Source organism: Nonomuraea sp. NPDC050786, assembly GCF_040654115.1.
GTDB lineage: Bacteria > Actinomycetota > Actinomycetes > Streptosporangiales > Streptosporangiaceae > Nonomuraea.
Genome location: NZ_JBFAHJ010000007.1, coordinates 115344 through 170167, shown reverse-complemented (window position 1 = coordinate 170167; position 54824 = coordinate 115344). Strand labels below are relative to the sequence as shown.

Below are 54824 nucleotides of genomic sequence, written 5' to 3'. Positions count from 1 at the left end.
GCCCGTCATGGCGCACGAACGCCTGCTGCATCGGGTGCGTGTCCGCACGGTCCTTGGCGATCCCCTCGATCGTGGTGATCTCCTTGTCCGCGTACTGCATGGCCAGGGCCAGGCAGGCGTTGATCCGCACGCCGTCCGCGAGGACGGTGCAGGCGCCGCACGCGCCCTGGTCGCAGCCCTTCTTCGGGCCGGTCAGCCCCAGGTGGTCGCGCAGGGCGTCGAGCAGGCTCACCCACGGCTCGATGTCGAGCGACTCGACCACGCCGTTCACCCGCATCCGTATCTGGGTCACTCTTCCCCCCTCAGTCCGGAACCCTGACGCTAACAGAACGGCGTTTCCTTAACAAGGGAACGGTGTTCTTTAAAGCGGGGATGGCTATGCTGGGGCGCGACATGACGCGGGCATTCGTCCGGGCCAGGCGGCCGGAGCACAAGCAGCAGCGGCGCGAGGCGATCCTCGCGGCCGCTCGCGAGCTCGCCGTCGCTTCCGGGGTGCGCAACGTCAGCCTGGGTGCGGTCGCGGAGGCCGTCGGGCTGGCGAAATCCAACATCATGCGATATTTCGGGACCCGCGAGGAGATCTTCCTCATCCTCGCCGCCGAGGAGTGGCGCCAGTGGTCGGCGGCCGTCACCGCCCGGCTCGAGGTCTCCGGCGACGTCCCGGTGGTCCTCGCGGAGACGCTCGCGGACCGGCCGCTCCTCTGCGACCTCCTCGGCCACACTGCGACCACGCTGGAGCAGAACGTGTCCGTCGAGGCGGCCCGTGCGTTCAAGCGCACCATCCTGGCCGTCGTCGCCGACCTCGGCGCGCAGGTCGCCCGCGTCACGGGCCTTCGCGACCGGGAGGGCGTGGACCTGGTCTCCGCCGCCAGCATCCTGGCCGGCGCCCTCTATCCGGTGTCGAACCCCTCGCCGGCACTCGCCGAGCTGTACGCCCAGGACCCCGAGGTGGCCGCGGCCTGCCCGGACTTCCTCCCGACCATCGTCCGCGCACTCAAGGCGCTCCTCGCGGGGCTCCCCACGCTCAGGGAGGACTGAGCTCCGGCAGTCGCCGGCTGTCGGTTGAAATGCTGTGTAATGTCGGTGCTGGATGTCATAAATGTCGGCCCAGCGGCATGGAGCCGGTCGACGAGCACCGCCCTGCGCGTCGCCCCGCGCCGTTGGTTGGCCAGCACGCGGCGGGCCACGCCGTAAAGCCACAGCAGCGCCCTGTCACCCTCGGGAACGTCGCCGATGCGCCGCCAGGCGGTGAGGAACGTCTCGGAGATGATGTCGGCCGTGTCGTCGGGGGAGCCGGTACGGCGGGTGGCGTACTGATGGATCGCCGGGTAGTAGGCGTCATAGATCGCCTCGAAGCGATCTCGCTGTGTCACAGAGTCTCCTAGCCGAAGGGTGCCGGACACCTGGGTAAGTGTCCGGCGCACTCCGACGTGTTGCAGCGAGCTTCGAGCCGTTGGACGGGCGTTACTCGCTGTAGTTCTTGCCGAGGGGCTTGCCGGGGATCGGCTTGGCGACGAGAGCGACGGGGATGAAGAAGCAGATCTGGCTGATCGCCATGGTGAGCGTCCAGAGCGCCTTGTCGTCGTAGAGGGCGTGGGCCCTGGCGAACAGCTCGTCGGGGACGCGCTCCCCGTACGGGTTGGGGGTGAGGATGGCCTCCACCAGCTCCAGCGCGACCCGCTCGGTGTCGGTGAAGTAGGGGGCGTTCCGCCAGGACGCCACGGCGGTGATGCGCTCCTCTGTCTCCCCGGCCTTGCGGAGGTTACCGGTCTGGCGGACGGTGTGGTACGTGCTGCCGACGATCTGCCCGGCGCGGAGCTGCACCAGGCCGATGGTGGTCCGCGGGATCGACCCGTTGTGGGTGGCCTTGGCCATGGCTCCGGCTATCGTCGCCACCTCGGGGAGGAACTGGGCGGGATTGGGCAGACGCGACTGGAACTCGTCCTGCTCGGCGATCGTGGGTGCGGACATGGTGAGGTCTTCCTCTCTCGCATGCTGGATGCTGTCACTGGAGTACGACGTCACCACCGTGGGAAATGTGAGGCGGCGCGCCGACCTCACACTTCGGTGCGCTGTCTCGTCGAGCGGGTGACGGCACGATGCGACAAAGGAAAGTCGGCGACACCATGACCACCCCTTCCGAGCCGGGACACGCCCCGGCCGATCAGAGCCTGAGCGCGATCATGAGCGAGCGGCGTCATCTGATCAATCTGGCCTATCGCCTGCTCGGCTCGCTGGCCGACGCCGAGGACGTCGTCCAGGAGACGTACACGCGCTGGTACGCCATGTCCCGGCAGCAGCAGGAGGCGGTCGAATCGCCCGGCGCCTGGCTGACGAAGGTCGCCAGCCGCATCTGCCTCGACCTGCTGAGATCGGCACGGTCCCGGCGGGAGCGCTACGTGGGCGAATGGATCCCCGAGCCGCTGCCCGAGCGTACGGACTGGATCAGCGTGCTGCCCGCCGGGGACCCGGCCGACCGGGTCACCCTCGACGAGTCGGTCAACATGGCCTTCCTCGTCGTGCTCGAGGCGATGACCCCGGCGGAGCGCGTCGCGTTCATCCTGCACGATGTCTTCCACTACTCCTTCGTCGAGGTGGCCGACATCGTCGGCCGCACCCCGGCGGCCTGTCGCCAGCTCGCCACCTCGGCCCGCCGCCGCATCAGCGCCTCGCAGGCTCCCGCGACTTCCGCGGCCAAGAGCGCCGGCGTCGTCAGGGAGTTCAAGCAGGCGTGGGAGGCCAAGGACATCAAGGCCCTCATGGCCCTCCTCGACCCCGACGCCACGGTGATCGCCGACGGCGGTGGCCTGGTCAGCGCCGTACTGCACCCGATCGAGGGCAGCGCGCGGATCGCCCGGTTCACTCTGAACCTCGCCGGCAGGACGCCCGACATGACGTTCCTGGAGCGTACGGTCAACGGCCAGCCGGGTCTGGTGGCTCAGCAGGACGGCGTCACCGTGGCGGTGATCGCGTTCGAGATCGTGGGCGACCGGATCAAGAACATGTGGGCGGTGCGCAACCCGGAGAAGCTCCGGCCGTGGGCCATGGACGCAGAGGGCGCCGAACTGTGAAGTCACCCGTGTTCCTGCGCATCGCGATCGCCCTGCAGACCCTGACCCTCTTCGCCGCGCCGATCACCGCCGGGCTGCTGCTCACCGTGCCTGTCGGACGGACGTTGCACAGCGTTTCGGCGTACGGCGTGTTCACCGCGACGCTGCTGCATCTGATCATCGCGATCCTGATGTGGCAGCCGGGCGGCGGCTCGCCCAGGCCCATTCTGTACGCGGCCGTGCTCTTCGGTCTCACGCTGGCGCAGATAGCGCTGGGCATCGCGCAGGTGAAGACCGTGCACGTCCCCTTGGGCGCGCTGCTGTTCGGGATGAGCCTCCTGCAGCTCAGCCAGGTGGTGGCCGGCCGCCGCACCTGAGCCACCCGGAATTTGGGCATTTACGAGATCCGATTTATTGGTTAAGAAGGTTTATTAACGAATAGATCGGCCTTGGGAGGCCCCGTGGCGCGCTCTCGGCTCATCCTCATCCTGCTGTCGGCCTGCGCATTACTGGTGAACGCCGGAGGCGTCGCCCTGGCCGTGGCCCCGGCCGCGCAGGCCGTACCGGCGCCGACGTCGCTGACCGGATACAAGATCCAGTCCTCGGCGAAGGTGCCGGACTCCGGGGCCGCGATCTCCACGCCCGGTTATGCGGCCGCCGGCTGGTACGCGGTCGGCCCGCGCTCGACCGTGCTGGCCGGGTTGCTGCAGAACAACGTCTATCCGGACCCGTTCTACTCCACGAACATGGCGTCGATCCCGACGGCGGACTTCGACGTGCCGTGGTGGTACCGCTCGGACTTCACCCTGGGCAGCGAGTCGGGACTGCGGACGTTCCTCGACGTCAGCGGTGTGATCTCCAGCGCCGACGTGTGGGTGAACGGCACCCAGGTCGCCACTGCCGCCCAGGTGGCGGGGGCCTACACGAGGAATGAGCGGGACATCACCGCCCTGGTGCACCCGGGCGTCAACTCCGTGGCCTTCCGGGTGAACCCGAACAACCCCGACAACCACCTCACGATCGGCTGGATCGACTGGGTGCAGGTGCCGCGCGACGACAACATGGGCATCTTCCGCGACGTCGTGATCAGGCGCAGCGGCGACGTCTCGCTCCGCGACGCGCACGTGCTCACGGACCTGGCGGTGCCCGCGCTCGACCGCGCCGACCTCACGATCAAGGCCGACGTGCGCAACGGCACGGGCAGCCCGGTGACCGCCACGGTCAAGGGCACGATCGGCTCGCTCGCGTTCTCCCAGGACGTCACGCTGGCCGCGAACCAGACCAAGCGGATCACGTTCAACCAGACGCTGACCGGCCCGCAGGTGTGGTGGCCGCACACGATGGGCGCGCAGCCGCTCTACGACCTGACCCTCACGGCGACGGTCGGCGGCGTGGAGAGCGACACGCTGACCCAGCGCTTCGGCGTCCGCAAGATCGAGTCGGGCAGGAACGCCGCCGGGCGCCGCTTCTACAAGATCAACGGCAGGCCGATCCTGATCAGAGGCGGTGGCTGGTCTCCCGACATCTTCCTCCGAAAGAACCTGACCTACCTGGAGGACCGGATCCGCTACGTCAAGGACCTCGGCCTCAACACGATCCGCGTCGAAGGCCACCTGGACACCGACGAGCTCTACGACCTGGCCGACAGGTACGGCATCCTGACCATGCCCGGCTGGGAGTGCTGCGACAAGTGGGAGGGCTCGTTCAGCAGCTCCGACTATCCGATCGCCAAGGCGTCCATGCAGGCGGAGGCCACGCGGTTACGCAACCACCCCAGCGTGATCTCGTTCCTGATCGGCTCGGACAACCCGCCGACGGCGCAGAAGGAGACCGGCTACCTCGACGCGCTCACGGCCGCCGAGTGGCAGCTCCCGGTCGTGCCCGTGGCCTCCGACAAGTCCAGCCCGCAGCTGGGCAACTCGGGCATGAAGATGCCCGGACCGTATGACTGGGTGCCGCCGAGCTACTGGTACAACAAGCGCGAAGGCGGGGCGTTCGGCTTCAACTCCGAGACCAGCGCGGGCCCCGACGTGCCGACGCTCGACTCGCTCAAGCGGATGATGACCTCCGCGCAGATCGACTCGCTCTGGAAGAGCCCGAGCGCGACCCAGTATCACCGCTCGCCGTCGGGCACGTTCGACGACCTGACGATCTATCACAACGCCCTCAGGGGCAGGTACGGCGTGCCGTCCGGGCTGGCGGACTACGTGAAGAAGGCGCAGCTCGCCCAGTACGAGGCGGTGCGAGCGCAGTTCGAGGCCTACGGCCGTAACTTCACGGACTCGTCCAACCCGTCCACGGGCGTCATCTACTGGATGCTCAACAGCGGCTGGTCGTCGCTCCACTGGCAGCTCTTCGACTACTACCTGGACCAGGGCGGCTCCTACTGGGGCGCCCGCGAGGCCAACAAGCCGCTGCACGTGCAGTACTCGTACGACAACAAGTCCGTCGTCGTGGTCAACTCCGGCGTCTCGCCCGCCTCGGGCCTGACCGTCAAGACCGACGTGTTCACCATCGACGGGGCCGCCAAGTACACCAACACGGCGACGGTCAGCGTCCCCGCCGACGGGGGCAGGGCCACCGCGGTGACCGTACCGTCGATCAGCGGTCTTTCCACGACCTATCTGGTACGGCTGACGCTGCTCCGCGGCGGCCAGGAGATCGACCGCAACGTCTACTGGCTGTCCAAGTCCGACGACGTGATCGACTGGGAGAACAACGACTGGTACTACGTCCCGACCTCCCGCTACGCCGACCTGACCGGACTCAACGGGCTGGCCCAGGCCCCGATCACGGCCACCGCCTCGGCGCCCTCGCCGGGGACGGTCACCGTGACCGTCAGGAACACCGGCACCGGCGCGATCCCCGCCTTCATGCTGGACGCCCACGTGGTGGACGCGGCAGGCAGGCCGGTGCTGCCGATCCAGTGGTCGGACAACGCGATCAGCCTCTGGCCAGGGGAGTCCAAGACGCTCATGGCCACGTACCGGGCCTCCGACCTGACCGGTTCCGCGAGCGTACGGGTGGCCGGGTGGAACACGGCGACACTCACCGTGCCGACCGGGCCGCCCGACACCGAGAGCCCGGCCGCGCCCGGCAGCCTGCGCACCACCGGCAAGACCGCCTCCAGCGTCTCGCTGGCCTGGGACGCCGCCACCGACAACGTCGGCGTCACCGGCTACGACGTCTACAACGGCACCGCCCTCGCCACGACGGTCACCGGCACCACGGCCACGGTCTCCGGCCTGGCGGCGGGCACGGCGTACACGTTCACGGTCAGAGCGCGCGACGCCGCGGGCAACTCCTCCGGCCCGTCGAACGCCGTCACCGAGACCACCGGCAGCGGTCCGGCCGTCTACCAGGCGGAGGACGCGACGATCTCGCAGGGCGTGGTGGAGTCCAACCACGAGGGCTACACCGGCACGGGGTTCGTGAACTACGACAACGTGACGGGCAGCTACGTCGAGTGGACGGTGAACGCCGCCGCGGCCGGCCCGGCCACCCTGGAGTTCCGCTTCGCCAACGGCACCACGACGAACCGGCCGATGGCCATCGCGGTGAACGGCACCACGGTCACCCGCGACTTTCCCGGCACCGGCGCCTGGATCACCTGGCAGACGGTCACCGTGGCCGCCGACCTCGTCCAGGGAGTGAACAAGATCAGAGCCACGGCCACCACGTCGAACGGAGGCCCCAACGTCGATCGGCTCGCGGTGAACTGACCCGGGTCCCTACCCCCGAACGCGGGTGAACGTGGCGGTGCGGATGCCGCGCCGCAGAAGGGCGGGAAGGCAGAGGACCGTGCCGAGCGCGCCGATCCACACCGTGACCTCCAGGCCGCCGAGCGCGGTGGTGGCGGAGGCGAGCAGGGCCCCGAGCGCGACCGCGCCCCACAGCTGGAAGCGCTGCACGGCGGAGACCCTCCCGAGAAGCTCGGGAGGGGTCTGCGTCTGGCGCAGGGTCATCGAGGTGGGACTGAACGCGCCCTCGCCCACGCAGTGCACGATGCTGCCGGCGACCAGGCCGATCGCCCCCAGCCCGGTGTGCGTGCCCAGCACGGGCATGGCCACGATGCCCAGCACCGACACGGTGGCGGCGAGCACCAGCGCGCGCGGGCTGCCGAGCCGCCTGATGAGCACGGAGGAGGCGAGGTTGCCGATCGGGTAGCCGGCCGCGGCGGCGCCCACCACGATCCCGATCCACTGCGGGGAGAGCCCCAGCACGTTGCGGCAGTACAGGACCAGGCTGGTCTCGACCATGGAGAGGAACAGGACGTAAACGGTGCCGCACGCCAGGACCGGCTCCAGGACCGGGTGCCCGAGCGCGAACCTGAGCCCGGCCGCGACGTCCCGCCGTACCCAGCCCCGCTCCCGCACGGTGACGGCGGGCGGCGCCTCCCGGTGCCGGATCAGGACGAGCGTCACGACCGAGGCGGCGAAGCTCAGGGTGTTGGCCAGGAGCGCGCCGACCACGCCGAGCAGGCCGATGACCGGGCCCGCGGCCATCGGCCCGACGGCCTTGGCGGTCGACTCCGACAGCGCCAGGCGGGTGTTCCCGGTGTGCAGCTCGCCCGGGTCAGGGAAGAGCCCGGGCAGATACGAGGTGTACGCGACCTGGAAGAACACCACGGCGCAGCCGCTCAGCAGAACCAGCGCGAACAGCAGGGGGAAGCTGAGCACGCCGGTGGCCGCCGAGACCCAGATCGCGCCGAACGCGACCACCTGCACGCCGTCACAGACGAGCATGACGGTACGGCGCGGCAACCGGTCCACGATGGCGCCCGCCGGCAGGCCGAGCGGCAGGAAGGGCAGGAACAGGGCGAACGGCAGCAGCGCCGCCTGGGCCGGACTCGCCCCCAGCACCGTCACCGCGAGCAGGGGCAGCGCCAGCGTCATGAACTGGTCCCCGAACAGCGACAAGGACTGCCCCGCCCACAGCAGCCCGAAGTCACGGCGGGCCCGGGTACGCCCGGCCCCTTCCACCAAGGACGTCATGTCTGGTGCCAGAAGTCACGCAGCAGCGAGTGGACGGTTTCGGCCTCCTCGACATGGCCGAACGAGCCGCTCCGCTCCAGCATGTGGAAACGGGCCTGGGGCGCGAAGCGCCGGAAGTCACCCTGCAGCGCCGGGTGCAACGCCCGGTCGTAGCGGCCGGCCAGCACCATCAGGGGAACGCCGATCTCCTTGAGCCGGGGACGGAAGTCCGGGATCCTGGCCACCTCGCCGCCGACCATGAAGTCGACATCGTCGCCGCAGAAGATCGGATACAGCTCCTGGTTCCTGGCGCCGGGCTCGTCGGCCAGCAGGGAGGCGTTGCCGGGATCGTAGAACCGGACCAGGGCCGCCGCCTTGGCGAACTCCCGCCTGAGCGGCTCGTCGGTGGAGCGCAGTCCCTGCAGCCGCAGCGACTGGATCCGCTCCCACCCCTCGGGGAGCTGAGTGGCCAGCTCACGGTTGATGTTGGCGTGGTTGAGCTGCCACATCTCGGGGCTGTGCAGGGTGTTGGCCAGGGTGACGGTACGCGCCATGACAGGGTGGTCGAGGGCGATCGCCTGGGCGATCAGGCCGCCGTACGAGAAGCCGTACAGGTGTGCGGGGCCCAGCTGCTCGAGCAGCGCGACCACGTCGGCGACGTCGTCGGCGAAGGTGATCTCGGTGAGGTCCTGAGCACGGTCGGAACGGCCGCGGCCGTACAGGTCCACGTAGATCACTTTGTGGTCCACGGCCAGTGCGTCGAAGTGCGGGTGGAAGATCACATGCGAGCCCGCGGGGCCCAGCCCTGCGAGCAGCAGGACGGCGTCGCCCTCTCCGTGCTGCTCCACCCATATGCGCCGCCCGCGGACCTCGTACGCCCGGCCAGGGGGATGTTCAATCATGGCGTTCATCTTGGTCAAGCCGGGAGCCGGACCGACGGCGGATATCGGACCTCTCACTCGGCCCGGTCCAGATAATCCACAACGAAACTAGAATGGGTCCATGACCGCAATGGCGCCATCGCGCGCGGAGCCCGACCTGTCGTTCCTGCTCGACCACACCAGCCACGTGCTGCGTACGCAGATGGCCGCGGCGCTGGCCGAGATCGGGCTGACCGCCCGCATGCACTGCGTGCTGGTCCACGCGATCGAGGAGGAGCGCACGCAGATCCAGCTCGCGGAGATCGGTGACATGGACAAGACCACGATGGTGGTCACCGTGGACGCCCTGGAGAAGGCCGGGCTGGCCGAGCGCCGCCCGTCCAGCACCGACCGGCGGGCCAGGATCATCGCGGTCACCGAGGCGGGCAGGGAGATGGCCGAGCGCAGCCAGCGGATCGTGGACGGCGTGCACCGCAAGGCACTCGACGCGCTGCCGGAGGACGAGCGCGAGGTGCTGCTTCGTGCCATGAACCGGCTGGTCGAAGGGCACCTCTCCACCCCGATGGAGACGCCGCGGCCGGCCCGGAGAGCTCGACAGTAGGTCCGATAGGGATCGTCTACAACGAAACTATCTGCTACGGTTTCTCCTGTTGCGACTGAACAGGAGAGACCATGTCGTATTCCAAACTCCGCGCCCTCATCGTGCTTTCGGCGGCGATGCTGATGACGATCCTCGACGGCAGCATCGTGACCGTGGCCATGCCGGCGATGCAGCGGGACCTGGGCTTCACCCCCGCCGGGCTGAGCTGGACCGTCAACGCGTACCTGATCGCGTTCGGCGGGCTGCTGCTGCTGTCCGGCCGGCTGGGCGATCTCATCGGCCGCAAGAAGATGTTCCTCGCCGGCAACGCGGTCTTCACCGCCGCCTCCCTGCTCGCCGGGGCGGCCACCGGTCCCGGCCTGCTGATCGCCGCACGTTTCCTGCAGGGCGTGGGCAGCGCGATGGCGTCGGCGGTGGTGCTGGGCATCCTGGTGACGCTGTTCACCGAGCCCGGCGAGCGGGCCAGGGCCATCGGGGTCTTCAGCTTCACCGGCGCGGCCGGGGCCTCGATCGGCCAGGTGCTGGGCGGGGTGCTCACCGACGCGCTCAGCTGGCACTGGATCTTCTTCATCAACGCGCCGATCGGGATCGCCACCGTCGCGCTGGCGATCAAGGCCATCCCCGCCGACGAGGGAGCGGGCCTGGCCGCGGGTGCCGACGTGCTCGGCGCTCTTCTGGTGACGGCGGGGCTGATGCTGGGGATCTACACGGTCGTCAAGATCGAGGAGTACGGCTGGCTGGCGGCCCACACGCTGGGTCTCGGCGCCGTGTCGCTCCTCCTGCTGGCCGGGTTCCTCGTCCGCCAGGCGACCGCGCGCACCCCGCTCATGCCGCTGCGCATCCTCCGCTCGCGCAACGTCTCGGGCGCCAACCTGGTGCAGATGCTGACGCTGTCGGCCATGTTCGCCTTCCAGATCATCGTCGCCCTCTACATGCAGAAGGTCCTCGGCTACGGCGCCCTCGCCACGGGGCTGGCGATGCTGCCCGCGGCGGTGGCCATCGGCGGGGTGTCGCTGTTCGTCTCCGCGCGGCTCAACACCCGCTTCGGCGCGCGCGCCGTCCTGGTGGCGGGTCTGGTGCTGCTGCTGGGCGCGATGGGCTGGCTCACCAGGGTGCCGGTGCAGGCTTCGTACGCGATCGACCTGCTCCCGGTGATGCTGCTCATCGCGGGCGGCGGGCTGGTGCTTCCCGCGCTGACCACGCTGGGCATGTCCGGTGCCAAGGCCGACGACGCGGGGCTGGCGTCCGGGCTGTTCAACACCACTCAGCAGATCGGCATGGCGCTCGGCGTCGCCGTCCTGTCCACGCTCGCCGCCTCGCGCACCGGCGACCTGCTGGCCTCGGGCGCCTCTGAGGCGGTGGCGCTGACGGGCGGGTACCGGCTGGCCTTCACCGTCTCCGCCGGGCTTCTCGTGGCCGCCCTGGTCGTCAGCCTCGCCGTACTGCGCCGTCCGGCTCCCGCTCCGGAGCCCGAGCCGGCCGCGCTCGCCGCCCTCTGAACCTCACAGGAGAGAACATGAACGAGAAGCAGTCTGGGCCCGCCCCCCGCTCGCTGGCAGAGGAGGAGCTGGTGCGGCTCCTCGGCGAGCAGCAGTTCGGCGTGCTGGCGACGGTGAAGCGCAGCGGGCACCCGGCCATGTCCACCGTCCTCTACCGGTGGGATCGCGCCGAACGGGTCATCCGGATCTCCACGACGGCCGACCGGCTCAAGGCCCGGCAGGTGCGCAACGACCCGCACGTCGCCCTCCATGTGAGCGGTCCGGACGTCTGGTCCTTCGCCGTGGCCGAAGGGGAGGCCGAGGTGTCGGACAGCCCCGAGGAGCTGCTGGCCTTCGCCGGCGATCAGCCCGATCCCGCCGCCTACCTGGAGCAGCAGGCGCGCGAGGGCCGCGTCGTCATCAGGATCGAGGTCCGGCGCCTGTACGGCACAGCCCTGGACATCTCCTGACCGCCTGTCAGCCGGGGGCCGGAAAACCGATGGGAAACTGTCGGTGCCCGGTGATAGAAAGCAGGTTCGATACTCGCCAGCTCGCGGCCGGGGGAGGGTCTGCCTGTGACCACCAGCCAATCGGAGTTCTCCGTCTCCGGACCACGCCATGACCGGCGTGGTCCGGTGCGCTGGCTCTGGTCCCATCTGCGCCGCCACCCCCTCCACCTCATCGGGTTCCTCGGTGGGTCGCTGGTCATGGTGGTGCTCAACGCCCTGGTCCCGCAGTTCACCGGTGATGCCTTCGACGCCGTGCTCGGCAAGCGGGGGGAGCCGCTCGACGCGCTCGGGCTGATCGCCCTGGCGCTGCTGGCGATCGTGCTGGCCCGCGGGCTGTTCGATCTCGTCGCCCGGCTGTCGAGCGAGGTGCTGGCCAAGCGGCTGGAGCGGGACGCGCGTGACGAGCTCTACGTGAGCCTGCTCGGCAAGAGCCAGACCTTCCACAACCGGCAGCGGGTCGGCGACCTGATGGCCAGGGCCGCCAACGACATCCGGCAGCTCTCCATCATGATCACGCCCGGTGCCGATCTGATCGTCGACTCGGGGCTCACCGGGCTGGTGCCCATCTTCTTCATCGCCTCGATCGACCTGCGGCTGCTGCTGGCCCCCGGGGTGTTCGCGGTCGTGTTCGCGATCGCGCTCCGGCGCTACATGAAGCAGCTCAACCCCGTGGCGACGCGCATGCGGGAGGAGTTCGGCGAGCTCAACGCGGGGCTCAACCAGGCCGTGCGGGGCATCGAGGTGATCAAGGTGACCGCGCAGGAGGGCCAGGAGCGGCTCCGGTTCCGGGCCAACGCGCGGCGCTACCGCGACTCGTTCGTCAAGAACGGGCTGGTGCAGGCGCGCTACCTGCCCACCCTGCTGTTCTCCTTCGCCATGGCGGGGGCGCTGTGGCACGCCCTCTATCTCCAGAGCACCGGGGCGATCACCATCGGGGAGCTGGTGGCGTTCATGGGGCTCATGGGCATGCTCGGGTTCCCGACGCAGATGTCCATCTTCACGTTCTCGCTGATGCAGATCGGCATCGTCTCCGCGCGGCGGATCCTCGGCATCATGACCGCGGAGAGCGAGATCGAGCAGCGGGCGGACGGGCACGCCGCGCCGATCAGCGGGGAGATCGTCTTCGAGGACGTCACGTTCGCGTACGAGGACGACGAGGACGCGGCGCTGCGCGGCGTGACGTTCACCGTGCGGCCCGGGGAGACGGTGGCGATCGTCGGCGAGACCGGGTCGGGCAAGAGCACGCTGACCAAGCTGGTGCCGCGGATCTACGACGCCACGTCCGGGCGGATCCTCGTCGACGGGGTCGACGTGCGCGACTGGGACCTCGACTCGCTGCGCTCCCAGATCTCCACCATCGAGCAGGACATCGTGCTGTTCTCCCGGTCCGTGTCCGAGAACATCGCCTTCGGCCTGGGGCAGCGGGCCGACCACGAGGCCGTGGTGCGGGCGGCGGAGGACGCCCAGGCCGCCGAGTTCATCGCCGAGCTGGACGACGGCTACGACACCGTGATCGGAGAGCGCGGGGTCACGCTCTCCGGCGGGCAGCGGCAGCGGCTCGCCATCGCGCGGGCCCTGCTGACCGATCCGGCGATCCTCGTGCTCGACGACTCGACCAGCGCCATCGACTCCGCGACGGAAGACCTGATCCAGCAGGCGATCGGGCGCATCCTCGAAGGGCGTACGACGTTGCTGATCACCCACCGCCTGTCCCAGATCCGGTGGGCGGACAAGGTGCTGCTGCTGCGGCGGGGCGAGGTCGTCGACTTCGGCACCCATGACGAGCTGATCACCCGCAGCCGCCTCTACCGCCGGATCTTCGCGCACTACGACGAGGTGGAGACGGACGGAGCGGGCGCCGGGAGCAAGGTGCTGGCAGGGGAGCAGGGAGGGGTGCGCTGATGGGCTTCATCATGGACGGCCTTGACGCCGAGGACTACGACCGCACTTACAGCGACCGCGACCTGCTGCGCCGGATCATCTCCTACTTCCGGCCGAAGCTCGGCACGATGCTGCTGGTCGCCACCATGATCGTGCTGGTGTCCGCGAGCCAGGCGGCGATCCCCGCGCTGGGCAGCCTGGCCGTCGACGCGCTCGCCGACGGGACGATCGGCCAGGTGGGCTGGCTGCTCACGGCGGGGATCCTGGTCGCCGGGGCGTTCTCGTGGGTGTTCAACTTCGTCCGGCAGAAGAACAGCGCGCGGGTCACCGGTGACGTGGTGCTGCGGCTGCGTGAGGACGCGTTCGACGCGGTGCTGGAGCGCGACCTGTCGTTCTACGACGAGACGCCGTCCGGCAAGATCGTCAGCCGGGTGACCTCCGACACCGACGACTTCGCCACCGTGTCCACGCTGACCATGGATCTGATCAGCCAGACGCTGATGGTGGGTTTCGTCACGGTCCTGCTGTTCGTGCGCAGTGTCGAGCTGGCCCTGATGACGCTCCTGGTGGTGCCGATCGTGGTGGGCCTCGCGCTGCTCTTCCGGCGCCTGGCCAGGAGCAGCACGCGCCGGGCGCAGCGCTCGCTGAGCCGGGTCAACGCCAACCTGCAGGAGACCATGGGCGGCATCGCGGTGGCGAAGAACTTCCGCCAGGAGCGGCAGGTCTACGACGAGTTCGGGCCCATCAACCGGCAGAGCTACCAGGTGACGCTCAGGCAGGGGTTCGTCTTCTCCACCATCTTCCCGGTGCTATTCCTCGTGGCCGGGCTCGCGACGGTGGGCCTCGTCCAGCTGGGCGGCACGGCGGTGCTCGAGGGCGGCCTGTCCGCCGGCGACTGGTACCTGTTCCTGCAAGGGGTCTCGCTCTTCTGGTTCCCGCTGACGTCCATCGCCGCGTTCTGGTCCCAGTTCCAGCAGGGCCTGTCCGCCTCCGAGCGGGTCTTCGCGCTGATCGACGCCCCGCCGCGCGTGGTGCAGAGCGCGGCGGAGCCTCCGGGGCGGCTGGCGGGGCGCATCGAGTTCCAGGGCGTCACCTTCGGATACGACCCCGGCCACCCGGTGCTGCGCGACTTCGACCTGCTCATCGAGGCCGGGGAGACCGTGGCGCTCGTCGGCCACACCGGTGCCGGCAAGTCGACGCTGAGCAAGCTGATCACCCGCTTCTACGAGTTCCAGGAAGGCCGGCTGCTGATCGACGGGCGTGACATCCGCACCCTGGAGCTGGGCGCCTACCGCAGCCAGATCGGCGCGGTGCCGCAGGCGCCGTTCCTGTTCAGCGGCACGGTCGCCGACAACATCCGCTACCCGCGACCTGACGCGGGCGACGAGGAGGTGCGGGCGGCCGCGGCGGCGGTCGGCGGCGGCGACTGGATCGACGCCCTGCCCAACGGCCTGCAGACGGACGTGGGCGAGCACGGCCGTGCCCTGTCGATGGGGCAGCGGCAGCTCGTCGCGCTGGCGCGGCTGCTGATCCAGGACCCGGCGATCGTGGTGCTGGACGAGGCCACGGCCAGCGTCGACCCGCTGACCGAGGCCCAGATCCAGGAGGGGCTCGATCTGGTGCTGGCGGGGCGGACGTCCATCGTCATCGCGCACCGGCTCTCCACCATCGAGCACGTCGATCGCATCATCGTGCTGGATCACGGACGGATCGTGGAGGAGGGCGACCACGCGGGCCTGCTGGCGCGCGGCGGCCGCTACTGCGAGGTCTACAACACCTACTTCCGGCACCAGTCGCCCCACTACCGGGCCGGCACCGGCTTCGTGTCAGTCGCGGGCGGCGACTGATCGCCACTCCCGCCTCAGGAGGCGGAGGCGGGTGCTCCTCCACACATGCGCCCGCTCGCCGAGGTCGCAGCGGTAGCGGTTGCGGCGGGGGCCACCGCTGACTGGCTGTACTACCTCAAGTGCGACATGTGTGCGCTGCGCGTGATCAAGGATGGCGTCATCTCGGTTCCGTCATGATCCCTGCAAACCCCGACCGCGACGTGTCATGGGCCTGTCCAAGCAGCGCGTCCACCAGTTGAAGGTCAGCGCCTGACGGGTGCGGTGTCCTGGTCTCGGGAGATCAGGCGCCGCTGAGCGATCTCAGGGTCTCCGCCCGGCGTACGCGTTCGGCGAGGTCGCGGTCGAGCGCCGGTACCGTACGGGCCGGGGAGGGCTCGTCGCGCAGCTCGGCGGCGCGGATCCGGTCGAGGCGGAAACCGCGGCCGGCGCGGCGGCTGCGACACCACCCGAGCAGGTACCACGATCCCGAGGCCGCCAGCAGCCCGCCCGGCTCGACCTCCCGTTCGCTCTCCCTGCCGCTGGAGTCGGCGTAGCGGATCCACACCACCCGCTGCCGTGCCACCGCCTGCTCGACGGTCGCGAGCACGTCCGGCGCGGTACGCGCGGGCAGCACGTGGATGCGTTCGGTCAGCGCGCGTACCTCCTCCGCGGTGGACGAGCCGAGGGCGGCGGCCAGCTTGCGCATGGCGGCCGGGCCCGCGGCCGAGAACGGGGTCCCGTCCTCGGCCCCGGCCAGCGCCGCGGCGACCGCCAGCGCCTCCGCCGCGGTGAGGTTGATCGGCGGCAGGGCGTGGTCGCGGTCGACGAACCAGCCCCCGCCCTGGCCCGGCTGCGCCCGTACCGGCACCCCGGCCTCCATGAGCGCCTGCAGGTCACGCTGAACGGTTCGCCGCGACACGGCGAACCTGGCGGCCAGCCAGCCGACGGTGCGCGGCCGGGGCGCGACCGCGCGCAACTCGTCGACCAGGGCGTACAAGCGCTCGGTACGGTTCATGACACCTCTCGCGTCAGGCCAGGCACCGGCGGACGAACTCTTCCTGCGCCGCCAGCTCCTGCCGGGCCAGCGCCGTGGGATGCAGCGTGAACCCGTGCCACCCCTCGGCCGCCACCACCAGCTCGGCGGCGTTCCCGGCAGCCCACCAGCGAGCCGCCATGAACAGCGTGTCGTCGAGCACCGGATCGGCGGTGCCGACAGCGAACCGGGCAGGCGGCATGGCGCTCAGATCAGCATAAAGAGGAGAAATGTCAGGATCGAACCGTTCGGCCGGGCTCAGTCCCGGCAGCAACTTGTCCCGGAACCACTCGAGAATCGGCGTGTTGATCAACCGGTTGCGGTCGCCCGCGTGGCGGCTGCTGGGCGTGCCGAAGGCGAGATCGTACCCGCCGAAGGAGAGCTGCGCGCCCAGGAACGCCTCCGCGGGCGACACGCCGTGCCGGTCACGCAGCCGCAGCAACGTGCTCACCGACAGCCGCGCCCCCGCCGACTCCCCGCCGATGAGCAGCCGCCCGGAGCCGAACTCGGCGGCGGCGTGCTCCATCAGCCAGAGCGCGGCCTGCTCGGCGTCGTCGTTCCCGGCGGGGTAGGGGTGTTCGGGCGCCAGCCGGTACTCGACGCTGACCACGGCCACGTGACAGTTGACCGCCAGGTCGCGCAGCCGCCGATCCTGCCCGTCGGCGGACCCGATCACGCCCCCGCCGCCGTGGAAATGCAGGAACACGCCGTCCGGCCGCCCGTCGCCAGGCGGCAGGACGACTCGCAGCGGCAGGCGGCTGCCGTCCGGGGTGATCACGGTCCGCCAGCTCGCCTCGCGCACGTGGGCGAGCGGCGGGAACCCGAAACCGCCGGCGCGCTGGGCGTCCCTGATCGCCTGCGGGTCGTCCACCACGTGCAGCGGAACCTGGCTGTCCGCCAGCTTCTCCAGCCGGTCGTTGGTGTCGCGGGTCTCGGCGAGTTCGGCGGGGTCCTGGCCGATGAGCAGGATCGTCGGTGCGTTCATGGGCCCAGGTTGGCCGCCTGCCGCGACACCGTTGTGTCACGGTTGCCGTGTGACCTCCTTCACATCAGGCCGGTCGGCTACCACCCGGCGCAAGCATGCCCACCTCAGCGAGTCCCAGCCCCCGGCGGCTGTATGCGGTCGAGCACCAGATCCCTGACCCGCTGCCCGTGCCTGCGCCACCAGGTACGGCCCCCAGCAAGTCCGGAGCGATGACGAGCACGAGCACCGAGAGAGCCTCCGCCACGGCCGGTAGATCCTCGGCGCGCAGCAGGCTCTGGACCGATCGGGAGATCAGGCCGACCGCCAACGGCACCGTCACCAGGAGCGCGAACGCGAGGCAGGCGAGCATGCCCGTGTGCCCTGGAGCGCCGCGTAGACGCGCACGCGTTCGCTCAGTTCCTCGCACGGGCCCGGAGCGGCCTGTTCGACATGGCCCGAGCCGAGCAGGGTGGCGACGATGTTCTCGGCGTCCTCGGCGTCCTCGGCGTCCTCGGGGGGTCAGGTCGGCGAGGCCGGTGCGGAGCGTGTTCGGGTTTGACGCGGGGGAGGCGCATTCCCCGATGGTCGACAGCCGCCGGCGTGAGGTCAAGATCTCGATTTCGGAACGCCGATTCCCAGGTTGGTGTGGTACCAAATACCCCTATTGCGATGAAAGTGACAGGTAGGGGGCAATGTGACCATGCTCAGCCGACGACGGCTCCTCCAGGCGAGCGCGGGTGCCGTGCCGGCGATCGCACTTGGGACGCGTCCCGCGTGGGCCGCTGCGGCCGAGCCGCTGACCACCGGTGTTGTGCCGACCGCGATGGCCGGGTTCGACAATGCGATGAAGAAGTTCATCACGGAGCGGGACATCTCCTGCGCCCAGCTCGCGGTCGCCAAGAACGGCAAGATCCTGCTTGCGCGCGGCTACGGCGTCTACTCCAGGTCGGGCGCCCTCGTGCGGGTGCAGCCGACGTCGCTGTTCCGGATCGCGAGCCTCAGCAAGAGCCTCACCGCGGCCGCGATCGTCCGGCTGGTCCAGGACGGCAAGCTGACGCTGGGCGCGAAGGTGGCCACGGTGCTGGGGCTGTCCACGGCGGCCGACCCCCGGCTGGCGAACGTCACCCTGTGGCGGCTGCTCCAGCACCTCGGCGGCTGGGACAGGGACGTGTCGAACGACCCGCTCTGGAACGACCACACGATCTCCGCGTCGCTGGGCGTGCCACTGCCGGTCGACCACGCCGACATCATCAAGTACGTCAACGCGAGGAAGCTCGACTTCGACCCCGGCACGAAGTACGCCTACAGCAACTACGGCTACATGCTGGCCGGCCGGATCATCGAGAAGGTGTCGGGCATGAGCTACGAGTCGTACGTGCGGCAGAAGCTCCTCGCCCCCGTCGGGATCACGCGGCCGCGGCTCGGCCGCAGCCTCCGCACCGAGGCCTTCTCGACAGAGGTGACGTACACGTCCAAGCTCACCAACAAGAGCGTCGTGGACCAGTCGGGTGCCGTCGTGCCGTACCCGTACGGTGGCTTCAACATGCCGAACCAGGATGCCAACGGCGGCTGGCTCGCCTCGGCCGTCGACCTGGTCAAGTGGGGCTTCGTCTTCAACGCCGCCGGGCCCGTGCTCAACTCCACGTCGATCTCCCGGATCTTCGCCAAGCCCGAGACCGGCGTGACCGCCAACGGCTCGTGGTACGGCCTCGGCTGGAACGTGCGCACGAACAACGTCGGCGGGCTGAACACCTGGCACACCGGCAGCATGCCCGGCACGTTCAGCTTCCTCGCGCGGGTGCAGAACGGCGTCAGCTACTGCGCGATCTTCAACCGCAGGGAGGAGACGGGGACGCCCGACTTCGACTCGATCGACCCCATCCTCGGCGAGGCGATCGGCACCGTGAAGACGTGGCCCACCACGGACCTCACCTCAAAGTACTTCTGACCGGCCGGCGAGGTTCCCGAACGCCGCGGCGGCCGCGTGGGCCTGGGCGAGCTCCTCCTGCTCGGCCGTCCACCCCTCGAACTCCCTGGCCAGCGTGGTCCCCGCGGTGGTGCGCGCGTCGGTGCTGACGGTGACGGGGAGCCCGGCGGCCAGGAGCCGGGAGGCCGGATGTCCGGCCAGGCTGGGGACCGCGCCGGTCAGCACGTTGCTGATCGGGCACATCTCCAGCGCGATCCGGTCGTGCCGCAGCCGGTCGAGCAGCGCGACGTCGGTCGTGCACCGTACGCCGTGGCCGATCCGGCGGGCGCCGAGCACGTCGATCGCCTCCCACATGCTCTCCGGGCCCGCCGCCTCGCCGGCGTGCACCGTGCACGGGAGCTCCGCCGCGTGGGCCAGGTCGAAGGCGGCCCGGTGCGGCGCGCCGGGGTACGCCCGCTCGTCGCCGGCCAGGTCGAGCCCGGCCACCTTGTCGCGGTGCCGCAGCGCCGTCTCGGCGACGGACAGGCTCTCCTCCGGCGTCTGGTGCCGCAGGCAGCACAGCAGCAGCCCGGTACGCACTCCGGTGGTGGCTCGCCCCGCCGCCAGGCCCTCGGCGACGGCCTCGACCGCCTCGTCCTGGGACATGCCGTGCCGGCCGTGCAACTGGGGGGCGAAGCGCACCTCGCCGTAGACGACGCCGTCGGCCTGCCAGTCCTCGACCAGCTCGCGAGCGGCCCTGCTCAGCGCGTCGGGAGTCTGCAGCACCTGGAGAGGCACGTCGATGTACGTGAGGAACCTGGCCAGGCTGCCGCAGCCGGCGGGCGCCGTGACCAGCCGCTCGACGGGGCCGTCCAGGGTGATGCCCTGGCGGCGGGCCAGGTCGGCGACGGTGCCGGGGCGGACCGAGCCGTCGAGGTGGCAGTGGAGCTCGTAGCGCGGGATCATCATTGTCCTTCCAGGGCGCACGTGTTGAACAGCAATTCCTTGAAGCCGTGCTCGTCGACCCGCCGGACCAGCGTCACGTTCGGGGCGGGGGCGGAGCGGCGGCGGTCGACGATCAGCTGGCCGCGGGTGTCGTCCGCGAGGGAGACGCCCACGTGCGCCCGCTCCTGCTCGAGGACCAGCTCGGGCCGGAGCGCCACGGCCATCGCGAGGGGGTCGGGGAGGTCGTACCCCGCCAGGCCGGTGACGTCCCGGGCCCACTCGGCGACCGTGCGGTTGACGCGGTGGGCGAACGTGGCCATGGGGGTGCCGAGCTGCTCCAGCCGGAGCTGGTCGGCGGGCGTCATGACGGCGTCCTTGCGCGAGGCGTCCCAGCCGATCCAGGTCACCTGCTCCGGCGTGGCGCGCTCCAGCACCACCCGGGCGGCCTCGGGGTCGGCCCACACGTTGAACTCGGCGGTGGCCGAGATGTTGCCGTGCATGTCGGCGGCGCCGGCCATGCAGTAGACGTGCCGGTACCGGCCGAGCAGGTCGCGGTCGCGGAGCAGGGCGACGGCGAGGTTGGTGAGCGGGCCGAGGGTGACCAGCGTCAGCTCGCCGGGGTGCCGGCGAGGGTGGTCGAGGAGGACGTCGACCGCGTGCTCGGGCCGGGCGGCGCGCTCGGGGTCCGGCAGGCCGATGTCGCCCATCCCGTCGTGGCCGTGCACCTGCTGGGCGGTGGAGAGCGGGCGGGTCATCGGGCGCTCGCAGCCGGGATGGACGGGAACGTCGCCGCGCCCGGCTGCCTGCAGGGAGATGAGCGCGTTACGGGTCCCGGTCGCCAGCGGCACGTTCCCCGCCACCGTGGTCACGGCGCGGACGTCGCCCAGACCGCCGGCGGCGGCCAGCAGCAGCGCCACCGCGTCGTCGGAGCCCGTGTCGGTGTCGACGATCAAGGGCAGCAAGCGCACCTCCAAGGATCTAATCGTTTAGAGGGCTCTATCTAAACGATTAGATGCGAGAATGTAAACCGCTATGACGAAACGCCCGAGCACTCTGGCCGACGTGGCCCGCGCAGCGGGGACCTCGACGGCGGTGGTCAGCTATGTGATCAACAACGGCCCCCGTCCCGTGGCCGCCGCGACCCGCGAGCGCGTCCTGGCGGCGGCGGCCGAGCTCGGCTACCGCCCCAACCGCATCGCCCGCGCGCTGCGCTCGCGCTCCACGGGGGTGGTGGGCCTGGTGCTGGCGGACGCGTCGAACCCGTACTTCGGCGCTCTGGCCAGGTACGTCGAGCAGGCGCTGGAGAGGCGCGACCGGCTCACGCTGGTGGGCAACGCCGGATACTCGCCGGAGCGCCAGGGGCATCTCGTCGAACGCTTCCTGGCCGCCCAGGTCGACGGGCTGGTGATCGTCTCGTCGGACACCGCCGGAGACTCGGCGGCGCCGACCGGCGTACCCGCCGTCTACGTCCACCACGGCCCCGCGGGCGGGCCCGCGCCGGTGGTGGCTGCCGACAACCGGGCGGCCGTGCGGCAGGCGGTCGCGCACCTGCGCGAGCACGGTCACCGGAGCGTCGCCTTCCTGGCGGGCCCGCACGACGGCGGCCCTGTGGGAGTGCGGCGGGAGGCCTGGGAGGCGGCGGTCGGCGGTGACCCCGGCCCTGTGGGGGTGCGGCGGGAGGCGGTGGCCGGCGGCGAGCCCGGCCCTGTGGGGGTGCGGCGGGAGGCGGTGGCCGGCGGCGAGCCCGGCTCCGTGCTCCTGCGGTCCGACTACTCGCGGGCCGCGGCGGACGCCCTGACCCGTCGCCTGATCGCGGAGGGCGCCCTGCCGCGTGCCCTGATCGCGGCCACCGACGAGCAGGCCATCGGCGTCCTGTCCGGCGCCTGGGCCTGCGGCGTGCCCGTCCCCGACCGGCTCGCCCTGATCAGCCTCGACGGGACCCCGGAGAGCGCCTACACCGCTCCCGCGCTGACGGTCACCGAGCAGCCGCTCCAGGCCATGGCCGAGCAGGCCGTGGACCTGCTGCTCTCCCTGGACGGGGGCGCCGAGCCGCCGGCGGCGGCCCTGGTCCCCAGGCGCAGCTGCGGCTGCGCCGCATGACGTCGAAGCCGCGGAGGGGAGTGCGTCGGAGCCGAAGTCGGGGCCGGTCGCCTCGATGGTGAGGCTGACACCAGACCTACAGAGAGGCGTGGCATTACCCGTACCCGATGCCGGGCAGGACCCGCGACGGCGGGATCGAGCCGAGCAGCGGGGGAGCGAAGGTCATGTGTCACGGGGCCGCGATGGCCGTTCAGGTCCTGGACGGCGTCGGCGGCGCCGACCTGGGGGCCGCGCGGATGCAGATGGCGCTCTCGCTGGGCTGGCACATCGTGCTCGCCTGCTTCGGCGTCGGGCTGCCGGCCATCACGCTGATCGCGGAGTGGCGGGGGCACCGCGGCGGCGACTCCCACTACCGGCTGCTGGCCCGCCGCTGGGCCAAGGCGATGGGCGTGCTGTTCGCGGTGGGCGCGGTCTCGGGCACGATCCTGTCGTTCGAGATGGGCCTGCTGTGGCCGGGCATGATGGGCGTGTACGGCGAGGTCATCGGCCTGCCGTTCGCCCTGGAGGGCATCGCGTTCTTCATCGAGGCCATCTTCGTGGGGATCTACCTGTACGCCTGGGACCGGCTCCCGCCCAGGGCGCACCTGCTGGCCGGGGTCCCGATCGTGCTGGCGGGGGTGGCCAGCGCGTTCTTCGTGGTCAGCGCCAACGCCTGGATGCAGCGGCCGACCGGCTTCCAGGTCAAGGACGGCCGCGTCGTGTCGGTCGATCCGTGGGCGGCGATGTTCAACCCGGCCACGCCGCCGATGACCACGCACATGATCCTGGCCGCGTTCATGGTCACCGGGTTCGGCGTGGCGAGCGTCTACGCCGTCGCCATGCTGCGTGGCCGCCGCGACCGCTACCACCGGCTCGGCCTGCTGCTGCCGCTGACCGTGGCGGCGATCATCACCCCGGTGCAGATCGGCGTGGGCGACTGGGCCGCCCATGCCGTCGCCGACCAGCAGCCGGTCAAGCTCGCCGCCATGGAGGGCGTGTTCAGGACGGGGCGCGGGGTCCCGCTCCATCTCGGCGGCATCGCGATCGGCGGCGAGATCCGGTACGCGCTGGAGATCCCGTACGGGCTGTCGCTGCTGGCGCACTGGGACCCGAACGCCGTGATCCACGGGCTGGAGGAGGTGCCGCCCGGCGATCGCCCGCCGGTCAACGTGGTGCACTGGGCGTTCCAGATCATGGTCGCGTGCGGTTTCGCCCTGCTGGCCCTGGCCGCCTGGCTGGCGTGGGAGTGGAGACGGCGGCGTGACCTGCCCCGCTCGCCCTGGTTCCTGCGCGGAGCGGCCGCGTCGGGCGTGGCCGCGGTGCTGGCGCTGGAGGCCGGCTGGATCGTCACCGAGGTGGGCCGCCAGCCGTGGATCGTCTTCCGGGTGCTGCGCACGTCGCAGGCGGTCAACCCGGCGCCCGGCCTGGTGTACGGGTTCGTGCTGGTGACGGCGGTCTACCTGCTGCTCACCGTGGCCACCGTCTACGTGCTGCGCCGCCTGGCCCGCGACGTCCCGGTGCCGGTCGCGCCCCAGGAACGCGACATCAGCGGTTACAAGGTCGTGTGAGCATGCCGCTGCCAGAGATCATGCTCGCGGTCCTGTGGGTCGGCCTGACCGCGTACGTGCTGTTCGGCGGCGCGGACTTCGGCGGCGGCATCTGGGACCTGCTCGCCGGCGGCGCCAAGTCGGGGCATCAGCAGCGGGAGCTGATCGAGCACTCGATCGGCCCCGTCTGGGAGGCCAACCACGTGTGGCTGATCTTCGTGATCGTGCTGACGTGGACCGGCCTCCCGTCGGTGTTCGCCGCCGTCGCCTCCACCCTCTACATCCCGCTCACGCTCGCCGCGCTGGGCATCATCGGCCGCGGCGCGGCCTTCGCCTTCCGCAAGGTCTCCACGGAGCTGTGGCAGCGCCGGCTGTTCGGCGCCACGTTCGCCTTCTCCTCCGTCGTCACCCCGTTCTTCCTGGGCACGGTCGCGGGCGCCATCGCCTCGGGCCGGGTGCCGCTCGGCATCGCCAGGGGCGACCTGGTGGGCAGCTGGCTGAACCCCACCTCCGTGACGGCGGGGGCGCTGGCCGTCGGCGTCGCCGCCTACCTCGCCTGCGTCTACCTGACCCGCGACGCCCAGCGCGCCGGCGCCGCCGACCTCGTGGCGGCCTTCCGCCGGCGGGCGCTGGTCTGCGGCGTGGTCGTCGGGGTGCTGTCGGCCGCGGGCCTGATCGTCCTGCGGGCCGACACGCCCGGTCTGTACACCCAGCTGACGTCGGGGCGGGCCCTGCCGCTCCTCCTGCTCTCCGTGGTGGCGGGGCTGGCCTCGCTGGCGCTGATGTGGTGGCGCGCGTACGTGGCCGTACGGCTCACCGCCGCCCTGGCCGTGACGGGGCTGCTGTGGGGCTGGGGCGTCGGGCAGTATCCCGCGCCGCTCCCCGGCGTCTCCCTGGACGAGGCGGCCGCCACCGACGCGGTTCTGGCGGCCGGCCTGGGATCGCTGGCCGTGGGCGCGCTCCTGCTGCTGCCTTCACTGTGGTGGTTGTACGCCACCTTCCAGCGGGACCGCGAGAAGTAGGCTTTCTCGGTTTCCGAGAAAGGTGGCAGAGCATGAGACCGTAGGGGCATGGATCCGTTGGAGCTTCTGGGACAGCCCGTACGGCTACGCATCGTCCACGCGCTACGCGGCGACCGGACGCTGACCACCTCCCAGCTGTGCGCCCGCATCCCCGACGTCTCGAAGGCCACCGTCTACCGGCACATCGAGCTGCTGGCCGCCGGGGGGATCCTGGAGGTGGCCGAGGAGCGGCGGGTGCGTGGCGCGGTGGAGCGCCTCTACCGGCTGCGCCAGGACCGGGCCACGATCGACGCCGGCACCGCCGGGTCACTGACCAAGGAAGATCACCGGCGCGGGTTCGCCGTGGCGATGGCCGCCCTGCTCGCCGAGTTCAACGCCTATCTGGACAAGGAGCACGCCGATCCGGCGGCGGACCTCGTCGGATACCGCCAGCACGCCGTCTGGCTCACCCGGGACGAGCTGCTGGAGCTGATCGCCCAGCTGCGCCGCGCGATCGTGCCGGTGCTGGAGAACGGCCCCGCGCCAGGGCGCACGCAGTACCTGATCAGCCCCATCCAGTTCCCGATCGAGCAGCCGTCCGGCGATCCCGGCGAAGCACCCTGACCTGGTCCGGTGACGACGGAGCTCGCCCTGCCGGCTCGGGTCGCCTGTCGGAGCGTGGAGATCAGTGGCGCCAGGCTGCGCGGCCTGCTCGCGCCGGGCAGGATGACCACGGCGGGCCGTTTCGCGCTATGAAGGGATATGTGGAACTTGCCCGCTACTGGCGCTATCACGGGCTCGGCGGCCTGGACCTGATGCGGGCGCGGTTCGTCCGGCACCGGTTCGCCCGGCACAGCCATGAGACGTACGCGCTCGGGACGGTGGAGGCCGGCCTGGAGGAGATCCGTTTCGCCGATGGGGTGGAGCGCACGGGCGTGGACGAGGTCGTGCTCATCGAGCCGGGCGTCGTGCACACGGGCCAGCCCCACACCGCCGACGGCTGGGCGTACCGGGTGCTGTACCCGAGCGTCGAGCAGGTGCGGGAGGTCGCGGACGAGCTCGGCGTGCCAGGTGGGACACCGTCGTTCGACCGGCGGGTGATCGCCGACCCGCGCATGGCCCGGCGGGTGATCGCCGCCAACCGCGCGGCGGAGTCCGGCGCGTCGCTGGCCGCCGACTCCCAGCTCCACACCCTCCTGGTCCTCACGCTCCGCGCGTACGGCACGCGCCGGCCGCAGCGCCAGCTCCGCGGGATCGGCAGGAGGAGCGTGGCCCGGGTACGCGACCTGCTGCACGCGACGATGCCGGACCCGCCCGGCCTGGCCGAGCTGGCGGCCGTGGCGGGGGTCACGCCGTACGCCCTGGTGCGCTCGTTCCGGCGGGCGTACGGCATGCCGCCGCACGCCTACGTGACCCAGCTGCGCGTCGCCCAGGCCCGCGAGCTGCTACGGCAGGGCACGCCGCCCGCCGAGGCGGCCGTGACGGTGGGGTTCTGCGACCAGTCGCACCTCTCGCGGCACTTCCGCCGGCTCGTCGGCGTGCCGCCGCGCGCCTACCAGCGTGGGGTGCAATAACGTCCAATCCTTCACGTACGCCGCCTGCCTACCGTGCTCGGGTGACAACCGACGAACGTGCTCTTCCCCTTGACCTCGACCCCTCCGCCATCGCACGCCTGGGCCGGCACGCGGTGGACTTCCTGGCCGACTGGGTCCGCGAGCTGGACTCGGCGCCCGCGAGCGACTACGAGCAGGCCGAACGGCTGACCACCGCGCTGCGTCGGCCGCCCGGCGACGGCCCCGGCGACTTCGGCGCGCTCCTGGAGCTCTTCCGCGAGGCCGCCGCGCAGGGCGTGGACACGGCCGGGCCCGGATATCTCGCCTACTTCCCCGCGGGCGGCCTGGTCACCGCCGCGCTGGCCGAGCTGCTGGCCCAGACCGTCAACCGCTTCACCGGCGTGGCCCAGGTGGCGCCCGCCCTGGTCGCCATGGAGCACGGGGTGCTGACCTGGTTCTGCGACCGGTTCGGGCTGCCGCCGGGCGCGGGCGGGCTGGTCACGACGGGTGGCTCGGTGGGGACGCTGTCAGCGCTGCTCGCCGCCCGCCAGGCGCTGGGGGACGCCACGCTGGGAGGCGGCACGATCTACGTGACCGAGCACACGCACTACTGCGTCGCCAAGGCCGCCCGCATCGCCGGCCTGCCCGCCGAGCGGATCCGGACCGTGCCCGCCACCGCGGACCTGCGCATGGACGTTCCGTCGGCGGCCGCGATGATCGCCGCCGACCGGGCCGCGGGGCTCCGCCCGTTCCTGCTGGTCGGCACCGCGGGGACCACCAGCTCCGGCACCGTCGACCCGCTCCCCGAGCTGGGCGAGCTGGCCCGCAGGGAAGGGCTCTGGTTCCACGTGGACGCCGCCTACGGCGGGGGGTTCCAGCTCACCGAGCGCGGCCGGGCCCGCCTCGCCGGGATCGAGATGGCCGACTCGATCGTGCTGGACCCGCACAAGAGCCTCTTCCTCCCGTACGGCACCGGCCTGCTGCTGGTACGCGACCCGCACGTCCTGCATGCCGCCCACGCGGCTGACGGCCGCTACCTTCAGGACCTCAGCCCGATGGGCGACCTGCCCGATTTCGGGCACCTCGGGGTGGAGCTGACCCGGGAGTTCCGCGGGCTGCGCCTCTGGCTGCCGCTGCACCTGCACGGCGTACGGGCCTTCGAGCGGGAGCTGGACGAGAAGCTCGATCTCACCGCCGACCTCCACCGCCGCCTCGCCCAGGACCCGCGCTTCGAGCTGCCGTGGCAGCCGGACCTGACCGTGGTGCTCTTCCGGCTACGCGGTACGGACGAACGCAACAGGCGGTTCCTGGCGGAGATCAACGCCACCCGGCGCGTGTACCTGAGCAGCACGACCATCGACGGGAGGTTCTACCTGCGCCTGTGCGTGCTCAGCTTCCGCACCCACGCGGACCGCGTCGAGGAGGCCCTGGGCATCATCCGCACCGCCGCCTCACGGGAAGTCCGTTGACCGGAACCCTTATCTGCTCCTTATGCGTTGATCGAGACACGGGGAGGTCTTATGGACGTTGTCCTGGCTCTTGTGTCGGCGCTGCTGGGGGCGGTCACCGTCGGCGCGGTTCTCACGGCGGAGTTGTCGCTGGCCCGGGCCCGCCTGCGGATCGGCGGGCTGCGGGACGTCGAGCTCGGCTACTACGACCTCGCCTATCTGGCGGGCGGCCCCTGGCGGGTGGCGGACACCGCGGTGGGGCTGCTCTCCAGGGAGGGCGAGATCCGGGTCTCGAGAGGAGGCAAGCTGCACGGCGTCCGCACCGCCGTCTCCGCGGGATACCCGGTGGAGCGGCGGCTGCTCGAGATCATGGCCGCGCGGTCGGTCGGCCGCCCGGCCGTGCGCGTCAAGCGGGAGCTGGCGGGGAGCGCGGAGGTCGCCGAGATCTGGGAAAGGCTCATCGGCCTGGGCCTGCTCGTCGATCCCCAGGCCGTGCCCGGGTACCGCGTCTGCCGGGATCTGCTGAGGTGGATCCCCTGGATCGCGATCGGCGGGGCGGTGGTCAACGTCATCGTCATGATCGTGATGGGCTCGCCGGAGCTGTCGGTGGCGAGCCTGCTGGGGTTCGGCGCGAGCTGGCTGGCGGCCAAGAAACTCGGACCCCTGTACGCCGGGCGCCGGCGGGTCACGCTCGGCCGGGCGGGGCGCCACCACGTGGAGAAGGCGAGGCGGGAGCACCCGCACGGGGTCATCGCCGACGCGGTGGCCATGCCGCTGGCCCTCTACGGGCTGAGCCACCTCGGCGACTCTGGGCTGTCGGCCGAGCTCAGCACCCGGGTGATCCCCGATGGCCACCTCTATCCGGCTGACCTGGGCCTCAGCCACACGTACGGGGCCATCCCCGGCAGCGGCGGCGGCTGGGGATGCGGTGGCGGCGGCTGTGGCGGCGGTGGTGGTTGTGGTGGCGGTGGTTGTGGCGGTGGCGGGAGCGGGTAGAAGTGGTTCGTCGAGCTGCCCTCGCCCTACCGCCCCGGGGGGTCAGTGCTTGATGGGCAGGTCCTTGCGGGCCTGCTCCAGGTCCTTGGCCCAGATCCACAGCCGGTACGGCGGCGGCACCTCGTGGTAGCCGTACAGGCCGACCTCGGTCAGCGTGCGGAGGTCCACGCACACGCGCTGATAGGCCTCCCCGATCGCCTTCGCGGGGTCGTCCAGGTGCTGGGTGCCGAGTTTGACGCAGGCACGGTACTCGTACCCCAGCAGCAGGTCCTGGCCGAAGTGTGACCAGGCGCCGCGCTTCTCCTGCCATGCCGCCTCCGCCTCGCCGAGCAGCAGGTTCAGGTCGGAGGTGGGCGGGATGGAGGGGTAGATCACGAAGGTGGCGGCCCAGCCGAGCGCCACCATGTCGAGGTTGAACGTACGCCGGTCGGGATCGTCGCGCGGCGGCAGCGGATCGGAGGCGGAGCCTGAGAACCAGGGTGCGGTGTAGGCCAGCAGGCGCCCGTGGCCCTCGACGAGCTCGCCGGTGGCGACGACCGCCATCTTGCGTCGCGTCCCGTCCCGGCGGGTCAGCCGGGTCTTCACCATGGTCCGGTGGGCTTCGGCCGCCAGCTCGCCGGCGGTCAGGTGGTGCAGGGCGGCGTCCGGGGTGATGCGCGAGACGAGGTAGTCGCGCAGGTGCTGGGGGAGGGCGTCGTACGTGCCGTCCTGGAGCCGTGCCTTGGTGCGTTCCAGGGTCGCCTGGGCGGTCGGCGGGCTGCCGCCGTAGTGGCTCTCCGGGGTGTCGATGGACACCATGCGGACCGACATCTCGATCTTCGGGGTGTCGCCGTCGGTCACGTCGACGAACGGGTAGTCGTTGGCGGGGCGGCTGGGCCCGACGAAGTGAAGATCGATCATCCGTGCGCTCCGGTGACGGCGAAGACCTGGAGCATTAACATCGCAGCCGGTCAGGCTGCCACGCCGACGGACACGCTTGTCCACACTGCCGGAGATCGTAAATTTCCGATTCGGCACCTCCCGTGGGCGACCCGACATGAAAGTTTCACCGCGCGAAAGCAGGGATGTCGGCGGCTGGCCAGCGGCGATGCCTTTCCGGCGGTGGCCGGGACAGGTCCCGGCATTGACGGTAGGAAAGCGCTTTCCTACCGTTGCGGTCGTTCGCTCATGTGTGTGGCGTTCACAAATGTGAACGGCAGTCAGGAAACGACTCGCAAGCACGGGAGGAGAACAGAGATGCGACGCACCTCCAAACTGATCAGCGGCCTTACCGCCGCGATCACCGGGGTGGCCGGGCTGGCCATGACCGCACAGCCGGCGTCGGCGGCCGACACCGCCCCGATCGGATGGGCTACGCAGGGCGGTGGCACGACGGGCGGTGGCGGCGCGGCCACGACGACGGTGAACTCGTCCTCCGCCCTGTCCAGCGCCCTGTCGTCCGGTTCGGCCTCGGTGATCAGGGTGTCGGGCACGATCTCCTGCTCCGGCATGCTCCGCGTGGCCTCGAACAAGACCGTCATCGGCAACTCCGGCGCGGTGATCTCCGGCTGCGGATTCAACGTCTCCAACGCGTCCAACGTCATCATCCGCAACCTCACCTTCCGCAACTGGAACGACGACGGCATCAACGTCCAGTACTCCACGCGGGTGTGGATCGACCACAACTCCTTCAGCAACGGCTACGACGGAGCGGTGGACATCAAGCGCGCCAGCGACTACGTCACCGTCTCCTGGAACCGGTTCTCGAGCCACGACAAGACCATGCTGCTCGGCCACAGCGACAGCAACGGCGGCGAGGACCGCGGCCACCTGAGGGTGACCTACCACCACAACTGGTTCGACGGCACCAACCAGCGCCACCCGCGGGTGCGCTTCGGCAACCCGGTGCACGTGTACAACAACTACTACGCCAACATCGGCAGCTACGGTGTGGCGTCCACGTGCGAGGCGGGCGTCCTCGTCGAGGGCAACTACTTCGAGAACACCAAGGATCCGTTCCACCGAGGCGAGGGCAGCTCCCCCGCGGGCAACCTCGTCGCCCGCAACAACTACTTCGTGAACTCCGGCAGCGGCAGCGCCGGAGGCAGCGTCGGCTCGATCCCGTACTCCTACCCCCTGGACACTCCCTCCAATGTCAAGTCGATCGTGACCGGCGGCGCGGGGGCGGGCCGCATCAGCATCTGACCGCACTCACCGACGGCCTCCCCGGGTCCCCTCCACACCCGTGGGAGGCCGTCCCATGCTCGCGTACGCCTCGACGAGGGTAGATTTTAATTCAGTCGCTTGACTTAAGCTCTGGAGCTCTGCTTGGGTGAACCCGGAGCGATGTCCATCCAGAGGGGTCACGGTGCGGGGGTGAGCATGGCCGTGCGAGCCGAGCGGGTCAGCGCGACCCGCGAGCAGATCCTGACGGCCGCGGAGCGGCTGTTCGCCGAGCACGGCGTGTTCGCCGTGTCCAACAGGCAGGTCAGCGAGGCCGCGGGCCAGGGCAACAACGCGGCGGTCGGCTACCACTTCGGCACGAAGGCCGATCTGGTACGCGCGATCGTCCGCAAGCACGCCGAGCAGCTCGAGCGCATCCGCGAACGCATGCTGGCCGAGATCGGCGACTCGGCCGACGCACGCGACTGGGCGGCCTGCCTGATCCGCCCGGTCACCGAGCACCTGGACGCCCTGGGCAGCCCCACGTGGTACGCCAGGTTCGCCGCGCAGGTGGCGACCGACCCCGCGCTGCGCGACATCATGATCGACGAGGCGCTGACCTCGCCCACGCTCGTCGAGATCGTCGCCGGGCTCAACCGGTGCCTGCCCCAGCTGCCCCCCGAGGTACGGGCCGAGCGCAACGACATGACCAGCCAGCTGATGATCCACATGTGCGCCGAGCGCGAACGCGCCCTGGCCGAGCGCACGCCCACGCCCCGGGCCACCTGGCACGACGCCGCGACCGGGCTGATCGACGCCGTGGTCGCGCTGTGGGCGGCCCCTTTCACACCGGACGAGCGGAGAGGAACATCTGATGAAAGTACGCGTTGACGAGGACAAGTGCTGCGGTGCAGGCCAGTGCGTGCTGCTCGCGCCGGACGTCTTCGACCAGCGTGAGGACGACGGCATCGTCATCCTGCTGGAGGTGGAGCCCGCCGAGCACCTGCACGCGTCGGTCCGTGAGGCCGCCGCCGTCTGCCCCGCGGCCGCCATCGAGCTCAGCGAGAACGCGTAAGTCCCCTCCCTACCGACTTCTCCCAGAGGAGAGCACGCGATGACCGACACTTTGAGCTCGGCCGAGATCCCGGACTTCCCCATGGCCAGGGCGGCCGGGTGCCCGTTCGACCCGCCGCCGCGGTTGCGCGCCTTGCAGCAGGAAGGGCCGCTGGCCAGGGTCCGGGTCCCGGAGAGCGGCGGCACCGCGTGGCTGGTGACGACGTACGCGGAGCAGCGGGCCCTGCTGGCCGACCGGAGGGTCAGCTCCGACGTCACCCGCCCCGGCTTCCCGATCCCGGCGCCCGCCAGAAGCGGCGGCATCGGACTCAGCTTCATCCTGATGGACGACCCCGAGCATGCCCGGCTGCGCCGCATGGTGCAGGGGGCGTTCACCGTCAGGCGGGTGGAGTCCATGCGCCCGGCCGTGCAGAAGATCGTGGACGACATGATCGACGACCTGCTGGCGGGGCCGAAGCCGGTGGACCTGGTCGAGGCGTTCGCGCTGCCGGTGCCGTCGCTGGTGATCTGCGAGCTGCTCGGCGTGCCGTACGCGGACCATGACTTCTTCCAGGAGAACAGCAAGACCATCATCAAGCGGAGCGTGGCGCCCGAGGAGCGGGCCGCCGCCGGCGGGCGGCTGGCCCGGTACCTGGACGACCTGGTGGGCAGGAAGCTCGCCGAGCCGGGCGACGACCTGCTGTCGCGGGTGGCCGAGCGGGTCAAGGCCGGCGACCTGAGCCGGCAGGAGGCCGCCCAGATGGGCGTGCTCCTGCTGATCGCCGGGCACGAGACCACCGCCAACATGATCGCGCTCGGCACGCTCGCCCTGCTGCGGAACCCCGCCCAGCTGGCCCTGCTGCGCGAGAGCGACGACCCCAAGCTGGTCGCCGGGGCGGTGGAGGAGCTGCTGCGCTACCTCAACATCACCCACAACGGGCGCCGTCGCATCGCGCTGGAGGACATCGAGATCGCCGGCCGGACCATCAGGGCGGGGGAGGGGATCATCATGGCCAACGACATCGGCAACCGCGACCCCTCGGTCTTCCCCGACAATCCGGACGAGCTGGACATCCGCCGCGACGCCCGCCGCCACGTGGCCTTCGGCTTCGGCGTGCACCAGTGCCTCGGCCAGCCCCTGGCCCGGATGGAGCTGCAGGTCGCCTACAGCACCCTCTACCGGCGCGTCCCCACCCTGAGCCTGGCGACGGACCTGGAGCGGATCCCGTTCAAGCACGACGGCGCGGTCTACGGCGTCTACGAGCTCCCCGTCACTTGGTGACCGCGAGCTCCGACAGGTTCATCGCCATCGTGCGGTGAACCGCCGGGATGAAGTCCAGGGCGCGCAGGGCCGTGTTGCGCAGGGAGCGGAGGGGGCCACTGCCCACCGTCGCGATGGTCGTCATCCTGTGCGTGAAGGCGACGACCTCCTCGGCGACCGGGCGGCGCTCGGCCTCGTACGCGTCCAGGACCGTCTCCGGGGCGCCGTCGCGCAGCACCGCGGTGAGCTTGCCCGCCAGGTTGAGCGCGTCCTGGATGCCGGTGTTCATGCCCTGGCCGCCGGCCGGGCTGTGGACGTGGGCCGCGTCTCCGGCCAGGAAGATCCGGCCCGCACGATAGCGGTCCGCGAGGCGGTGGTGGACGCGGAACCGTGAGCTCCAGACGAGGCCGGTGACCGTGGCCGGATGGGCGACCGGGCCGCGGCTGTCCAGAAGCGCCTGGATGTCGGGGATGTCCGGGCGCTCGGGGGCCTCCTCGACCGTCGCGACGATCCGGTGGCGGCCGCCCGGCAACGGGGCGACGACGGTCACCCCGCCCGGGGCGAAGTACAGGGAGACCTCGTCGGCGGCCCCCGCCCAGTCGAGGCGCACGTCGGCGAGCACGAACGACTGGTCGTAGGTGTCGCCGGTGAAGGAGATGCCGCTGTGCTCGCGTACCGTGCTGTGCATGCCGTCGGCGCCGACCACGTACGAGGCGCGGATCAGCCGGCCGTCGGCCGGCGTGAGATCTCCCTTCGCTGTCGAATCGGCGGGAGGCCGTTCGTGTAGCCGGTGAAGCCCTGTGGGCATCATCCACCACATCAAGGGAGGTCACAGCGACATGAGGCACTACCTGCTCAGCATCCAGCAGCCCGACGGCGGCCCGCTGCAGCCGGAGCTCCTGGAGCCGATCATGCGTGCGGTAGCGGCGTTCGACGAGGAGCTCAAGGCGGCGGGGGCCTGGGTCTTCGCCGGCGGGCTGCACGATGCGGGCGCGGCCGTCGTGGTGCGTCCCGGGGGCGGCGAGCCCCTGGTCACCGACGGCCCGTACGTCGAGGGCAAGGAGCACGTCGGCGGCCTGTCCATCATCAAGGCGCCCGACCTGGAGTCGGCGCTCGAATGGGGCCGCAAGCTCGCCCGCGCGACCACGCTTCCGATCGAGGTCCGCGAGTTCCAGGGCGAACCGAGCGACCACCTGGAGTAGCCGACGGCAGGGTCCCGGCGAGGCGAATCTTGCCGGGACCTTGCCGAATCGGTGGCGGAGAAATCCCCATCATCCATGCCGTCCCACGGTGGAATGGGCGATGTCGTGCATCCGAGGAAGACGGGATGTCCCAAGTGCTCGATCGGGTCCGTGACGCCGCGGGTATGGCGCTGGTGGCAGACGTCGGCGCCGTCATCGAGGCCGCGTCCGACATGTCCGGGCGGTTCCGGGGTGGAGGCAGGCTGCTGGCGTTCGGCCGGGCCGAGGCGGCCGCGGACGCGGCGCACGTGGCGGTGGAGTTCACGCACCCGGTGATCGTGGGCAAGCGCGCGCTGCCTGCCCTCTGCCTGGGCGCCGATCCCTCGTTGCTGCCGATACTGGGACGGCCGCAGGACATCGCCGTGGGGATCCGGCCCGCCGCCGGTGACCTCGCCGCCGCTCGCGGGCTCGGCATGCTGACCGTCGCGCTGACGGCGGACGAGGAGTGCCGGGAAGCCGATCACGTGCTGCCGGCGCGGAGCGGGGATCCCCTGGTCGCGCGGGAGATCCACATCACGGTGTACCACCTGCTGTGGGAGCTGGTTCATGTGTTCCTGGAGGCCGCCGTATGACCGAGGACGCCTGTGACTCCTGCGTGACCTGCGGTGACGTCGCCGTACAGGTCCGGGTGGCCGGCCTGCTGCCCGCCGGGCTGGCCTGGGCCGAGACCGGCGCCGGGACGGAGGAGATCAGCGTGGCGCTGGTGGACGCGCGGGTCGGTGACACCGTGCTGGTGCACGCGGGCGAGGCCATCGCCGTGCTCGGAAGGGACGAACAGTGACCGGGACGCTCTATCCGTTCCTGCGGCGTGACCCGCTCGACCTGGCGGTGTCCACGGCCGAGAAGGCGCTCGAGAGCCTGGAGCTGCGGCGGCGGGTGCTCGACGAGCTGGAGGCGCCGCTGGTGGCGTGCGCGGCGGCGGTGGCCGCCGCGTTCCGCGCGGGCGGGCGGCTGTTCACGTTCGGCAACGGCGGCAGCAGCACGGATGCCCGGTCGGTGGCGGCGCTCTTCACCGGGCGCGGGCTGCCCGCGGTCTCGCTGGCCTGCGACTCGGCGCTGGTCACGGCGCTCGGCAACGACATCGGCTTCGACGTGGTGTTCGCGCGCCAGCTCGCCGCGCTCGGCGGCGCGGGCGACATCGCCTGCGCGCTGTCCACCAGCGGCGGCTCGGCGAACGTGCTGCGCGGGCTGGCCCAGGCCGGCAGCCAGGGGATGGTGACGATCGGCTTCGCCGGCTCAGGCGGCGGGCGCATGGCCGAAGAGCGGCTGGCCGAGCACCTGTTCGTCGTCCCGTCGTCGTCGGTGCACCGCATCCAGGAGGCGCAGGCGACGCTCTACCACGTGCTGGCCGTCCTGGTGGCAGCGGATGCGGGGTAGCGGGCCGCCCGCGAGCACGTCCGCCACCCTGGTGTCAGCGGATGCGGGGTAGCGGGTCGCCCTTGAGCACGTCCACCACCCTGGTGTCAGCAGATGCGGGGTAGCGGGTCGCCCACGAGCACGTCCACCACCCTGGTGCCGCCGAAGGCGGTGCGGAGCAGGACCAGCCCGGCCGGCGCGGCGGCGACGGTCCCGACGATCGCGGCGTCGGCGCCCAGCGGGTGGGAGCGCAGGATCTCGAGTGCCGGTCCGGCGTGCTCGCCGTCCACCACCGCCACGAAGCGGCCCTCGCAGGCCACGTAGAGCGGGTCGAGGCCGAGGAGCTCGCACACGCCGGTGACCTCGGGCCGCACCGGGATCTGATCCTCCCGCAGCACGACGGCCACCTCCGATGCGCGGGCCACCTCGTTGAGCACCGTGGCCACCCCTCCGCGGGTGGCGTCTCTCAGCGCTCTGACGTGCTGCGGCAGCGCCTCCAGCAGCTCGGAGACGATCCCGTGGAGCGGGGCGGTGTCGGACGTGATCGGCGCCTCGATGTCGAAGTCGCCCCTGGCCAGCATGATGGCGGCGCCGTGCTCCCCGATCGGGCCCGAGACGATCACGGCGTCACCCGGCCGCGCATGCGCGGCCGACAGCGTGACCGGCTGCTCGACGAGCCCGACTCCGGCCGTGGTGATGTAGCAGCCGTCGGCCTTGCCGCGCTGGACGACCTTGGTGTCGCCGGTGACGATCGTCACCTCGGCCGCCGCCGCGGCGGCCGCCATCGAGTCGGTGATGCGCCGCAGGTCGGCGACGGGGAAACCCTCCTCCAGGATGAAGCCGGCCGACAGGTGGGCCGGCCGCGCCCCGCACATGGCCAGGTCGTTCACGGTGCCGTTGACGGCCAGGTCACCGATGTCGCCGCCGGGGAAGAAGAGCGGCGACACCACGTACGAGTCGGTGGTGAAGGCCAGCTGCCCGTCCCCGAGCCGCAGGAGCGCGCCGTCGTCCAGAGGGGCGAGCAGCGGGTTGCGGAACGCCTCCAGGAAGACGGCCTCGATCAGGGTCTGCGTGGCCTTGCCCCCGGCGCCGTGGGCGAGGGTGATGCGCTCCTCCCTGATGACCGGCTTGCGCCGCCGGATGCGCTCGATGCGGTCGAGCACCTGCTGCTCGCGGCTCATGCCCGGCTCGCCTCCTCCGCCAGCGGCTCGCGGGCCGCCGCACGCATCTGCTCCCGGCTGAACCGCCCGAAGTTGTAGTACGCGGCACACGCGCCTTCCGAGGAGACCATGCAGGTGCCGATCGGCGTCTCCGGCGTGCAGGCGGTGCCGAACACCTTGCACTCCCACGGCTTGAGCACGCCCTTGAGCACCTCGCCGCACTGGCACGACTTGGGATCGGCCACGCGTACGCCGGGCAGGTCGAAGATCCGCTCGGCGTCGAAGGCGGCGTACTCGTCCGCCATGGCGAGGGCGGAGTGCGCGATGAACCCGAGCCCGCGCCACTCGAAGTGCGGTCGCAGCCGCATCACCCGGCCGATGGCCGACAGCGCGACGCGGTTGCCGTGCCAGGGCACCACGCGGGCGTACTGGTTCTCCACCTCGCAGCGGCCCTCGGCGAGCTGGCCGAGCAGCATGTGCACGGAGGCCAGGATGTCCAGCGGCTCGAACCCGGCCACCACCATCGGCTTGCCGTAGTCGCGGGCGATGAACTCGTACGGCTCGCAGCCGATCACCGCCGAGACGTGGCCGGGGCCGATGAACCCGTCGAGCCGCAGGTCCGGCGAGTCGAGGATGGCCTTGATCGCCGGAATGATCATGACGTGGTTGCAGAAGACGGAGAAGTTGGCCAGGCCCTCCTCCGCGGCCCGCAGCACGGTCATCGCGGTGGACGGCGCGGTGGTCTCGAACCCGATCGCCATGAACACGACTCTCCGGTCCGGGTTCGCCCGCGCGATCTTGAGCGCGTCCAGCGGCGAGTAGACCATCCGGATGTCGGCCCCGGCCGCCTTGGCGTCCAGGAACGAGCCCGCGCCGCCGGGCACCCGCGTCATGTCGCCGAACGACGTCATGATCACATCCGGCTGCCGGGCGATGTGGATGGCGTCGTCCACCCGGCCCATCGGGATCACGCAGACCGGGCAGCCGGGACCGTGCACGAGGTTCACCTCGGGCGGCAGGTGGTCCTCCAGGCCGTGCTTGTAGATGGTGTGCGTGTGGCCGCCGCACACCTCCATGAACGTGTACCGCCGGCCCGGCCGGCAGCGCGCGGCGATCCGCGCGGCGAGCGCCCGCGCCCGGTCCGCGTCGCGGAACTCATCGACGAACCGCATCAGAGGCCCCCTCGCCCGATCTCACGTGATGTCCGAGGCACGCAGCGCGTCGAGCTCGTCCGCGTACGGCTGCCCGAGCCCCTGCAGGTAGTCGAGCACGGCCTGCGCCTCCTTCTCGGAGATCTTGGACAGCGCGAAGCCGACGTGCACGAGCACCCAGTCGCCCGGCACGAGCCGCTCCTCGGCGAGCAGGCCGATGTTGATGCGCCGGCGCACGCCGCTGACGTCCACCACGGCCAGATCCTCGTGCTCGGGCACGCGCTCGACGAGTTCACCGGGGATGCCGAGACACACCGGGCACCTCCTCGCCGAAGGTGACGGACTCCAGGACCAGCTCGTCGCCGCCGCTGACGTCGACGTCGTCGCCGCCGCAGACCGGGCAGAGCGCCAGCGCGTCCACCGACTCGGAGAGGCTGCCGCAGGTCTCGCAGCGCACGGTCATCGGCGTGACGACCAGCTCCACCTCGGCGTCCTGAGCGGCCGTGCCGGCCGCGGCCATCGTGAACGCCTGGTCGAAGGCGTCGCCGACGACGGCGTGCCGTGCGCCGACGCGTACCCGGGCGGCCGTTACCCGCCTGCCCCCCGCCCGCTGCTGGATCAGCTCGACGAGGCCCTCGCACATCCCGATCTCATGCATGCTGCCTACATTCGTTCCATCTTCAGATACCGCCGGATGTCCGGCCATTGGTGGACGATCAGCGCCGTCAGCCCGCAGACCACGAGCAGCGTCATCACGCGCGACTTCCTCATCACACATCACCTCACCGGGGTGCCGGATCGCGGGAGCCCGGAACGGTGCTTTCCGCAATCATTTCCATAACCAGGGACTTCACAAGGCTCGCCGCCTCGCCGACCATCGCCCGTACGGGCTCGCTCAGCTCGAACAGCGCCTCCCCGACCGAGACCGGCTCGCAGCAGACCACCCGCACCAGCGCGGGGATCCGGCCGAGCTGCCGGGCCAGCCGCAGGACCCTGACCGGGTCCATGCCGTGCGTCTCCACCAGCGTGTCGCTCGCGTCGGGGAGCTCGGGATCGAGGACGGTGAGCGTGCCGGGAGCCTGGCCGCGCGCCGCCGCGTCCACGAAGACCACGCCCGCGTACTCCCGTTGCAGGGCGTAGGCCAGGTCCATGCCGCGGATGCCGAAGTCGACGACGTCCACGCCCGGGACGGCTCCCTCCTCGGCGAGGCGGCGAACCACCTCGACGCCGAACCCGTCGTCGCCCAGGAACACGTTGCCGATCCCGGCGACCAGGACGCGGACGGGGCTTTCGAGGGGTTCGATCTCCTCGGCGGAGTAGAAGAACCGGTGGCCGGGCAGCCGGGCCTCGCCCAGGTCGCGCCCGGGGTCGTCGTCGAGCGTGACCGCGACGTGGAAGGCGCCCTCGTCGTCCTGCTCCACGCTCTCCACCACGGCCTCGCGGCCGTCGAGCACGAGGTCGAAGATGTCGGCCTGGCTCTTCGGCTTCAGCCGCACCTTGCTGCCCGGCCCGATCCGCACTCCGCCGACGACCACCTCGCCGGGGCCGCGGCTCTCCATCTGGTCCCAGAATTCGCTCATGGCTCCGTCCTGCGCATGATGCCGTGGAGCCGCATCAGCTCCTCGGGCGTGAGGGCCTCGCAGCGGTCGAGGATCTCCCGGGCGCGCGGGTCTCCGTCCCGGATCTCGTGCCGCTCCTCGTCGCTGAGCGCGAGCACGCTCAGCGTGAGCAGCTGGTCGATCTCGGTGGCGTCGAACAGGTCGCCCGGGCTCTCCGGCGAGATCTTCGGGTTGTCGTACAGGATGATCGGTGCGGACAGGACGGTGTCCGGCCCGACGAGCACCGGCCAGGCGCCGACGTTGTCGCAGCCCGCCGCGTGCGCCCGCAGCTCCTCGGGCGGGTCCATGAGCGAGACGAACCGGGCGCCCGGCGCGCGCAGCACGGTGTGCGCGGAGACCAGGGTGCGGCGCATGGCCTCGTCGCGGGTGCCTCCGTGCCAGGGCGTCGTGTTGGCCACCTCGACCGTGATCCGGAACAGATCCGGCCGCAGCCGCCGCGCGCTCGCCTCGATCCGCCCGCACAGGGCCTCCCAGCCGCGCGCCACGTCTCCGGGGCCGCGGCGGAGGCCGTCCGGGATGTCGAGCTTGGTGATGACCGGGCCGGACAGCAGTTCGTCCAGGACGAGGCCCGGCACGTTCACCTCGCGCTCCCGTGCCTCCTGGCCGGGTGGGTTGCGGGTCACGACGTGCAGGAAGCGCACGCACACGTCAACGGTGTCGTGAGGCTCCGCCTGGAGCAGGCACTCGGTACGCATCATCGACGGGCTGCCGTACCCCTCGGGGTGGACGCCGCCGATCGTCCAGCGGTGCCGGTTCTTCAGCGCCGACTCCCGGTACGGCCACAGCAGGTAGCCCTCGTACAGCACGGCCCGCGCGATCTGCCTGACCTGGTCCATGCGTGTCAGCCTCCGCTCGTCTCCAACAGCGACCGCACCGCGTCGTCCCAGCCGAGCAGCGTGTGCCGCACCCGGTGCGCGTACAGGCGGTCGAACGTGTCACGCTCCAGCCGGATCCAGGCGGTACGCGGGAAGTGGCGGTCCATGAGCTCCTTCCACACCCCCACCGGCATGCGGAAGGCCGACTCCGTGTCCCACGGCAGGTGGGCGGCCTGCAGGCGCCCCTCGTCCTGGTAGAACAGGGTGCCGGTGAACAGGAAGCGCAGCGGCACCTCCCCATCGGGGAGGCCGTGCAGGTATTTGGCCGCGGCCACGTCGAAGTCATAGGTGCAAGGGACGGTGACCGGCGCCGTGGTGGCGCCGGTGAAGGCCGGGACGTGCGTGACCGTCTGCGTCCACAGCAGGCTGGACAGGTTGCGTCCCCAGGCCGCGGGCGGGCCGAACAGCTCGGCCAGCCGCTCCCGCGCCTGATCGTCGTAGCCGCGGGCGGTGGCGTCGATGCGGATCTGCGTGGTCAGCGTGAGCGCGCGGACCGGCGCGTCCGCCTCCAGGCGGAGCAGGAATCGCAGCGCGGGCGCGACGGCGGGCTCGGTCGCGTCGACGCCGCGCACCTCGATCCGCAGCGCCGGTGATGTCGGTGGCATGGCGGTCGCGGTCAGGCGGGCGACAGGTTGGGCATGTCGGGGTCGATCGGGTCGTGCTTGGCGGGGTTGACGCCGGTCGAGCGCCTGGCCGTGGAGCGGCCGTCGGACAGGTGCCCGTCCTGCTTGTCGTAGTTGCCGCTCGTGTTGCCCTCGTGGACGCCCTTGACGTGGGCGGGGGCGTCGGGGCGCACGTCGCGCCGGCCCGTCTTGATCGTGCTCTTCTTGGTCATGTTCTGCTCCTGTCAGTGACCGGCGAGCACCGGTCGTCGAGGTCGGTGAAGAATCGGGTGATGTGCCGGCGTACGTCCGGGCCGCCCGTCAGCCCTCGCCACCGCGTACGGACAGCGCCGACGAGCGCGTAACAGTCGTCCACCGGCACGATCCAGGCGCCGCGGTCGCGGTCGGCGAGCAGGGCCTCCACATCGGGCTCCAGCTCCTGGAGCGCCGGGTTCTCCCGCAGCAGCCGCTCCCAGACGGGCAGGTCGACGGACGCCTGCACCGCCCCGGCCGGGCTCGGGTAGAACTGGGCCGGGAGCCCGGTGCCCGAGTCGTGGATCACGAACACCGTGCGCACCGGCGTCCGCAGGCCCGCCCAGGTCTCCTCGTCCAGGCTCAGGCCGCTCAGCCGCCGGCGGCGCTCCGGCACCAGCCGGAAGTGCCCGCCGCCGGCCGCCGCGTGGTCGAACAGCACCTGGCAGGCCCGGCACGCGCAGCGCAGCTCGCGCTTGGGCAGTTCGAGCAGGTGGCGGTGGTTGTCGGGCAGCGGCTCGCCGCACAGCTCGCACTCCTGCGCCGGGTGCGACTGCTCGCGGGGCCGCGTGGCGAGCCGGCGCAGCAGGCCGGTCATGTCGCGGGCGCCCGGCGGACGGCCAGGCTCTCGACCGGGATCAAAGCGGTGTCCTCGAACTCGATCTCGACCCGCTCGATCTCCGGCGCCGCGTCCTGCACCGCCTGCCGCATGGCGGCCGTGGACGAGCGGCAGACGCCCGCCCGCAGGCGCAGGCGTACCAGGTCCTCCTCGACGGCGAGGACGTCGGCGGAGCTGCCGGCGATCGCCGTCTCCACCCGCGCCCGCGTGTCCAGCGGGTGCAGGTCGTGCAGCAGGAGCAGCGGCGAGACCAGCTCGTCCGCGGCCAGGCGCGCCGCCGCCTCCTCGCCCGCGACGGCCATGACCCGTGCCAGGCCCTCGCCGTACAGGTCGAGCAGCTCCCCGACGAGCTCGGTCGCGGCCGGGCCGGCCTGTTCGAGCAGGGCCTCGATCCTGTCGATGCGCTCGTTCATCGCCCGTCCCTAGCCGGAGAAGCTCGCGCCGAAGGTGGGCGAATGCACCTGCTTGAGCACCTTGCCGTCGCCCAGGTACATGTGCACGCCGCAGGGCAGGCACGGGTCGAAGCTGCGCACGGTACGCATGATGTCGATGCCCTTGAACGAGTGGGAGCCGTTCTCCTCGAAGATCGGCATGCCCTGCACCGCGTCCTCGTAGGGCCCCGGCGTGCCGTACATGTCGCGCGGGCTGGCGTTCCACGGCGTCGGCGGGTACGGATGGTAGTTCGCGATCTTGCCGTCGCGGATCACCATGTGGTGCGAGAGCACCCCGCGCACCGCCTCGTGGAAGCCGACCCCGATCGCCTCCTCCGGCACGTCGAAGTCGGTGAACACCTGCGTGCGCCCGGCCCTGACCTCGCCCATCGCCTGGTCGAGGAAGTACAGCGCCATCGCCGCCGCGTACGCCACGAAGTAGGCGCGGGCGCGGTTGCGCTCGAGGGTGTTCGCCCAGCGCGGGATCTTCCACTCCAGCCGCGTCTCCGGGAGGGACGCGCTCCTGGGCAGGTTGATCTCCACGCTCTGCCCGGTGGAACGGACCGTGCCGGTGTCGACGAGGCGGGCGAGCGCCGTGGACCACAGCCGGGCCAGCGGGCCGCCGCCGGTGTCGAGCGCCAGGTGGTCGCCGGTGCGCGAGTCGTACCAGCGGGGGCTCATCACCCAGCTGTAGTTGCCGCCCTCCAGGTCGCGCTTCTGCGGCCGGGGCAGGGTCGTCTGGTTCCACGGGTGGCGCTGGTCCACCGGGTTGCCGAGCGGGTCGTGGGTGACGAACGTCTCCTCGGCCTGCCAGTCGTCGTAGTAGGAGCTGCCCAGCAGGATCCGCATGCCGAGGTTGATGTCCACCAGGTTCGTGGTCAGCAGCTCGCCGTCCAGGACGATGCCCGGCGTGACGAACATCCGGCGGCCCCAGCCGTTCATGCTCCGGTAGTCGTAGTCGACCACCGCCGGGTCCTGGAAGGCGCCCCAGCAGCCGAGCATCACCCGCCTGCGGCCGACCTCCTCGTAGCCGGGCAGCGCCTCGTAGAAGAAGTCGAAGATGTCGTCGTTCATCGGGACGGCCCTCTTCACGAAGTCGAGGACCTTGAGCAGCCGTGACAGGTAGTCGGTGAACACCTGGGGAGTCGCGACCGTGCCCACGCCGCCCGGATAGAGCGTGGACGGGTGCACGTGCCTGCCCTCCATCAGGCAGCACATCTCCCTGGTGATCCGGCTGACCTGCAGTGCCTCCTTGTAGAGGTCGCCGCTGAACGGGTTGAACGCGCGCATGATGTCGGCGATCGTCCGGTAGCCGTGGACGCCGGCGTTGGGCGCCTCGGTCGTCTCGGCCCGGCGCAGCAGGCTGGGGTTGGTCTCCTTGACCATCTGCTCGCAGTAGTCGACGAAGACCAGGTTGTCCTGGAAGAGCGTGTGGTCGAACATGTACTCGGCCGCTTCGCCCAGGTTGATGATCCAGTCAGCCAGGGGAGGCGGCTTGATCCCGTAGGCCATGTTCTGGGCGTAGATCGAGCACACCGCGTGGTTGTCGCCGCAGATGCCGCAGATGCGGCTCGTGATGAAGTGCGCGTCGCGAGGATCCTTGCCCCTCATGAACACGCTGTAGCCGCGGAACAGCGACGAGGTGCTCTTGCACTCGACGACCTCGCGGTTCTTGAAATCGATCTTCGTGTAGATGCCCAGGTTGCCGATGATCCTGGTGATCGGGTCCCAGGACATCTCCACCAGCTCGCGGGTCTCACCCGCCCGCTTTTTGGTCGGCTCCGTACGGATTGCCACCTCGCCGCTCTCCCTCTCAACCGTTTCCCCAGCGGGGATCGAACCCGCTCGTCAGCTTGCGGCGGTTGTGGCGCCACTTGGGCTCCTTGTTCGCCGCGTTGTTGGTGACGGCGCGAAGGCGGCGGATCAGCCGGCCGTACTGGCTGCTGAGCGCCACCGACACCGCCGCGCCGGGGGGTTCGTCCATGAACGGCATGAACTTGTCGGGGAAGCCGGGCATCGTGCACGCGATGCAGATGCCGCCCACGTTGGGGCAGCCGCCGATGCCGTCCATCCAGCCGCGTTTGGTGACGTTGCAGTTGACCACCGGGCCCCAGCAGCCGACGCGCACCAGGCACTTCGGAGAGCTGTAGTCGCGGGCGAAGTCGCCCTGCTCGTAGTAGCCGGCCCGGTCACAGCCCTCGTGCACCGTCTTGCCGAACAGCCAGGTCGGGCGGAGCATCTCGTCCAGCGGGATCATCGGGGCCATACCGGCGGCCTGGTAGAGCAGCCAGGTCAGCGTCTCCATGAAGTTGTCCGGCTGGACGGGGCAGCCGGGCACGTTGACGATGGGCAGGCCGCCGGCCGAGCGGAAGTCCTTGCCCAGGTAGTCGGCCAGCCCCATGCAGCCCGTCGGGTTGCCGGCCATCGCGTGGATGCCCCCGTACGTGGCGCAGGTGCCGGCCGCGACGACCGCCCACGCCTTGGGCGCGAGCCGGTCGATCCACTCGTTGACCGTGATGGGCTCCCCGGTCGCCGGGTCGTTGCCCATCGACGTCCAGTAGCCGTCGCCGTTGATCCGCTCGTTCGGGATGGAGCCCTCGACGACGAAGATGAACGGGCCGAGCTCGTCCCTGTACGCCTGGTGGAATGGGGCCATGAAGGCGTCGCCCACCTCGGCGGCCAGCACCTTGTTGTGCAGGTGCACCTTGGGCAGTCCCGGCACGAGCCCGAGGAGGACGTCCTCCAGACTCGGCAGTGTGGCGGCGGTGACCGAGACGGTGTCACCGTCGCAGCTCATGCCCTCCGAGGTCCACAGGATGTGCACCTCGTCCAGGGCAGTCGGCATTTGCGTGGTTGTCATGGCCCAAGCCCCCTTCTTGGCCCTGTAGAGGTTTAGGTCGCCCTTCGATTGGTAGCCGACCTGCGACTCTACGTAGCGGACATACCGTATTGAGGAGGGTTGTAAACCATGACCCACACCCTGCCCCCACGTACCAGGCCATACGAGGACCTGCGGGAACGCGTGGCCGTCCGGCCCCGGCGCTCCCTGCCGCGCGCCGGCGCCCGGGGCGCGATCGGCGCCATGGCGATGTCCGGGCTCCGGCAGCTGACGACGTCGATCGGCCTGGTGGCGAAGGTACCGCCCGAGTCCGTGCTCGAACGCACCATGCCCGGACTCTTCCGCCAGGTCCATCCCAAGCAGCGGCCGGCCCTCGTCGAGCTGGCGCACTGGGGGTACGGCGCGTGCGGCGGGGTGCTCTTCGGGCTGCTGCCCTCCGCGGTGCGCGGCCGTCCCTGGGTCGGGCCGGTCTACGGGGCGGCGATCTGGGCCGCCTTCGAGACGGCGATCGCGCCCGCGCTCGGCCTGCCCCGCCATCCCCGCACCACCGTGGAGCGGCTCGCGCTACTGGCCGACCATCTGCTGTACGGGGTCGTGGTAGGCGCCTCGCCATGGCCTCATCAGGAGAAACCCGCCGAGGACTGACCTCCGTCAGGAGTCGAGCCGGTCGCCGTACGCGCGGAGCCGGTCGCGGGCGGCGGCCACGGCCACCTGGCCGAGGCTGATGCCGCCGTCGTTGGCCGGCACGCCGGCGTGGGTGAGCACCCGGAACCCCGCGCCGCTCAGCCGTTCCACCGTGCGCCCGAGCAGCAGCACGTTCTGGAAGACGCCGCCGGACAGCGCCACCGTCGCCAGGCCCGTACGGTCGCGCAGCGCGCGGCAGCAGCGCACGATGACCTCGCTGACGCCGTTGTGGAAGCGGGCGGAGACGACGGCCGGCTCGACCCCCGCGACCTGGTCCGCCGCGGCGGCCCGCACCAGGTCCTTGCCTGCCACGACGAGGTCGTCGGAGACGGCCGCCGGGTAGGCGCCCCGCTCGGCCGGATCGGCCAGCCGCTCCAGCTCGATCGCGGCCTGGCCCTCGTACGTGATCGTGTCCCGCACGCCGAGCAGCGCCGCCACGGCGTCGAACAGCCGCCCCGCACTCGACGTCACCGGCGCGGCGCGCATGAGCGAGGTCACGCTCGCCCACCACCGCTCGTTGCGCCGGGCCACGTCCAGCGCCGCGCCGTCGCCGTCCAGGTACGCGGCGGCCATGCGCCACGGCTGCCGGATCGCCGCGCTGCCGCCCGGCATCGGCACGGGCGCCAGGTGCCCCGCCCTCTCGAACGACACCAGGTCGGCCAGGAGGAACTCGCCGCCCCACAGGGTCCCGTCGAGCCCGTAGCCGAGCCCGTCGAAGGCGACGCCGATCACCCGCCCGTGCTCGCCGTTGTCGGCCAGGCAGGAGGCGATGTGCGCGTGGTGGTGCTGTACGGCGGTCAGCTCGACGCCGGGCAGGTCCAGGGCGTGCTTGGTGGACAGGTACTCCGGATGCGGGTCGTACGCGACCACCTCCGGGCGCACGCCGAAGAGCGCGGCGAAGTGCTCGATCCCTTCGACGTAGGACCGGAGCGTCTCGTAGTTCTCCAGGTCGCCGATGTGCGGGGAGACGAACGCGTGACGCCCCTTGCCCAGGCAGAACGTGCTCTTCAGCTCCGCGCCGCAGCCGAGGACGGGCCGGGGCGCCTCGTACGGCAGCGTGACGGGGCGAGGGGCGTGGCCGCGCGATCTGCGCAGGATCATCCCCCGCCCCCGGAAGGGGCGTACCACCGAGTCGTCGGCCCGGAGGTGGATGGGCCGGTCATGCGTGAGGAACGCGTCCGCGATGCCGCCGAGCCGGTCCAGGGCGTCGCGGTCGTCGTACGCGATGGGCTCGTCCGAGCTGTTGCCGCTCGTCAGCACGATCGGGGCGCCCGTGGCGGCGAGCAGCAGGTGGTGCAGCGGCGTGTACGGCAGCATCAGCCCGAGGTGGCGCTCGCCCGGCGCGACCGCGCCGGCCACCGGCGCGTCCGGGCGGCGCGGCAGCAGCACGATGGGACGCGCGCGATCGGTCAGCAGCGCCGCGCCCCCTGTGTCCACCGCGCCCATGGGATCCCCGCCGTCCCGACCGTCCCCGCCGTCCACCTCGCACAGCCGCCGGGCGTCGTCCAGGTCGGCGACCATGACGGCGAACGGCTTGTCCGCGCGCCGCTTGCGCCGCCGCAGCTCGGTGGCGGCGCTCTCGTCGGAGGCGAGGACCGCGAGGTGGTAGCCGCCGATGCCCTTCACGGCCAGCACCCCGCCCGCCCGCAGCACACTGGCGGCGCCGGCCAGCGGGTCGCCTTCCGCGCCTATCAGGCTGCCTTCCGCGCCTATCAGGCTGAGCGTGGGACCGCAGGCGGGGCAGCAGTTGGGCTGGGCGTGAAAGCGGCGATCGGCGGGATCGTGGTACTCGGCGCGGCAGTCGCCGCACATCTCGAACCCGGCCATCGTGGTCAGCGGCCTGTCGTACGGCATCGCCCGCACGATCGTCAGCCTCGGCCCGCAGTTGACGCAGTTGACGAAGGGATAGCGGTAGCGCCGGTCAGCGGGGTCGGCCAGCTCCGCCAGGCAGTCGGCGCAGGTCGCGATGTCGGGCGACACCAGCGTGCGGGACGTCCCCGACGGGTCGCTCTCGACGATGCGGAACCGGCCGCCTGCCCGCGTCGCACGGGGGGCCGAGGTGACGGTGACCCGTTCGATCGAGGCCAGCGGGGGCGCGTCGCACTCCAGCCGGACGAGGAACTCGCCGATCTGGTCGCGGCCGCCCTCCAGCTCGACGAAGACGCCGTGGGCGTCGTTGCCGACCCGGCCCGCCAGGCCCAGCCGCGTCGCCAGCCCGTGCACGAAGGGCCGGAACCCCACCCCCTGGACCACGCCTTCGACCCGTACCCGAACCCCCATCAGCACAGTCTGCAACGGAAGTCGTACGGATTGAATCACCCTCGCCGGAGGCGGCGGCCCGGCTCCCCGAGGAGCCGGGCCCACCGGGACGCCTCGGTCAGCCGCGCGAGATCAGCGACCAACCGTTGCCGACGGGGGAGAAGGCCACGTTGTGGATCGGCAGGTGCTTCGCGGCGAACTTCCGCATCGTCTGGAAACACTCGTTGTCGATGCCGCGGGTGTAGAAGGCGTTCCCGGCGACGACGGCCCAGCCGCCGGTGTAGGGGAAGGCGACCCGGGTGACGCGGTGCCCGCCGCGCGACAGCTCGCGCATCTTCTGGTAGCACGCCTCGTCGATGTTGCGGGCGTAGAAGCCCTTGGTGGCGACCACGACCCAGCGATTGCCGCCCGCCGGGGGGAAGGCGACGTGCACGACCTGCTGGCCGGCCTTGTAGTACGAGAGGATCCGCTGGTAGCACTCCTCGGGGATGTTGCGGGCGAACAGCGTACGGTCACCCGTGATCACCCAGCCGCCTCCGGGGGCGAAGGCGACGCAATGGATCCGGTTGCCGTCCGCGATCATCTGCTTCAGCTTGGCGAAGCACTCGTCAGGGATGTTCCGGGCGAAGTAGCCGCCCTTCTGCGTCACGATGACCCAGCCGTTGGACGGCGTGAACGAGAACGAGGTGATGCCGGAGGGCGCCATCTTCCCCATCATCTTGTGGGCCTCGTCCGGGATGCGGCGGTTGAAGAAGTAGCCGCCGGCCGCTTCCGCTGGGGCGGCGAGTCCGAGGGTCGCCAGTCCGGTGGCGCCGGTCAGTGCGAGAAACCCTCTGCGGTCCATGTCAAAACTCCTCTTACAAGGTGTGGATGCGTGTGCCAGTTTGGCCGCATCTGAGGGAGATTGCCATGATCTGTGAGTTTTCGCACTTGTGCCGTTCCGCGTTGAACCGGCCTCGGCCTGCGCCGACCCCCATGCGTTCGCCGACTTCGACGTGTCCGTCCTGGGGCCGCAGCCCACGGCCCAGGACGTGACCGGCCGGCCGGCGCGGACCTTCACCCAGTGGGCCCGCGCCCACGCCGACGACTTCCGCTGAGGGATTTCCCTACCCGCGTCGCCGCTTGCCGCCGTACATGCCGACGGCCAGCGAGACGCCGAGAGCGGCCAGGGCGATCTGGATGCCGAACTCGATCCAGTCCACCCCGCGGGTGTCGGCGACGCCGAGAGCGGCGGCGATCGCGGTGCCCACCAGGGCCGCGACCACGCCGATCACGATCGTCAGCCAGACGGGGATGCGCTGACGCCCTGGAACGACCAGCCGTCCCAGGGCGCCGATCACGATGCCGATGATGAGGCCGGAAATGATGCCAGTGATCTCCACGCTGAACTCCCGGAAACTCGGTGGTTCGCCTGCCCTGCACAACGAACGCGGGCACCGTGGCGGTTCCTGCGTCAGGACGCGGTCACCGTCTGCGGCTGCCAGGAGAAGACGGCGGCGGACCTGGGGTCGGCGGTGACGCGCAGCCAGTGGGCGGCGGTGTCGCCGTACGTCTCCAGGCGGGTCAGGTTGGACACCCCGGCGTACTCGGGCTCCACCTCGTAGACGTGCTCGTCGCCGTGGACGAGCAGGACCGGCTTGCCGTACGCCCGCGACCTGTCCACGATCCTCGCCCTGATGTCGGCGAACCCGGGCGTGTCCATGGGCTCGGCCTGCATCATCAGCAGCACGCCCGGCGCGTTCGTACGGCCGGCGACGGCGAAGGCGCTGTCGATCCAGTCGAGCGCGGCGGCCTTGCGCGCCTCGAACTCGGCCAGCCGCTCCTGCGGGCGGTCGCCGCCGGGCAACTGGCTCCACGGCGCCAGGTCGTTCTCGCTGCCGACCACGTGCACCGTGGCGAAGACCACGCGGCCCCGGGTGAACAGCACGTTCTCCCGGTAGTCACGGTGGCGCGGGTCGCGCGCCTGGGTCCGCACGCCCATCGGGTGCCCGCCGAGCGTACGCCCCGCGACGGGGTAGAACACGCGGCGGACCGCTTCCAGCCGCTCGGTGGGAACGTAGCCGCCCGCGGCGGTGCGGTGGCAGTCGGTCCACTCGTTGTCGCCAGGGGTCAGCACGAACGGGTCGTCGAAGGTGCCGAAAAGGGTGGCCAGAGTGGCGAAGCGGGCGTCGTCGCAGGTGGTGGAGCCGCTCTTGACGTCGCCCGCGTGGAGCACGAAACGTACGTCCGGGTCGGCGTTGACGGCCCCGATCAGGCTCGGCAGTGCGGCCTGCTGGTCGTCGCCGTACGGGGTGTCACCGATAAGGGCGAAGGTGACCGCGGACCCGCTCTCCGTGCCGGAGGGGGCCGCGTGCGCCGGGCCGGACGGCACGACCAGCGACGATGCGATAAGGGCAGCCATGAACAGAGATTTGCGCATGCGCGATTCTCAGCAGGCGCCGGACACCAGCCGATGACGTCGAGCCGACGGTTCGGGGAACCCTGGCCGACGAGGCCTCTAGGCGAACCGGAAACCCGCGGGTTGGAAGATCGACGCGGCGAAGCTCTGGATGAAGCGCGTGATCAGCGCCTCGAGCAGCATCATGGCGGCCTTGGCGAGCAGGGAGGCCAGGAACTCGGACAACTGTCTACCTCACTAACGAAACTTCACTTAAGGACATATTTCGGTAGAAAGGTGTCTATACGGTCACGCTTCAGGTGTCCATTCGGTGAACAGACGGTGACTACTCCGAAGCCGGCCGTTCGATCATCGCCGCCACCAGGGCCGCCGCCACGGCGCACCCGAGCCCGATCCCCCATCCCACAGGGCCTACCGGGCGGCAGCCGAAGAGCTGGCTGAGTCCGGGCACCGAGACGATCACACCCAGCGCGGCCAGGGACGACACCGCGGCGAGCACCACTGTACGATCCCGTCCGCCCAGCGCCAGGGTCTGCATCAGCTGGGCCGACACCAGCCCGATGAGTCCCACCGTGTCCGCCCGCCCGCGGGTGCCGGTCATCCGCGCGAGCAGCCACGCCGCTCCCGCCGCGACGGCCGTGGTGATGGCCCGCAGGTAGATGTCGCGGGTCAGGGCGGCACCCAGCGAGGCCTCGGGTCCCTCGGCGAGCAGCCTCTCGGGGCTCGCGGCGCTGGGCGGGCGGACGGCCACCGCCATCGCGGGCAGCATGTCGGTGAGCATGTTGACCAGCAGGAGCTGGCGGGCGTTCAGCGCGCTGCGCCCGGTGAGCAGGCTGGATCCCAGGGTGAATGCGATCTCTCCGACGTTGCCGCCGAGCAGGATGCCCAGCGCGTCGCGTACGGAGGCCCACATGGCCCGGCCTTCGACGATCGCGTCGATGATCGTCTCGATGCGGTCGTCGATCACCACGATGTCCGCGGCGGCCCTGGTGGCGGGGGCGGCGTGCGACCCCAGCGCCACGCCCACGTCGGCCAGCCGGATCGCGGGCACGTCGTTGGCCCCGTCGCCGGTCACGGCCACAACGCTGCCGGCCCTGCGCAGGCAGGTGACGATCCGCGCCTTGTGCTCGGGCGTGACCCTGGCGAACACCGCCACCTCCGCCAGCTCCTTGGCCAGCGCGTCGTCGTCCAGCGCCTCGAGCTCGGGGCCGGTCATGACGCGCAGGCCGTTCAGCGCGCCGGTCTCGGCGGCGATGGCCTCCGCCGTGCTGGGGTGGTCGCCGGTGAGCATGATGACGCGTACGCCGGCCCGGATCAGCCCCTCCACACTCCGCTTGGCCGTCGGGCGCACCGGATCGGCCAGGCCGAGGAAGCCGAGGAAGCACAGGCTCTCGATGCGGGACTCGTCGAGGTCGGCGCGGCTGGAGGCGGGACGCTCGGCGACGGCGAGCACGCGGTAGCCGCGCAGGGCGAGCCGGTCCACCTCCTCCTCCAGCTGCCGCCTGATCCGGTCGTCCAGCGGGACCTTCTTCCCGTCGATCGTGATACTCGTGGAGGCGGTCAGCACGATCTCGGGAGCGCCCTTGACGCTCAGCAGCTGCCCCGACTCGGACCGGCCGAGCACGGCGTGGTAGCCGCGGGCCGGTTCGAAGGGCAGCTCGTCCACGCGGTGCCAGGTGCGCAGGCCGTACCGCGGCGTGACGCCGAGCCTGCCCGCCCCGTCCACGATCGCGCGGTCCGTCGGGTGCGGAATGGCGCGCCCGCCCTCGAACCTGGGCCCCGCGCGCAGCGCCGCGCCGACGATGGCCCTCAGCTCGGGCGTGGCATCCTCCACCGCCTGATCGACCCGGCCGTCCGACACCCGGCGCAGGCTGATGTGGCCCTCGGTGAGGGTGCCCGTCTTGTCGAAGCAGAGCACGTCCACCCGGCCGAGCGCCTCGATCGTGGACGGGTTGCGTACCAGCGTGTTGTGGGCCGACAGCCGCTTGGCCGAGGCGAGCTCGGCCACGGTGGCGACGAAGGGCAGCCCTTCGGGGACCGCCGCGACCATCATGCTCACCGCGGGGCCGACCGCCTGCGCCAGCGGCGAGCCGCGGAGCAGCTCGACGGCCATCAGGAGCAGGCCGGAGCCGAGAGCGGCGGGGAGTATGCGGCGGCTCAGCGCGCGCAGGCGCAGCTCCACCCCGCTCGGCGGCGGGCCTTCCTCGGCCAGCCTGGCGGTCCGGCCCGCCTCGGTCGCCTCTCCCGTGGCCACGACCACGGCGAGGCCGTGCCCCGCCGCGACAGTCGTCCCCTCGTACACCATCGAGGCGCGCTCCGCGATGGCGGGCGCCGCCGTCGGCGCGTCGGTCTTGGTGACGAGCTGCGACTCACCGGTGAGGGGGGACTCGTCGATCTCGAGTCCGTGCGCCTGGATGAGCCGCCCGTCGGCCGGTACGGCATCGCCGGCCCGCAGCTCGATCACGTCCCCCGGGACCAGGGAGTCGGCGTAGCCGGCCACGGCGCCGGTGGGGCGGCGCAGGCGTACGCGGACGGCGGTGGTCTCGGTGAGGCTGTGCAGCGCCCGGTCGGCGCTTCGCCGCTGGGCGCCGCCGAGCAGGGCGTCCACCCCCATCACGCCGCCTATCAGCACGCTGTCGAGCAGCGAGCCGACCGCGGCCGACACGCCCGCGCCGGCGGCCAGCACCGGGGTCAGCGGGTTGGCCAGCTCGTGCAGGGACGCGCTGAACAGCGACTCCGGGCCGGTGACCGGCGGACGCGCCGGGGCCGTCCTGCGGCGCTCGGCCTCCGCCTCGGTCAGTCCCTCGGGCGAGGTACGGAGGCGGGCGAGGACGTCGCGGGCCGCCATGGCGTGCCAGGGCGTGTGGTCGGCGCGGACCGGCGCGGCCGTCCGCCCGGCGCTCCGGCCCGCCCACTCCCCGGCCACGATGGCGGCGAGCGACGTGCAGTCGCGCACCAGGTTGGCGCGTCCGACCGCGGCCGTGGCCGGGCCGAGCAGCGCCACCCCGGCCCCCGCGACCGAGCCGCCCCCCGCCACCCACACGCTGCGGACGCTCGCCTTCCTGGCCGACGGCAGGCACTTGAGCAGCAGGTACGCGCCCTCGAGCGGGCCGATCACGTCGGCGTCCCACGGGACCGCACGCATCCCGCCGAGCACGCCGATGCCCAGGTCGGCCTGGCGCAACCCGCGCCGGCCGCGCCGCGACACCACGGCGACCGCGTGCCCCTCGGCCTGCAGCGCCCGCACCGAGGAGGCCAGCCGGTTCCCGCTCCCGACGACCCGCTCCACGCCCAGCCGCCGGGCGAGCGCGGGGTCCCCGCCGGCCAGGATCACCTCGCAGGTCGCCCTCGGCGCCGCCACCAGGGCCTCGGCGAGCGGATGCAGCTCGCGGGCCAGGTGTACCAGGGCGACCGGGGTCCCGTCCCGCGCCACCTCGACCGACCGGACTCCCTCCTCGGGCGTCTCCGTACGGGGCCCGGCGCTCCACCCGTCGAGCTCCCGCCGGGCCGAGGGGTCGGTGAGGTCGAGGAGCGCGTACAGCCGGGTGTGCAGCTCCTCCGGGTCCACCTCGGGAGCGAGCGGGACGACGCCGTCGATCGTCCACGCGCCCGTGGTGAGCACGGCGGCGTCGAGGACGACGGCGTCGATGCGGTCCATGCGGGAGAGCGCGTCGCGGTCGAGCACGATCGTGCCGCGTCCGGCGAGGCTCCGGCCGACGGCGCTGGTGAAGGCGTCCCGGCCATGGTTCGCGGCTCTGGGGATGCCGGCGATCAGCACGGACAGCCCGCGCCGGTTGTCGCGGCTGATCACCGTGGTGATGCCGTGCCCGGCCAGCGCCGCCGCGCTCGCCGCGTCGGCGTAGCGCTCCACCGGCCCGCGCGGCAGCGGGGCCGGGCGCGGGGCCGCGGCGGCCCTGGTGTGGCGGTAGGCCCCCTCCGCGGCGGCGAACTCCTTCTCGCGCAGCTCCCACGCCTGCGATCCGGCGCGCGCGGCGGCGTACCGGCCGGCCGCGGCGATGGAGTCGATCAGCAGCGACGACGGCCGCATGGCCAGCGCGTACGTGACGATCCTGGTCACCGTCATCACCGCGTCCGCGCCCGGCTTGCCGATGCGCTGCTCCAGCTCCCTGTGGACCCGCGGCGTGTTCTCGGCCAGCGACAGGTAGCCGGGGATCGCCGTGGACACCCGTGGGACGCGGGCCAGCCGGCCG

General features: G+C 71.4%; 57 protein-coding genes and 1 pseudogene (2 of these 58 cut by a window edge). 28 read left to right on the top strand and 30 right to left on the bottom strand.

Annotation, left to right across the window (positions count from 1 at the left end; genetic code table 11):
- Positions 1-277, bottom strand: the 5' portion of a protein-coding gene (locus AB0H84_RS16270; protein ID WP_357604284.1) for a 2Fe-2S iron-sulfur cluster-binding protein. 221 nt of this gene lie to the left of the window's left edge; 277 of the gene's 498 nt are visible here — the first part of the coding sequence; the start codon lies at positions 275-277; the stop codon falls past the left edge of the window.
- Positions 278-393: 116 nt separating this feature from the next.
- Here AB0H84_RS16270 and AB0H84_RS16265 point away from each other — a divergent pair, with 116 nt between their 5' ends.
- Entirely contained in the window at positions 394-1038 is a 645-nt protein-coding gene (locus AB0H84_RS16265) for a TetR family transcriptional regulator (protein ID WP_357603986.1), read from the top strand.
- A gap of 116 nt (positions 1039-1154) precedes the next feature.
- Here AB0H84_RS16265 and AB0H84_RS16260 read toward each other — a convergent pair.
- Both AB0H84_RS16260 and AB0H84_RS16255 read right to left on the bottom strand, forming a co-directional pair.
- Positions 1155-1373 (bottom strand): annotated as a pseudogene (locus AB0H84_RS16260) (sigma factor); the annotation flags it as partial.
- Between the two features lie 91 nt (positions 1374-1464).
- On the bottom strand, positions 1465-1971 hold the full coding sequence (locus AB0H84_RS16255; RefSeq protein WP_357603985.1) for a carboxymuconolactone decarboxylase family protein: 507 nt from the start codon (positions 1969-1971) through the stop codon (positions 1465-1467).
- A gap of 155 nt (positions 1972-2126) precedes the next feature.
- On the opposite strand from AB0H84_RS16255, the gene sigJ reads away from it, so the two are divergent.
- From sigJ to AB0H84_RS16240, 3 genes are all read left to right on the top strand, one after another.
- Entirely contained in the window at positions 2127-3071 is a 945-nt protein-coding gene (gene sigJ / locus AB0H84_RS16250; RefSeq protein WP_357603983.1) for an RNA polymerase sigma factor SigJ, read from the top strand.
- Positions 3068-3427: a hypothetical protein gene (locus AB0H84_RS16245; RefSeq protein ID WP_357603981.1), complete on the top strand. Its 360-nt coding sequence runs from the start codon at positions 3068-3070 to the stop codon at positions 3425-3427. Before sigJ ends, AB0H84_RS16245 begins: the two co-directional genes overlap by 4 nt.
- A gap of 84 nt (positions 3428-3511) precedes the next feature.
- Positions 3512-6772, top strand: a complete 3261-nt coding sequence (locus tag AB0H84_RS16240; RefSeq protein ID WP_357603979.1) for a fibronectin type III domain-containing protein — start codon at positions 3512-3514, stop codon at positions 6770-6772.
- Between the two features lie 9 nt (positions 6773-6781).
- Here the strand turns inward: AB0H84_RS16240 and AB0H84_RS16235 are convergent, their stop codons facing one another.
- Together AB0H84_RS16235 and AB0H84_RS16230 are read right to left on the bottom strand one after the other, a co-directional pair.
- Entirely contained in the window at positions 6782-8044 is a 1263-nt protein-coding gene (locus AB0H84_RS16235) for an MFS transporter (protein ID WP_357603978.1), read from the bottom strand.
- Positions 8041-8925 (bottom strand): alpha/beta hydrolase, encoded by an 885-nt coding sequence (locus AB0H84_RS16230; protein ID WP_357603976.1) that lies wholly within the window; start codon positions 8923-8925, stop codon positions 8041-8043. Before AB0H84_RS16230 ends, AB0H84_RS16235 begins: the two co-directional genes overlap by 4 nt.
- A gap of 100 nt (positions 8926-9025) precedes the next feature.
- Between AB0H84_RS16230 and AB0H84_RS16225 the strand changes: the two genes are divergently transcribed.
- The 5 genes from AB0H84_RS16225 (at position 9026) to AB0H84_RS16205 (ending at position 15220) form a co-directional block, all read left to right on the top strand.
- Positions 9026-9505, top strand: a complete 480-nt coding sequence (locus AB0H84_RS16225; protein ID WP_357603975.1) for a MarR family winged helix-turn-helix transcriptional regulator — start codon at positions 9026-9028, stop codon at positions 9503-9505.
- A 71-nt stretch (positions 9506-9576) separates the two neighbouring features.
- On the top strand, positions 9577-11004 hold the full coding sequence (locus AB0H84_RS16220; protein ID WP_357603973.1) for an MFS transporter: 1428 nt from the start codon (positions 9577-9579) through the stop codon (positions 11002-11004).
- 17 nt (positions 11005-11021) lie between these two features.
- Entirely contained in the window at positions 11022-11453 is a 432-nt protein-coding gene (locus AB0H84_RS16215) for a TIGR03618 family F420-dependent PPOX class oxidoreductase (protein ID WP_357603971.1), read from the top strand.
- Positions 11454-11558: 105 nt separating this feature from the next.
- Positions 11559-13394, top strand: coding sequence for an ABC transporter ATP-binding protein (locus tag AB0H84_RS16210; RefSeq protein ID WP_357603969.1), 1836 nt, complete (start codon positions 11559-11561; stop codon positions 13392-13394).
- Positions 13394-15220 (top strand): ABC transporter ATP-binding protein, encoded by a 1827-nt coding sequence (locus AB0H84_RS16205; RefSeq protein WP_357603968.1) that lies wholly within the window; start codon positions 13394-13396, stop codon positions 15218-15220. Before AB0H84_RS16210 ends, AB0H84_RS16205 begins: the two co-directional genes overlap by 1 nt.
- A gap of 280 nt (positions 15221-15500) precedes the next feature.
- Here the strand turns inward: AB0H84_RS16205 and AB0H84_RS16200 are convergent, their stop codons facing one another.
- The 3 genes from AB0H84_RS16200 to AB0H84_RS16190 form a co-directional block, all read right to left on the bottom strand.
- Complete coding sequence (locus AB0H84_RS16200) at positions 15501-16214, bottom strand: WYL domain-containing protein (protein ID WP_357603966.1); 714 nt, start codon at positions 16212-16214, stop codon at positions 15501-15503.
- 13 nt (positions 16215-16227) lie between these two features.
- Entirely contained in the window at positions 16228-17217 is a 990-nt protein-coding gene (locus tag AB0H84_RS16195; protein WP_357603964.1) for an alpha/beta hydrolase, read from the bottom strand.
- Positions 17218-17281: 64 nt separating this feature from the next.
- Positions 17282-17566 (bottom strand): hypothetical protein, encoded by a 285-nt coding sequence (locus AB0H84_RS16190; RefSeq protein ID WP_357603962.1) that lies wholly within the window; start codon positions 17564-17566, stop codon positions 17282-17284.
- A 330-nt stretch (positions 17567-17896) separates the two neighbouring features.
- Here AB0H84_RS16190 and AB0H84_RS16185 point away from each other — a divergent pair, with 330 nt between their 5' ends.
- Positions 17897-19144 (top strand): serine hydrolase domain-containing protein, encoded by a 1248-nt coding sequence (locus AB0H84_RS16185; RefSeq protein WP_357603960.1) that lies wholly within the window; start codon positions 17897-17899, stop codon positions 19142-19144.
- Here the strand turns inward: AB0H84_RS16185 and add are convergent.
- Positions 19130-20071: an adenosine deaminase gene (gene add, locus AB0H84_RS16180; protein WP_357603958.1), complete on the bottom strand. Its 942-nt coding sequence runs from the start codon at positions 20069-20071 to the stop codon at positions 19130-19132. The genes AB0H84_RS16185 and add overlap by 15 nt on opposite strands.
- Positions 20068-21015, bottom strand: a complete 948-nt coding sequence (locus AB0H84_RS16175) for a nucleoside hydrolase (RefSeq protein WP_357604282.1) — start codon at positions 21013-21015, stop codon at positions 20068-20070. Before AB0H84_RS16175 ends, add begins: the two co-directional genes overlap by 4 nt.
- A 64-nt stretch (positions 21016-21079) precedes the next feature.
- Between AB0H84_RS16175 and AB0H84_RS16170 the strand changes: the two genes are divergently transcribed.
- The 8 genes from AB0H84_RS16170 (at position 21080) to AB0H84_RS16135 (ending at position 28671) form a co-directional block, all read left to right on the top strand.
- Positions 21080-22147, top strand: coding sequence for a LacI family DNA-binding transcriptional regulator (locus AB0H84_RS16170; RefSeq protein ID WP_357603956.1), 1068 nt, complete (start codon positions 21080-21082; stop codon positions 22145-22147).
- 107 nt (positions 22148-22254) lie between these two features.
- Positions 22255-23694, top strand: a complete 1440-nt coding sequence (locus AB0H84_RS16165) for a cytochrome ubiquinol oxidase subunit I (RefSeq protein ID WP_357603954.1) — start codon at positions 22255-22257, stop codon at positions 23692-23694.
- A gap of 2 nt (positions 23695-23696) precedes the next feature.
- Positions 23697-24695: a cytochrome d ubiquinol oxidase subunit II gene (locus tag AB0H84_RS16160; RefSeq protein ID WP_357603952.1), complete on the top strand. Its 999-nt coding sequence runs from the start codon at positions 23697-23699 to the stop codon at positions 24693-24695.
- Positions 24696-24743: 48 nt separating this feature from the next.
- Positions 24744-25298, top strand: a complete 555-nt coding sequence (locus tag AB0H84_RS16155) for a helix-turn-helix domain-containing protein (RefSeq protein WP_357603950.1) — start codon at positions 24744-24746, stop codon at positions 25296-25298.
- 9 nt (positions 25299-25307) lie between these two features.
- Complete coding sequence (locus AB0H84_RS16150) at positions 25308-25430, top strand: hypothetical protein (RefSeq protein ID WP_357603947.1); 123 nt, start codon at positions 25308-25310, stop codon at positions 25428-25430.
- 8 nt (positions 25431-25438) lie between these two features.
- Positions 25439-26248: an AraC family transcriptional regulator gene (locus tag AB0H84_RS16145; protein WP_357603945.1), complete on the top strand. Its 810-nt coding sequence runs from the start codon at positions 25439-25441 to the stop codon at positions 26246-26248.
- Between the two features lie 41 nt (positions 26249-26289).
- A complete protein-coding gene (locus AB0H84_RS16140; RefSeq protein ID WP_357603944.1) occupies positions 26290-27696 on the top strand; it encodes an aminotransferase class V-fold PLP-dependent enzyme in 1407 nt (468 codons plus the stop codon).
- Between the two features lie 51 nt (positions 27697-27747).
- Complete coding sequence (locus AB0H84_RS16135) at positions 27748-28671, top strand: TIGR04222 domain-containing membrane protein (protein ID WP_357603942.1); 924 nt, start codon at positions 27748-27750, stop codon at positions 28669-28671.
- A gap of 42 nt (positions 28672-28713) precedes the next feature.
- Here AB0H84_RS16135 and AB0H84_RS16130 read toward each other — a convergent pair whose 3' ends face one another.
- Complete coding sequence (locus AB0H84_RS16130; protein ID WP_357603940.1) at positions 28714-29571, bottom strand: hypothetical protein; 858 nt, start codon at positions 29569-29571, stop codon at positions 28714-28716.
- A 336-nt stretch (positions 29572-29907) separates the two neighbouring features.
- Between AB0H84_RS16130 and AB0H84_RS16125 the strand changes: the two genes are divergently transcribed.
- From AB0H84_RS16125 to AB0H84_RS16110, 4 genes are all read left to right on the top strand, one after another.
- Positions 29908-30855 carry a right-handed parallel beta-helix repeat-containing protein gene (locus AB0H84_RS16125; RefSeq protein WP_357603938.1) on the top strand — a complete coding sequence of 316 codons (948 nt, stop codon included), beginning with the start codon at positions 29908-29910 and terminating at the stop codon, positions 30853-30855.
- A gap of 177 nt (positions 30856-31032) precedes the next feature.
- Positions 31033-31704: a TetR family transcriptional regulator gene (locus AB0H84_RS16120; RefSeq protein ID WP_357604281.1), complete on the top strand. Its 672-nt coding sequence runs from the start codon at positions 31033-31035 to the stop codon at positions 31702-31704.
- Positions 31688-31888 carry a ferredoxin gene (locus AB0H84_RS16115; protein ID WP_345001741.1) on the top strand — a complete coding sequence of 67 codons (201 nt, stop codon included), beginning with the start codon at positions 31688-31690 and terminating at the stop codon, positions 31886-31888. Before AB0H84_RS16120 ends, AB0H84_RS16115 begins: the two co-directional genes overlap by 17 nt.
- A 39-nt stretch (positions 31889-31927) precedes the next feature.
- Positions 31928-33148 (top strand): cytochrome P450, encoded by a 1221-nt coding sequence (locus tag AB0H84_RS16110; protein ID WP_357603936.1) that lies wholly within the window; start codon positions 31928-31930, stop codon positions 33146-33148.
- Here the strand turns inward: AB0H84_RS16110 and AB0H84_RS16105 are convergent.
- Positions 33138-33935, bottom strand: a complete 798-nt coding sequence (locus AB0H84_RS16105; protein WP_357603934.1) for an FAD-dependent monooxygenase — start codon at positions 33933-33935, stop codon at positions 33138-33140. The genes AB0H84_RS16110 and AB0H84_RS16105 overlap by 11 nt on opposite strands.
- 31 nt (positions 33936-33966) lie before the next feature.
- Between AB0H84_RS16105 and AB0H84_RS16100 the strand changes: the two genes are divergently transcribed.
- The 4 genes from AB0H84_RS16100 to AB0H84_RS16085 all read left to right on the top strand — a co-directional run bounded on the left by AB0H84_RS16100 (position 33967) and on the right by AB0H84_RS16085 (position 35745).
- Positions 33967-34329, top strand: a complete 363-nt coding sequence (locus AB0H84_RS16100; RefSeq protein WP_357603932.1) for a YciI family protein — start codon at positions 33967-33969, stop codon at positions 34327-34329.
- A gap of 125 nt (positions 34330-34454) precedes the next feature.
- On the top strand, positions 34455-34940 hold the full coding sequence (locus AB0H84_RS16095; RefSeq protein ID WP_357603931.1) for a phosphoheptose isomerase: 486 nt from the start codon (positions 34455-34457) through the stop codon (positions 34938-34940).
- Complete coding sequence (locus AB0H84_RS16090) at positions 34937-35149, top strand: HypC/HybG/HupF family hydrogenase formation chaperone (protein WP_357603929.1); 213 nt, start codon at positions 34937-34939, stop codon at positions 35147-35149. Before AB0H84_RS16095 ends, AB0H84_RS16090 begins: the two co-directional genes overlap by 4 nt.
- Entirely contained in the window at positions 35146-35745 is a 600-nt protein-coding gene (locus AB0H84_RS16085; protein WP_357603928.1) for an SIS domain-containing protein, read from the top strand. The genes AB0H84_RS16090 and AB0H84_RS16085 overlap by 4 nt, the downstream gene beginning before the upstream one ends.
- An 86-nt stretch (positions 35746-35831) precedes the next feature.
- Here the strand turns inward: AB0H84_RS16085 and hypE are convergent, their stop codons facing one another.
- From hypE to AB0H84_RS16025, 12 genes are all read right to left on the bottom strand, one after another.
- Positions 35832-36905: a hydrogenase expression/formation protein HypE gene (gene hypE, locus AB0H84_RS16080; RefSeq protein WP_357603926.1), complete on the bottom strand. Its 1074-nt coding sequence runs from the start codon at positions 36903-36905 to the stop codon at positions 35832-35834.
- Positions 36902-38056 (bottom strand): hydrogenase formation protein HypD, encoded by a 1155-nt coding sequence (gene hypD / locus AB0H84_RS16075; protein ID WP_357603924.1) that lies wholly within the window; start codon positions 38054-38056, stop codon positions 36902-36904. The genes hypE and hypD overlap by 4 nt, the downstream gene beginning before the upstream one ends.
- 21 nt (positions 38057-38077) lie before the next feature.
- Positions 38078-38350: a HypC/HybG/HupF family hydrogenase formation chaperone gene (locus AB0H84_RS16070; protein WP_357603922.1), complete on the bottom strand. Its 273-nt coding sequence runs from the start codon at positions 38348-38350 to the stop codon at positions 38078-38080.
- Complete coding sequence (locus AB0H84_RS16065; protein WP_357603920.1) at positions 38328-38693, bottom strand: hydrogenase maturation nickel metallochaperone HypA; 366 nt, start codon at positions 38691-38693, stop codon at positions 38328-38330. Before AB0H84_RS16065 ends, AB0H84_RS16070 begins: the two co-directional genes overlap by 23 nt.
- A gap of 124 nt (positions 38694-38817) precedes the next feature.
- Positions 38818-39615, bottom strand: coding sequence for a hydrogenase maturation protease (locus AB0H84_RS16060; protein ID WP_357603918.1), 798 nt, complete (start codon positions 39613-39615; stop codon positions 38818-38820).
- Positions 39612-40490 (bottom strand): hypothetical protein, encoded by an 879-nt coding sequence (locus AB0H84_RS16055; RefSeq protein ID WP_357603916.1) that lies wholly within the window; start codon positions 40488-40490, stop codon positions 39612-39614. Before AB0H84_RS16055 ends, AB0H84_RS16060 begins: the two co-directional genes overlap by 4 nt.
- A gap of 5 nt (positions 40491-40495) precedes the next feature.
- On the bottom strand, positions 40496-41134 hold the full coding sequence (locus AB0H84_RS16050; protein ID WP_357603914.1) for a DUF6084 family protein: 639 nt from the start codon (positions 41132-41134) through the stop codon (positions 40496-40498).
- Between the two features lie 11 nt (positions 41135-41145).
- On the bottom strand, positions 41146-41364 hold the full coding sequence (locus AB0H84_RS16045; protein WP_357603912.1) for a hypothetical protein: 219 nt from the start codon (positions 41362-41364) through the stop codon (positions 41146-41148).
- Complete coding sequence (locus AB0H84_RS16040) at positions 41361-41981, bottom strand: DUF5947 family protein (protein ID WP_357603911.1); 621 nt, start codon at positions 41979-41981, stop codon at positions 41361-41363. The genes AB0H84_RS16045 and AB0H84_RS16040 overlap by 4 nt, the downstream gene beginning before the upstream one ends.
- Positions 41978-42415, bottom strand: coding sequence for a hypothetical protein (locus AB0H84_RS16035; protein WP_357603909.1), 438 nt, complete (start codon positions 42413-42415; stop codon positions 41978-41980). Before AB0H84_RS16035 ends, AB0H84_RS16040 begins: the two co-directional genes overlap by 4 nt.
- 9 nt (positions 42416-42424) lie before the next feature.
- Positions 42425-44230: a nickel-dependent hydrogenase large subunit gene (locus AB0H84_RS16030; RefSeq protein ID WP_357603907.1), complete on the bottom strand. Its 1806-nt coding sequence runs from the start codon at positions 44228-44230 to the stop codon at positions 42425-42427.
- A gap of 16 nt (positions 44231-44246) precedes the next feature.
- Entirely contained in the window at positions 44247-45293 is a 1047-nt protein-coding gene (locus AB0H84_RS16025; RefSeq protein ID WP_357603905.1) for a hydrogenase expression protein HypE, read from the bottom strand.
- A gap of 108 nt (positions 45294-45401) precedes the next feature.
- Here AB0H84_RS16025 and AB0H84_RS16020 point away from each other — a divergent pair, with 108 nt between their 5' ends.
- Positions 45402-45917, top strand: a complete 516-nt coding sequence (locus AB0H84_RS16020; protein WP_357603903.1) for a hypothetical protein — start codon at positions 45402-45404, stop codon at positions 45915-45917.
- A 6-nt stretch (positions 45918-45923) separates the two neighbouring features.
- Here AB0H84_RS16020 and hypF read toward each other — a convergent pair whose 3' ends face one another.
- Positions 45924-48236, bottom strand: a complete 2313-nt coding sequence (gene hypF / locus AB0H84_RS16015; protein ID WP_357603901.1) for a carbamoyltransferase HypF — start codon at positions 48234-48236, stop codon at positions 45924-45926.
- 97 nt (positions 48237-48333) lie between these two features.
- The gene (locus AB0H84_RS16010) at positions 48334-49059 is read right to left on the bottom strand and encodes a hypothetical protein (protein WP_357603899.1); all 726 of its coding nucleotides are present in this window, start codon (positions 49057-49059) and stop codon (positions 48334-48336) included.
- Between the two features lie 88 nt (positions 49060-49147).
- On the opposite strand from AB0H84_RS16010, the gene AB0H84_RS16005 reads away from it, so the two are divergent.
- Positions 49148-49312, top strand: coding sequence for a hypothetical protein (locus AB0H84_RS16005; RefSeq protein ID WP_357603898.1), 165 nt, complete (start codon positions 49148-49150; stop codon positions 49310-49312).
- A gap of 9 nt (positions 49313-49321) precedes the next feature.
- On the opposite strand, the gene AB0H84_RS16000 is transcribed toward AB0H84_RS16005, so the two are convergent.
- From AB0H84_RS16000 to AB0H84_RS15985, 4 genes are all read right to left on the bottom strand, one after another.
- Positions 49322-49597 (bottom strand): GlsB/YeaQ/YmgE family stress response membrane protein, encoded by a 276-nt coding sequence (locus AB0H84_RS16000; RefSeq protein ID WP_357603896.1) that lies wholly within the window; start codon positions 49595-49597, stop codon positions 49322-49324.
- A gap of 71 nt (positions 49598-49668) precedes the next feature.
- The gene (locus AB0H84_RS15995) at positions 49669-50616 is read right to left on the bottom strand and encodes a metallophosphoesterase (RefSeq protein ID WP_357603894.1); all 948 of its coding nucleotides are present in this window, start codon (positions 50614-50616) and stop codon (positions 49669-49671) included.
- Positions 50617-50712: 96 nt separating this feature from the next.
- Complete coding sequence (locus AB0H84_RS15990) at positions 50713-50838, bottom strand: hypothetical protein (RefSeq protein WP_357603892.1); 126 nt, start codon at positions 50836-50838, stop codon at positions 50713-50715.
- 100 nt (positions 50839-50938) lie between these two features.
- Positions 50939-54824: the 3' portion of an HAD-IC family P-type ATPase gene (locus AB0H84_RS15985; protein ID WP_357603891.1), read on the bottom strand. 407 nt of this gene lie beyond the right edge of the window; 3886 of the gene's 4293 nt are visible here — the last part of the coding sequence; the start codon falls outside the window, past its right edge — the gene reads right to left on this strand; its stop codon occupies positions 50939-50941.

Excerpts from the sequence above, each read along its gene's own strand:
- AB0H84_RS16265 (WP_357603986.1), top strand. The coding sequence starts at position 394 with ATGACGCGGGCATTCGTCCGGGCCAGGCGGCCGGAGCACAAGCAGCAG.
- AB0H84_RS16255 (WP_357603985.1), bottom strand. The coding sequence starts at position 1,971 with ATGTCCGCACCCACGATCGCCGAGCAGGACGAGTTCCAGTCGCGTCTG.
- sigJ (WP_357603983.1), top strand. The coding sequence starts at position 2,127 with ATGACCACCCCTTCCGAGCCGGGACACGCCCCGGCCGATCAGAGCCTG.
- AB0H84_RS16235 (WP_357603978.1), bottom strand. The coding sequence starts at position 8,044 with ATGACGTCCTTGGTGGAAGGGGCCGGGCGTACCCGGGCCCGCCGTGAC.
- AB0H84_RS16230 (WP_357603976.1), bottom strand. The coding sequence starts at position 8,925 with ATGATTGAACATCCCCCTGGCCGGGCGTACGAGGTCCGCGGGCGGCGC.
- AB0H84_RS16225 (WP_357603975.1), top strand. The coding sequence starts at position 9,026 with ATGACCGCAATGGCGCCATCGCGCGCGGAGCCCGACCTGTCGTTCCTG.
- AB0H84_RS16220 (WP_357603973.1), top strand. The coding sequence starts at position 9,577 with ATGTCGTATTCCAAACTCCGCGCCCTCATCGTGCTTTCGGCGGCGATG.
- AB0H84_RS16215 (WP_357603971.1), top strand. The coding sequence starts at position 11,022 with ATGAACGAGAAGCAGTCTGGGCCCGCCCCCCGCTCGCTGGCAGAGGAG.
- AB0H84_RS16205 (WP_357603968.1), top strand. The coding sequence starts at position 13,394 with ATGGGCTTCATCATGGACGGCCTTGACGCCGAGGACTACGACCGCACT.
- AB0H84_RS16200 (WP_357603966.1), bottom strand. The coding sequence starts at position 16,214 with ATGAACCGTACCGAGCGCTTGTACGCCCTGGTCGACGAGTTGCGCGCG.
- AB0H84_RS16195 (WP_357603964.1), bottom strand. The coding sequence starts at position 17,217 with ATGAACGCACCGACGATCCTGCTCATCGGCCAGGACCCCGCCGAACTC.
- AB0H84_RS16190 (WP_357603962.1), bottom strand. The coding sequence starts at position 17,566 with ATGCTCGCCTGCCTCGCGTTCGCGCTCCTGGTGACGGTGCCGTTGGCG.
- AB0H84_RS16185 (WP_357603960.1), top strand. The coding sequence starts at position 17,897 with ATGCTCAGCCGACGACGGCTCCTCCAGGCGAGCGCGGGTGCCGTGCCG.
- add (WP_357603958.1), bottom strand. The coding sequence starts at position 20,071 with ATGATGATCCCGCGCTACGAGCTCCACTGCCACCTCGACGGCTCGGTC.
- AB0H84_RS16170 (WP_357603956.1), top strand. The coding sequence starts at position 21,080 with ATGACGAAACGCCCGAGCACTCTGGCCGACGTGGCCCGCGCAGCGGGG.
- AB0H84_RS16165 (WP_357603954.1), top strand. The coding sequence starts at position 22,255 with ATGCCGGGCAGGACCCGCGACGGCGGGATCGAGCCGAGCAGCGGGGGA.
- AB0H84_RS16160 (WP_357603952.1), top strand. The coding sequence starts at position 23,697 with ATGCCGCTGCCAGAGATCATGCTCGCGGTCCTGTGGGTCGGCCTGACC.
- AB0H84_RS16155 (WP_357603950.1), top strand. The coding sequence starts at position 24,744 with ATGGATCCGTTGGAGCTTCTGGGACAGCCCGTACGGCTACGCATCGTC.
- AB0H84_RS16135 (WP_357603942.1), top strand. The coding sequence starts at position 27,748 with ATGGACGTTGTCCTGGCTCTTGTGTCGGCGCTGCTGGGGGCGGTCACC.
- AB0H84_RS16130 (WP_357603940.1), bottom strand. The coding sequence starts at position 29,571 with ATGATCGATCTTCACTTCGTCGGGCCCAGCCGCCCCGCCAACGACTAC.
- AB0H84_RS16125 (WP_357603938.1), top strand. The coding sequence starts at position 29,908 with ATGCGACGCACCTCCAAACTGATCAGCGGCCTTACCGCCGCGATCACC.
- AB0H84_RS16120 (WP_357604281.1), top strand. The coding sequence starts at position 31,033 with ATGGCCGTGCGAGCCGAGCGGGTCAGCGCGACCCGCGAGCAGATCCTG.
- AB0H84_RS16115 (WP_345001741.1), top strand. The coding sequence starts at position 31,688 with ATGAAAGTACGCGTTGACGAGGACAAGTGCTGCGGTGCAGGCCAGTGC.
- AB0H84_RS16110 (WP_357603936.1), top strand. The coding sequence starts at position 31,928 with ATGACCGACACTTTGAGCTCGGCCGAGATCCCGGACTTCCCCATGGCC.
- AB0H84_RS16105 (WP_357603934.1), bottom strand. The coding sequence starts at position 33,935 with ATGCCCACAGGGCTTCACCGGCTACACGAACGGCCTCCCGCCGATTCG.
- AB0H84_RS16100 (WP_357603932.1), top strand. The coding sequence starts at position 33,967 with ATGAGGCACTACCTGCTCAGCATCCAGCAGCCCGACGGCGGCCCGCTG.
- AB0H84_RS16095 (WP_357603931.1), top strand. The coding sequence starts at position 34,455 with ATGTCCCAAGTGCTCGATCGGGTCCGTGACGCCGCGGGTATGGCGCTG.
- AB0H84_RS16090 (WP_357603929.1), top strand. The coding sequence starts at position 34,937 with ATGACCGAGGACGCCTGTGACTCCTGCGTGACCTGCGGTGACGTCGCC.
- hypE (WP_357603926.1), bottom strand. The coding sequence starts at position 36,905 with ATGAGCCGCGAGCAGCAGGTGCTCGACCGCATCGAGCGCATCCGGCGG.
- hypD (WP_357603924.1), bottom strand. The coding sequence starts at position 38,056 with ATGCGGTTCGTCGATGAGTTCCGCGACGCGGACCGGGCGCGGGCGCTC.
- AB0H84_RS16065 (WP_357603920.1), bottom strand. The coding sequence starts at position 38,693 with ATGCATGAGATCGGGATGTGCGAGGGCCTCGTCGAGCTGATCCAGCAG.
- AB0H84_RS16060 (WP_357603918.1), bottom strand. The coding sequence starts at position 39,615 with ATGAGCGAATTCTGGGACCAGATGGAGAGCCGCGGCCCCGGCGAGGTG.
- AB0H84_RS16055 (WP_357603916.1), bottom strand. The coding sequence starts at position 40,490 with ATGGACCAGGTCAGGCAGATCGCGCGGGCCGTGCTGTACGAGGGCTAC.
- AB0H84_RS16050 (WP_357603914.1), bottom strand. The coding sequence starts at position 41,134 with ATGCCACCGACATCACCGGCGCTGCGGATCGAGGTGCGCGGCGTCGAC.
- AB0H84_RS16045 (WP_357603912.1), bottom strand. The coding sequence starts at position 41,364 with ATGACCAAGAAGAGCACGATCAAGACGGGCCGGCGCGACGTGCGCCCC.
- AB0H84_RS16040 (WP_357603911.1), bottom strand. The coding sequence starts at position 41,981 with ATGACCGGCCTGCTGCGCCGGCTCGCCACGCGGCCCCGCGAGCAGTCG.
- AB0H84_RS16035 (WP_357603909.1), bottom strand. The coding sequence starts at position 42,415 with ATGAACGAGCGCATCGACAGGATCGAGGCCCTGCTCGAACAGGCCGGC.
- AB0H84_RS16025 (WP_357603905.1), bottom strand. The coding sequence starts at position 45,293 with ATGACAACCACGCAAATGCCGACTGCCCTGGACGAGGTGCACATCCTG.
- AB0H84_RS16020 (WP_357603903.1), top strand. The coding sequence starts at position 45,402 with ATGACCCACACCCTGCCCCCACGTACCAGGCCATACGAGGACCTGCGG.
- hypF (WP_357603901.1), bottom strand. The coding sequence starts at position 48,236 with ATGGGGGTTCGGGTACGGGTCGAAGGCGTGGTCCAGGGGGTGGGGTTC.
- AB0H84_RS16010 (WP_357603899.1), bottom strand. The coding sequence starts at position 49,059 with ATGGACCGCAGAGGGTTTCTCGCACTGACCGGCGCCACCGGACTGGCG.
- AB0H84_RS15995 (WP_357603894.1), bottom strand. The coding sequence starts at position 50,616 with ATGGCTGCCCTTATCGCATCGTCGCTGGTCGTGCCGTCCGGCCCGGCG.